Annotated in this window: 52 protein-coding genes, 1 tRNA gene and 2 rRNA genes (2 of these 55 running past the window's edge); 28 read left to right on the forward strand and 27 right to left on the reverse strand. The window is 64.9% G+C overall.

The window, feature by feature from the left end; genetic code table 11:
• The 10 genes from QAZ22_RS09785 to QAZ22_RS09830 all read left to right on the forward strand — a co-directional run.
• Positions 1 to 700: ribosomal RNA gene (locus QAZ22_RS09785) — 23S ribosomal RNA — on the forward strand; it begins 2126 nt to the left of the window's first position.
• Positions 701 to 770: 70 nt separating this feature from the next.
• Positions 771 to 885: ribosomal RNA gene (gene rrf, locus QAZ22_RS09790) — 5S ribosomal RNA — on the forward strand.
• Between the two features lie 159 nt (positions 886 to 1044).
• Positions 1045 to 1121: transfer RNA gene (locus QAZ22_RS09795), tRNA-Met, on the forward strand.
• A 337-nt stretch (positions 1122 to 1458) separates the two neighbouring features.
• Positions 1459 to 2100, forward strand: coding sequence for a ThuA domain-containing protein (locus QAZ22_RS09800; protein ID WP_278206533.1), 642 nt, complete (start codon positions 1459 to 1461; stop codon positions 2098 to 2100).
• Positions 2101 to 2190: 90 nt separating this feature from the next.
• Entirely contained in the window at positions 2191 to 2934 is a 744-nt protein-coding gene (locus QAZ22_RS09805) for a FadR/GntR family transcriptional regulator (RefSeq protein WP_278206535.1), read from the forward strand.
• A gap of 88 nt (positions 2935 to 3022) precedes the next feature.
• Positions 3023 to 4186 (forward strand): galactonate dehydratase, encoded by a 1164-nt coding sequence (dgoD, locus tag QAZ22_RS09810; protein ID WP_278207810.1) that lies wholly within the window; start codon positions 3023 to 3025, stop codon positions 4184 to 4186.
• Between the two features lie 2 nt (positions 4187 to 4188).
• Positions 4189 to 4965, forward strand: coding sequence for an SDR family oxidoreductase (locus tag QAZ22_RS09815; protein WP_278206536.1), 777 nt, complete (start codon positions 4189 to 4191; stop codon positions 4963 to 4965).
• 85 nt (positions 4966 to 5050) lie between these two features.
• Positions 5051 to 6043 (forward strand): substrate-binding domain-containing protein, encoded by a 993-nt coding sequence (locus tag QAZ22_RS09820; protein WP_278206538.1) that lies wholly within the window; start codon positions 5051 to 5053, stop codon positions 6041 to 6043.
• A gap of 64 nt (positions 6044 to 6107) precedes the next feature.
• Entirely contained in the window at positions 6108 to 7628 is a 1521-nt protein-coding gene (locus QAZ22_RS09825) for a sugar ABC transporter ATP-binding protein (RefSeq protein ID WP_278206539.1), read from the forward strand.
• Positions 7625 to 8614: an ABC transporter permease gene (locus QAZ22_RS09830; protein WP_278206540.1), complete on the forward strand. Its 990-nt coding sequence runs from the start codon at positions 7625 to 7627 to the stop codon at positions 8612 to 8614. Before QAZ22_RS09825 ends, QAZ22_RS09830 begins: the two co-directional genes overlap by 4 nt.
• A gap of 70 nt (positions 8615 to 8684) precedes the next feature.
• Here QAZ22_RS09830 and QAZ22_RS09835 read toward each other — a convergent pair whose 3' ends face one another.
• The 13 genes from QAZ22_RS09835 to QAZ22_RS09895 form a co-directional block, all read right to left on the reverse strand.
• On the reverse strand, positions 8685 to 9797 hold the full coding sequence (locus tag QAZ22_RS09835) for an ABC transporter permease (protein WP_278206541.1): 1113 nt from the start codon (positions 9795 to 9797) through the stop codon (positions 8685 to 8687).
• A complete protein-coding gene (gene rbbA / locus QAZ22_RS09840; RefSeq protein WP_278206542.1) occupies positions 9797 to 12589 on the reverse strand; it encodes a ribosome-associated ATPase/putative transporter RbbA in 2793 nt (930 codons plus the stop codon). The genes QAZ22_RS09835 and rbbA overlap by 1 nt, the downstream gene beginning before the upstream one ends.
• Positions 12586 to 13653 (reverse strand): HlyD family efflux transporter periplasmic adaptor subunit, encoded by a 1068-nt coding sequence (locus QAZ22_RS09845; protein ID WP_278206544.1) that lies wholly within the window; start codon positions 13651 to 13653, stop codon positions 12586 to 12588. The genes rbbA and QAZ22_RS09845 overlap by 4 nt, the downstream gene beginning before the upstream one ends.
• A 361-nt stretch (positions 13654 to 14014) precedes the next feature.
• Complete coding sequence (locus QAZ22_RS09850; RefSeq protein WP_347566951.1) at positions 14015 to 15370, reverse strand: glutamine synthetase family protein; 1356 nt, start codon at positions 15368 to 15370, stop codon at positions 14015 to 14017.
• 453 nt (positions 15371 to 15823) lie between these two features.
• Positions 15824 to 16522, reverse strand: coding sequence for a GntR family transcriptional regulator (locus QAZ22_RS09855; RefSeq protein WP_278206547.1), 699 nt, complete (start codon positions 16520 to 16522; stop codon positions 15824 to 15826).
• Between the two features lie 289 nt (positions 16523 to 16811).
• Complete coding sequence (gene atzF, locus QAZ22_RS09860) at positions 16812 to 18608, reverse strand: allophanate hydrolase (RefSeq protein ID WP_278206549.1); 1797 nt, start codon at positions 18606 to 18608, stop codon at positions 16812 to 16814.
• Positions 18605 to 18955, reverse strand: a complete 351-nt coding sequence (locus tag QAZ22_RS09865) for a cupin domain-containing protein (protein ID WP_278206551.1) — start codon at positions 18953 to 18955, stop codon at positions 18605 to 18607. The genes atzF and QAZ22_RS09865 overlap by 4 nt, the downstream gene beginning before the upstream one ends.
• Positions 18948 to 19616: an isochorismatase family cysteine hydrolase gene (locus tag QAZ22_RS09870; protein WP_278206553.1), complete on the reverse strand. Its 669-nt coding sequence runs from the start codon at positions 19614 to 19616 to the stop codon at positions 18948 to 18950. The genes QAZ22_RS09865 and QAZ22_RS09870 overlap by 8 nt, the downstream gene beginning before the upstream one ends.
• Positions 19616 to 21148 (reverse strand): ABC transporter ATP-binding protein, encoded by a 1533-nt coding sequence (locus tag QAZ22_RS09875; RefSeq protein WP_278206555.1) that lies wholly within the window; start codon positions 21146 to 21148, stop codon positions 19616 to 19618. Before QAZ22_RS09875 ends, QAZ22_RS09870 begins: the two co-directional genes overlap by 1 nt.
• A 10-nt stretch (positions 21149 to 21158) precedes the next feature.
• On the reverse strand, positions 21159 to 21860 hold the full coding sequence (locus QAZ22_RS09880; protein ID WP_278206557.1) for an isochorismatase family cysteine hydrolase: 702 nt from the start codon (positions 21858 to 21860) through the stop codon (positions 21159 to 21161).
• A gap of 40 nt (positions 21861 to 21900) precedes the next feature.
• A complete protein-coding gene (locus QAZ22_RS09885; RefSeq protein ID WP_278206558.1) occupies positions 21901 to 22827 on the reverse strand; it encodes an ABC transporter permease in 927 nt (308 codons plus the stop codon).
• Positions 22827 to 23969, reverse strand: coding sequence for an ABC transporter permease (locus QAZ22_RS09890; RefSeq protein ID WP_278206559.1), 1143 nt, complete (start codon positions 23967 to 23969; stop codon positions 22827 to 22829). The genes QAZ22_RS09885 and QAZ22_RS09890 overlap by 1 nt, the downstream gene beginning before the upstream one ends.
• A gap of 22 nt (positions 23970 to 23991) precedes the next feature.
• The gene (locus tag QAZ22_RS09895) at positions 23992 to 25119 is read right to left on the reverse strand and encodes a BMP family ABC transporter substrate-binding protein (protein WP_278206561.1); all 1128 of its coding nucleotides are present in this window, start codon (positions 25117 to 25119) and stop codon (positions 23992 to 23994) included.
• Positions 25120 to 25456: 337 nt separating this feature from the next.
• Between QAZ22_RS09895 and QAZ22_RS09900 the strand changes: the two genes are divergently transcribed.
• Positions 25457 to 26110 carry a GntR family transcriptional regulator gene (locus tag QAZ22_RS09900; protein ID WP_278207811.1) on the forward strand — a complete coding sequence of 218 codons (654 nt, stop codon included), beginning with the start codon at positions 25457 to 25459 and terminating at the stop codon, positions 26108 to 26110.
• Here the strand turns inward: QAZ22_RS09900 and QAZ22_RS09905 are convergent.
• Positions 26088 to 26900, reverse strand: coding sequence for a LuxR C-terminal-related transcriptional regulator (locus QAZ22_RS09905; RefSeq protein ID WP_278206562.1), 813 nt, complete (start codon positions 26898 to 26900; stop codon positions 26088 to 26090). The genes QAZ22_RS09900 and QAZ22_RS09905 overlap by 23 nt on opposite strands.
• 118 nt (positions 26901 to 27018) lie before the next feature.
• On the opposite strand from QAZ22_RS09905, the gene QAZ22_RS09910 reads away from it, so the two are divergent.
• The 5 genes from QAZ22_RS09910 (at position 27019) to QAZ22_RS09930 (ending at position 31819) form a co-directional block, all read left to right on the forward strand.
• A complete protein-coding gene (locus QAZ22_RS09910) occupies positions 27019 to 28152 on the forward strand; it encodes an ABC transporter ATP-binding protein (RefSeq protein WP_278206563.1) in 1134 nt (377 codons plus the stop codon).
• Positions 28133 to 29296, forward strand: coding sequence for a spermidine/putrescine ABC transporter substrate-binding protein (locus QAZ22_RS09915; RefSeq protein WP_278206564.1), 1164 nt, complete (start codon positions 28133 to 28135; stop codon positions 29294 to 29296). The genes QAZ22_RS09910 and QAZ22_RS09915 overlap by 20 nt, the downstream gene beginning before the upstream one ends.
• A 74-nt stretch (positions 29297 to 29370) precedes the next feature.
• Complete coding sequence (locus tag QAZ22_RS09920; RefSeq protein ID WP_278207812.1) at positions 29371 to 30234, forward strand: ABC transporter permease; 864 nt, start codon at positions 29371 to 29373, stop codon at positions 30232 to 30234.
• Positions 30234 to 31046, forward strand: coding sequence for an ABC transporter permease (locus QAZ22_RS09925; RefSeq protein WP_278206566.1), 813 nt, complete (start codon positions 30234 to 30236; stop codon positions 31044 to 31046). The genes QAZ22_RS09920 and QAZ22_RS09925 overlap by 1 nt, the downstream gene beginning before the upstream one ends.
• Before the next feature lie 11 nt (positions 31047 to 31057).
• Positions 31058 to 31819, forward strand: a complete 762-nt coding sequence (locus QAZ22_RS09930) for a glucose 1-dehydrogenase (RefSeq protein ID WP_278206567.1) — start codon at positions 31058 to 31060, stop codon at positions 31817 to 31819.
• Between the two features lie 18 nt (positions 31820 to 31837).
• Here QAZ22_RS09930 and QAZ22_RS09935 read toward each other — a convergent pair whose 3' ends face one another.
• Positions 31838 to 32323, reverse strand: coding sequence for a GFA family protein (locus QAZ22_RS09935; RefSeq protein ID WP_278206568.1), 486 nt, complete (start codon positions 32321 to 32323; stop codon positions 31838 to 31840).
• A gap of 436 nt (positions 32324 to 32759) precedes the next feature.
• Here QAZ22_RS09935 and QAZ22_RS09940 point away from each other — a divergent pair, with 436 nt between their 5' ends.
• The 3 genes from QAZ22_RS09940 to QAZ22_RS09950 all read left to right on the forward strand — a co-directional run bounded on the left by QAZ22_RS09940 (position 32760) and on the right by QAZ22_RS09950 (position 36441).
• Positions 32760 to 34130: a glutamine synthetase family protein gene (locus tag QAZ22_RS09940; RefSeq protein ID WP_278206569.1), complete on the forward strand. Its 1371-nt coding sequence runs from the start codon at positions 32760 to 32762 to the stop codon at positions 34128 to 34130.
• 2 nt (positions 34131 to 34132) lie between these two features.
• Positions 34133 to 35428, forward strand: a complete 1296-nt coding sequence (locus tag QAZ22_RS09945; protein WP_278206570.1) for an FAD-binding oxidoreductase — start codon at positions 34133 to 34135, stop codon at positions 35426 to 35428.
• A gap of 224 nt (positions 35429 to 35652) precedes the next feature.
• On the forward strand, positions 35653 to 36441 hold the full coding sequence (locus QAZ22_RS09950; protein WP_278206571.1) for a DeoR/GlpR family DNA-binding transcription regulator: 789 nt from the start codon (positions 35653 to 35655) through the stop codon (positions 36439 to 36441).
• A gap of 11 nt (positions 36442 to 36452) precedes the next feature.
• On the opposite strand, the gene QAZ22_RS09955 is transcribed toward QAZ22_RS09950, so the two are convergent.
• The 6 genes from QAZ22_RS09955 to QAZ22_RS09980 all read right to left on the reverse strand — a co-directional run bounded on the left by QAZ22_RS09955 (position 36453) and on the right by QAZ22_RS09980 (position 42427).
• Entirely contained in the window at positions 36453 to 36959 is a 507-nt protein-coding gene (locus tag QAZ22_RS09955; protein WP_278206572.1) for an L-2-amino-thiazoline-4-carboxylic acid hydrolase, read from the reverse strand.
• Positions 36956 to 37735 carry an ATP-binding cassette domain-containing protein gene (locus tag QAZ22_RS09960; protein ID WP_278206573.1) on the reverse strand — a complete coding sequence of 260 codons (780 nt, stop codon included), beginning with the start codon at positions 37733 to 37735 and terminating at the stop codon, positions 36956 to 36958. Before QAZ22_RS09960 ends, QAZ22_RS09955 begins: the two co-directional genes overlap by 4 nt.
• Positions 37732 to 38736, reverse strand: coding sequence for an ABC transporter ATP-binding protein (locus tag QAZ22_RS09965; protein ID WP_278206574.1), 1005 nt, complete (start codon positions 38734 to 38736; stop codon positions 37732 to 37734). Before QAZ22_RS09965 ends, QAZ22_RS09960 begins: the two co-directional genes overlap by 4 nt.
• Positions 38733 to 39563, reverse strand: a complete 831-nt coding sequence (locus QAZ22_RS09970; RefSeq protein WP_278206575.1) for an ABC transporter permease — start codon at positions 39561 to 39563, stop codon at positions 38733 to 38735. Before QAZ22_RS09970 ends, QAZ22_RS09965 begins: the two co-directional genes overlap by 4 nt.
• Positions 39560 to 40546 carry an ABC transporter permease gene (locus QAZ22_RS09975; RefSeq protein WP_278206577.1) on the reverse strand — a complete coding sequence of 329 codons (987 nt, stop codon included), beginning with the start codon at positions 40544 to 40546 and terminating at the stop codon, positions 39560 to 39562. Before QAZ22_RS09975 ends, QAZ22_RS09970 begins: the two co-directional genes overlap by 4 nt.
• Positions 40547 to 40816: 270 nt before the next feature.
• Positions 40817 to 42427, reverse strand: coding sequence for an ABC transporter substrate-binding protein (locus QAZ22_RS09980; protein ID WP_278206578.1), 1611 nt, complete (start codon positions 42425 to 42427; stop codon positions 40817 to 40819).
• A gap of 342 nt (positions 42428 to 42769) precedes the next feature.
• Between QAZ22_RS09980 and QAZ22_RS09985 the strand changes: the two genes are divergently transcribed.
• Positions 42770 to 43960, forward strand: coding sequence for a Xaa-Pro peptidase family protein (locus QAZ22_RS09985; protein ID WP_278206579.1), 1191 nt, complete (start codon positions 42770 to 42772; stop codon positions 43958 to 43960).
• A 216-nt stretch (positions 43961 to 44176) separates the two neighbouring features.
• Here the strand turns inward: QAZ22_RS09985 and QAZ22_RS09990 are convergent, their stop codons facing one another.
• The 3 genes from QAZ22_RS09990 to QAZ22_RS10000 are packed head-to-tail and all read right to left on the reverse strand — an operon-like array spanning position 44177 to position 46671.
• Positions 44177 to 44593, reverse strand: a complete 417-nt coding sequence (locus tag QAZ22_RS09990) for a cupin domain-containing protein (RefSeq protein WP_278206580.1) — start codon at positions 44591 to 44593, stop codon at positions 44177 to 44179.
• 14 nt (positions 44594 to 44607) lie between these two features.
• Entirely contained in the window at positions 44608 to 45462 is an 855-nt protein-coding gene (locus QAZ22_RS09995; RefSeq protein WP_278206581.1) for a phosphoenolpyruvate hydrolase family protein, read from the reverse strand.
• A gap of 12 nt (positions 45463 to 45474) precedes the next feature.
• Positions 45475 to 46671: a Tm-1-like ATP-binding domain-containing protein gene (locus QAZ22_RS10000; protein ID WP_278206582.1), complete on the reverse strand. Its 1197-nt coding sequence runs from the start codon at positions 46669 to 46671 to the stop codon at positions 45475 to 45477.
• Positions 46672 to 46804: 133 nt separating this feature from the next.
• On the opposite strand from QAZ22_RS10000, the gene QAZ22_RS10005 reads away from it, so the two are divergent.
• The 7 genes from QAZ22_RS10005 to QAZ22_RS10035 all read left to right on the forward strand — a co-directional run bounded on the left by QAZ22_RS10005 (position 46805) and on the right by QAZ22_RS10035 (position 53505).
• A complete protein-coding gene (locus QAZ22_RS10005; RefSeq protein ID WP_278206583.1) occupies positions 46805 to 47500 on the forward strand; it encodes a TetR/AcrR family transcriptional regulator in 696 nt (231 codons plus the stop codon).
• Positions 47501 to 47854: 354 nt separating this feature from the next.
• The gene (locus QAZ22_RS10010; RefSeq protein ID WP_278206584.1) at positions 47855 to 49171 is read left to right on the forward strand and encodes an extracellular solute-binding protein; all 1317 of its coding nucleotides are present in this window, start codon (positions 47855 to 47857) and stop codon (positions 49169 to 49171) included.
• Positions 49172 to 49238: 67 nt separating this feature from the next.
• Positions 49239 to 50144, forward strand: coding sequence for a sugar ABC transporter permease (locus QAZ22_RS10015; RefSeq protein ID WP_192253241.1), 906 nt, complete (start codon positions 49239 to 49241; stop codon positions 50142 to 50144).
• A gap of 1 nt (position 50145) precedes the next feature.
• Positions 50146 to 51102: a carbohydrate ABC transporter permease gene (locus QAZ22_RS10020; RefSeq protein WP_278206585.1), complete on the forward strand. Its 957-nt coding sequence runs from the start codon at positions 50146 to 50148 to the stop codon at positions 51100 to 51102.
• On the forward strand, positions 51099 to 51320 hold the full coding sequence (locus tag QAZ22_RS10025; protein ID WP_278073773.1) for a hypothetical protein: 222 nt from the start codon (positions 51099 to 51101) through the stop codon (positions 51318 to 51320). The genes QAZ22_RS10020 and QAZ22_RS10025 overlap by 4 nt, the downstream gene beginning before the upstream one ends.
• Entirely contained in the window at positions 51317 to 52420 is a 1104-nt protein-coding gene (locus QAZ22_RS10030; RefSeq protein ID WP_278206586.1) for an ABC transporter ATP-binding protein, read from the forward strand. The genes QAZ22_RS10025 and QAZ22_RS10030 overlap by 4 nt, the downstream gene beginning before the upstream one ends.
• The gene (locus QAZ22_RS10035) at positions 52420 to 53505 is read left to right on the forward strand and encodes an ABC transporter ATP-binding protein (RefSeq protein WP_278206588.1); all 1086 of its coding nucleotides are present in this window, start codon (positions 52420 to 52422) and stop codon (positions 53503 to 53505) included. The genes QAZ22_RS10030 and QAZ22_RS10035 overlap by 1 nt, the downstream gene beginning before the upstream one ends.
• A 34-nt stretch (positions 53506 to 53539) precedes the next feature.
• Here QAZ22_RS10035 and QAZ22_RS10040 read toward each other — a convergent pair whose 3' ends face one another.
• Both QAZ22_RS10040 and QAZ22_RS10045 read right to left on the reverse strand, forming a co-directional pair.
• Positions 53540 to 53971, reverse strand: a complete 432-nt coding sequence (locus QAZ22_RS10040) for a DUF4437 domain-containing protein (protein WP_278206589.1) — start codon at positions 53969 to 53971, stop codon at positions 53540 to 53542.
• Between the two features lie 107 nt (positions 53972 to 54078).
• A complete protein-coding gene (locus QAZ22_RS10045) occupies positions 54079 to 55044 on the reverse strand; it encodes an AraC family transcriptional regulator (RefSeq protein WP_278206591.1) in 966 nt (321 codons plus the stop codon).
• Positions 55045 to 55215: 171 nt separating this feature from the next.
• Here QAZ22_RS10045 and QAZ22_RS10050 point away from each other — a divergent pair, with 171 nt between their 5' ends.
• Positions 55216 to 56430, forward strand: a complete 1215-nt coding sequence (locus tag QAZ22_RS10050) for an MFS transporter (RefSeq protein WP_278206592.1) — start codon at positions 55216 to 55218, stop codon at positions 56428 to 56430.
• Between the two features lie 140 nt (positions 56431 to 56570).
• Here QAZ22_RS10050 and QAZ22_RS10055 read toward each other — a convergent pair whose 3' ends face one another.
• On the reverse strand, positions 56571 to 56686 hold the final stretch of the coding sequence (locus tag QAZ22_RS10055) for a nitroreductase family protein (protein WP_347566937.1). The gene runs 1054 nt beyond the window's last position; 116 of the gene's 1170 nt are visible here — the last part of the coding sequence; its start codon lies off the right edge, out of view; its stop codon occupies positions 56571 to 56573.

The following is a 56686-nucleotide window of genomic DNA, read 5'->3' on the forward strand; positions in this document are numbered from 1 at the left end:
TATGGATGTCTAACCGCGGCCCGTTATCCGGGTCCGGGACAATGTATGGTGGGTAGTTTGACTGGGGCGGTCGCCTCCTAAAGAGTAACGGAGGCGCGCGATGGTGGGCTCAGAACGGTCGGAAATCGTTCGCTGAGTGCAATGGCATAAGCCTGCCTGACTGCGAGACTGACAAGTCGAGCAGAGACGAAAGTCGGTCATAGTGATCCGGTGGTCCCGCGTGGAAGGGCCATCGCTCAACGGATAAAAGGTACGCCGGGGATAACAGGCTGATGACCCCCAAGAGTCCATATCGACGGGGTTGTTTGGCACCTCGATGTCGACTCATCGCATCCTGGGGCTGGAGCAGGTCCCAAGGGTATGGCTGTTCGCCATTTAAAGCGGTACGTGAGTTGGGTTCAGAACGTCGTGAGACAGTTCGGTCCCTATCTGCCGTGGGTGTAGGAATATTGAAAGGATCTGTCCCTAGTACGAGAGGACCGGGATGGACGGATCTCTGGTGGACCTGTTGTGGCGCCAGCCGCATTGCAGGGTAGCTATATCCGGACGGGATAACCGCTGAAGGCATCTAAGCGGGAAACCCACCTTGAAACGAGTATTCCCTGAGAACCGTGGAAGACGACCACGTTGATAGGCCGGGTGTGGAAGAGCGGCAACGCTTGAAGCTTACCGGTACTAATAGTTCGATCGGCTTGATCGTTCTCATTACTTGTGCCCATTGTAGGCGGCACGAATAGACAGCTTCTCGATTTGAACGTGCGTTTTGCCGACCTGGTGGTTATGGCGGAGCGGCTGCACCCGATCCCATTCCGAACTCGGCCGTGAAACGCTCCAGCGCTGATGGTACTTCGTCTCAAGACGCGGGAGAGTAGGTCGCTGCCAGGTCTGCCAAGCGCACGTTCGTCTCACATCCCACCATCCGGATGGAGACAAAGTCTTCTCCTTACGATAAGGCCCGCCTAACGGGATCCTGGGCCGCGCAAGCGGCCCTTTCATTTGGCGGCCACTTGAATTCGGTAAGCTCAAGCTTACCTCTATGGTTGGCGCGGGGTGGAGCAGCCCGGTAGCTCGTCAGGCTCATAACCTGAAGGTCACAGGTTCAAATCCTGTCCCCGCAACCAAGTTTAAAAACGGCCCGCCTCGCGCGGGCCGTTTTCGTTTTTGCGCCGAACTTTGTTTGCGTCGCCATGCGTTTTTCCAACTCGACTCCACACGACTTTGCGGCGATGGTCGCTCGGCGCCCGCTGCCAAACGTTTCGGCCGCGGACGCTAAAGCGCGTCGCGCTGAAACAGATACCGGCGAACCGCTTCAAGTCTTTGTTTGATGCATGTCGTTCTCCCAAAGCCGCTGCGCGCACTTTTGGGCGGCATGCATTAGGTTTTGATTTTACGCATGTCTTTGTCCCGAAACCGGTACCCACTTTTGGGAGACATGCTTTAACGCATGAGGAGCACAAGATGCGGCAGGCGCTGATCGTATGGGGCGGCTGGGAAGGCCACGAACCCGAAGCCGGGGCTAACGTCGTCAAGACGATGCTCGAGGAAGAAGGCTTTGCCGTGCGCGTGGAAAACACGACCGCGGTGTTCGCCGATCCGGCCATCGCGGAGCTCAGCCTGATCGTGCCGATCTACACCATGTCCAAGCTCGCCAAGGCCGAAGAGGCCAATCTGACCAAGGCGGTCGAGAGCGGCGTCGGTCTCGGAGGCTATCATGGCGGCATGGGCGATGCATTTCGCGAATCGACGGAATACCAGTTCATGTGCGGCGGCCAGTGGGTCGCGCATCCCGGCAATATCATCGATTACCGGGTGAACATCGTGCGGCGCGACGATCCGATCATGGCCGGCATCGAAGATTTCGCTTACCGCTCCGAGCAGTATTACATGCATGTCGATCCCTCGAACGAAGTGCTGGCGACCACCACCTTCTCGGGCGAACACGCGCCGTGGATCGACGGCGTGGTCATGCCGGTCGTGTGGAAGCGCCGGCATGGCAAGGGCCGGGTATTTTATTCGTCACTCGGCCATGTGGCCAAGGAGTTCGAGGTTCCGCAGATGCGAACGATCCTGCGCCGCGGCCTGATCTGGGCGGCACGCTGAGCTGGCACAGATCATATGAATTTTGATTTACATAAGATCTAGCCTTCCATACAACAGCTGGCGGCAGAGTGCTCTACGAGAGAGGATTGCGTGGAAACCATCGTTCCTTCGGATGCAATCGGCTGGATGCCTTCGGTTGACCAGGGCGGGGCGAGCGTGCACAACGCCGTCGTCAGCGTGCTGGGCAGCCGCATCCTGGGCGGGAACTATGCTCCCGGCGACGCCCTGCCGCGCGAGGACGAGCTCTGCGTCATGCTGGGCGTCAGCCGCACCTCGGTCAGGGAAGCGGTCAAGGTGCTGTCGGCGAAAGGCCTCGTCGAGGCCAGGCGGCGCGCCGGCGTGCGCGTGCTGCCGCGCGACAACTGGCGGCTGCTCGACCCGGTAGTCCTTGGCTGGCACCCGGCGATTCAGGACGACGAGGAACTGGTCTCCGGCCTTTTGGAGGCACGCAGGATCTTCGAGCCGGCGGCCGCGGAACTCGCCGCCAGGCGCGCCACCGCTGCCGATCTCGCCGATATCGAGCGCGCGGTGGTCGGCATGCGCGACAACATCCCGGGCGATCTCAACGCCGTCTGCCAGGCGGATCTTGCCTTCCACAAGGGCGTCATCGCCGCCAGCCACAATGTCGTGCTCAAGGGGTTGGTCGGCATGCTGGAGGCTGCGCTGCGCGCCACATTCCTCGTCACCAATCCGCTGATGGAAGCGCAGTCGCGCGCGCTCTCGGCGCATGTCGCGGTGCTGGAGGCGATCCGCATCCGCGATACCGCCGGCGCCCGCGCCGCCATGAACAGGCTGCTCGACATCGCCGCCGACGACCTCCACACAAAAGCCTGACACTCCTTCTTGACGCCATTTTAGATCGTATGATAGTCCTGTTTCATATGATCTAAGTGCCGTCTGGGAGGAGTTGCGCTTGAGAATCGTGGCGATCACCACGCGCGTCGTGAACGCGGATATGCGCAACTGGGTGTTCGTGCGTATCGAGACCGACCAGCCGGGTCTCTACGGCTGGGGCGAGGCGACGCTGGAATGGAAGACCCAGGCCGTCGTCGGCGCCGTCGCCGACCTGGCGCCGCTGCTGATCGGTCGCGATCCGCGCGACATCGAGCAGGCGGTGCGCATCCTCAAGAAGCATTCGTTCTGGCGGCTGGGCGTCATCGGCATGTCGGCCGTCTCGGGCATCGAGCTGGCGCTCTGGGACATTTTCGGCAAATGGCTCGATCAGCCGGTCTGGCGATTGCTCGGCGGCAAGGTGCGCGACCGGGTCAAGGTCTATACCCATCTCGGCCTCGGCGACATGCGCGCCGTTTATGAAACGTTGGACACCGAGCCGCTGGTGCAGCGGGCCTCCGAGGTGGTAGCCAGAGGCTATCGCGCGCTGAAGGCCGTCTTCATCCCTTATAGCCACTATCACGCTCCGCTCATCGAGGTCGACAAGGTCGGCCGGCTCATGGAGGCGCTGCGCAAGACGGTCGGGCCGGAAGTCGAGATCATGGTCGACTTCCACGGCCGTCCCGCCTCCGCTTCGACCGCGCTCGCCTATATAGACGCGCTCGCGCCGCACCGGCCGATGTTCGTCGAGGAGCCGCTGCCGCCTGGCGAGACCGGCGCGCTGGCGCAGCTCGCCGCCAAGTCGCGCGTGCCGATCGCCACCGGTGAGCGGTTGGTCGACCGTCCCGAATTCGACGATCTGTTCCGGGCAGGGGCGGTCGACATCGTGCAGCCGGACATCTGCCATTGCGGCGGCCTGCTCGAGGCCAAGAAGATCGCGGCGATGGCCGAGGCGGTGTCCGTGGGGGTGGCGCCGCACAATCCGCTCGGCCCGATCGCGGGCGCCGCGGCGCTGCATTTCGCCGTCTCCACCCCCAACCACCTGATCCAGGAGGAGATGGTCGGCGCCGTGCCCTGGTATTTCGAGGTGGTGAAGGGGCCGATCCGCATGGTCGACGGCTGCTGGCAGGTGCCGGACGCGCCGGGGCTCGGCGTCGAGGTCGACGAGGCGGTCGCCGAGCGGCATCCCTACAAGCCTGAAGTCATGCACACCACCAACGCCGTGCTTGCCGACGGCACCATCGTGGACTGGTGACGATGGCGGGGCGTCTCAAGGACAAGGTGGCGATTATCACCGGCGCCGGGCGCGGCATCGGCGAGGCGACGGCGCGCGCGATGGCGGCCGAAGGCGCCGTGATCGTGGTGGCGGAAAAGGACGCTTCGGCGGGGGCGAAGGTCGTCGCCTCGCTCGTCGAAAGTGGTGCGCGGGCACTGTTCGTGGAAACCGACGTCGCCGACAGCAGATCCTGCGAAGCGATGGCGGAACAAGCGCTCGCCGCCTTCGGCCGCATCGACGTGCTGGTTGCCAATGCCGGGATCAACGTTTTCCACGAGCCGCTGGAAACCACGGAGGAGGAATGGCGGCGCTGCTTTGCCGTCGATCTCGACGGCGTGTGGTATTCGGCGCGCGCGGTTCTGCCGGCGATGCGGGCTCAGAAGCAGGGGTCGGTCGTCGCCATCGCGTCCTGCCATTCCTTCGCGATCATCCCGTCCACCTTTCCCTACCCTGTCGCCAAGCACGGGCTGCTCGGCCTGGTGCGGTCGCTCGGCATCCAATACGCCGCCGAAGGCATCCGTGTGAACGCGATCGCGCCGGGCTACATCGAGACGCAGATCGCGGTCGACTACTGGAACACATTTGCGGACCCGCAGGCGGAGCGCCAGCGCACCTACGATCTGCACCCGCCGCGCCGTATCGGCCGACCGGAGGAGGTGGCGATGACCGCTGTCTTCCTCGGCTCAGACGAGGCGCCGTTCATCAACGCGGCCTGCATCGTCATCGATGGCGGGCGCTCGGTTCTCTACCACGAATGAGGTTTCGCACCGGCGGCCGGTTGCCGGAAACGTCTTCAAAGCAGATCACGTCCCGCCGGCCCGGGATCGATAGGGAGGAAAGCCAATGAAAAAGATGATCAAGGCATGCCTTGCGGTGGCGGCGACCGCCGCCGTCGCGTTGACGGTCCACGGCGCCGGCGCGCAGGACAAGATGAAGTTCGGCTACATCAACAAGATGGGCGACCATCCCTGGTTCGTGCGCGAGGTGAAAGGCGCCAAGGACAAGGCCGCCGAGCTCGGCGTCGACCTGCTTGTCCAGGACGTCCAGTTCGACGCCAACCTCGCCGTCACCACCTTCGACACCTATGTCGGCGACGGCGTCAAGGGCATCGCCGTGGTGGTGCCGGATCGTTCGCTCGGCCCGGTCGTCGCCGACAAGGCGAAGGCCGCCAAGATCGGCCTGATCGCGGTCGACGACGACATCGCCTTCGCCGACGGCACGCCGGTCGCCTATGTCGGCATGAACGCGCTCAACATCGGCAAGCAGGTCGGCACCGAGATCGCCCGCATCGCCAAGGCCGAAGGCTGGGACAAGGACCTCTCCAAGGTACGCGTCGGCTCGATCGAGGACCAGAAGGCCGACACTTGCATGCGCCGCAACAAGGGCGCGGAGGAAGCGCTGGTCGCGGCGATCCCGGAGATCAAGTCGCGCATCGTCTCGATCCCCTACGACAACACCATGGTCAACTCGATCGACGTCGTTTCGACCACGCTGACAGCCAATCCGGATGCCGAGAAGTGGATATTCTTCTCCTGCAACGACGACGGCGTGCTCGGCGGCGTGCGCGCCACCGAGAATGCCGGCATGAAGCCGGAGAACGTCATCGGCATCGGCATCGACGGGTCGCGTTCCTGCGAGGCCTTCGGCGCCGGCAAGCCTTCGGGCTTCCGCGGCACGATGTGGCTGGACAGCGCCAAGCATGGCGCGGCCGCGATCCAGGCGCTCTACGACCAGGCCACCGGCAAGGAGATGCAGAAGGACTATTTCCAGGACGCCACCCTGATCAGCGGCGAGAATTTCGCCAAGTTCAAGGATACGCTCGGTTGCAAGTCCTAGGCTTTCTTTCCGCCTCACGGCGGGTGGCCTTTGGGCGGGCGGCTTCCTGCGGAGCCGCCCGCCGATGACCGTGCCCGTCGTTTCCGTCGAGAGCGTCTGCAAGCGTTTCGGCGCCGTGCAGGCGCTGCGAGATGTGTCGGTCGCCTTCAATGCCGGCGAGATCACTGCCCTGATCGGCGAGAACGGCGCCGGCAAGTCCACGCTGATGCGCGTGCTGGAGGGCGAGCACAGGCCCGATGCCGGTCGGGTTCTGGTCGATGGGCACCCGGTCCAGCTCAGCTCGCCGCGCGTCGCACATGGCTCTGGCATCCGCGTCATCCATCAGGAGCCGGAGATCATTCCGGAGCTGACGGTGGCGGAAAACATCTTCATCGGCGACATCAAGGCGCGCGGCGGCCTGTTCCTCGACCGCGCGGATCTGGAGCGGCGCAGTCTCGATCTGCTCGGTACGTTCGGCGTGGTCGACGTGCTGTCGCCCGGGCAGCGCTGCCATGGGCTCAGCCCGGCGCTCAGGCAGCTCATCGAGATCATGCGGGCGCTGCGGCCAGGCGCGAGGCTCCTTGCCTTCGACGAGCCGACTTCGTCCCTGACGGAGGACGAGGCGCAGCGGCTGTTCCGTGTCATCCGGCGTCTGAAAGCCGACGGCGTCGCCGTGATCTACATTTCGCACCGCCTGCGCGAGATCATCGACCTTGCCGATCGCTGCGTGGTGATGCGCGACGGCAGCCGCGTCGCCGACGAGCCGATCGCGGCGCTCGACGAGCAGCGCATGGTGCGGCTGATGGTCGGCAGGCCGGTGAGCGACCTGTTCAACCGAAGAGAACGCACGCTGGGGCCGGTCCGGCTGGCGCTGGAAGCTGTCACCACGCGCCGTGTCGACGGGATCAGCTTCGAGGTGAGGGCCGGCGAGATCGTCGGGCTGGGCGGACTGGTCGGCGCCGGACGGACGGAAGTCGCGCGCGCCATCGTCGGCCTCGATCCGCTGCTGTCGGGACGGATGACGGTCGGCGGCCGGCCCTACAAGCCGCGCGAACCGGCCGATGCCGTCGCGGCCGGAATCGGGCTGGTGCCGGAGGACCGCAAGCAGGAAGCGCTGCTCTTGATGCAGGCTGTGCGCGACAATGTCAGCCTCGTGGTGCCTGACAAGGTGTCGCGCTTCGGCTTCTTCAGCCGCAGGCGCGAGCGCGCGCTGGTCGCCCGCCATGTCGCGGAGCTCAGGGTGAAGACGCCGTCGATCGAACAGGCCGTCGGAAAACTGTCCGGCGGCAATCAGCAGAAGGTCGTCTTCGCGCGCTGGCAGGCGCGGGGGCCGGCCGTGCTCATCCTCGACGAGCCGACGCGCGGCATCGATGTCGGCGCCAAGGCGGAAATCTATAGGCTCATCGAAAGCTTGGCCGACCAGGGCCTCGCCATCCTGCTCATCTCCTCCGAGATGCCGGAGCTGCTCGGCCTCGCCGACCGCGTTCTGGTCATGCAGAGCGGGCGCATCAGCGGCGAGCTTCCGTGGCAGGAAGCGAGCGAGGAAGCGGTGCTGGCCTTGGCCATGCGCTCGGGGAAAGAGACAATCGAGAGGAGAGTATCGTGACCGATACCGCGACCGCCGGCCGCGAACACGCGCCGGCAAGTCTGTTCGGCCGCATCGGCACGCAGAACATCAGTTTGCTGATCGCGCTGATCGTGCTGCTGGCGATCTTCGGCGCGCTCAGGCCCGACGTCTTCTTCACGCCGCGCAATCTGATCAATATCGGGCTCGCGGTCACCATCCTCGGCATCCTGGCGATGGCGCAGACCGTGGTCATCGTCTCCGGCGGGCTCGACATCTCGGTCGGATCGATCGTGGGCCTGAGCACCATGGTGCTTGCCGTCGCCGCACAGGAAACCGGCTCGATTTCGGCCGGTATCCTGGCCGGGCTGCTCGCCGGACTTGTAGCGGGCGCGGTCAACGGGCTGATCATCGTTTACGGCCCGGTCAACGCGGTGATCGCGACGCTTGGAACGATGTCGGCCTTCCGCGGCCTCGCCTATCTGATGAACAACGGCAACTCGATCCCGATCACCGGCGACAGCCTGCGCGCGCTCGGCATCGGCACCTTTCTTGGGCTGCCTTTTGCCATCTGGCTGCTGATCGCCGCTATGGCGGCGTTCATCGTCTTCACCCGCGAGACGGTGGTCGGCAGGAACATCTACGCGCTCGGCGGCAATCCGACGGTGGCGCGGCTCGCCGGCATCCCGATCCGCCGCTACCAGATCTCGATCTACGCCATGAGCGGCTTCGCGGCAGCGGTGGCCGGCCTGGTGCTCGCCAGCCGCACCATGTCCGGACAGCCGGCCTCCGGCAGCCAGGGGCTGGAGCTTGAGGCGATCACCGCAGCGATTCTCGGCGGCTGCGCGCTGCAGGGCGGCAAGGGCACGATCGTCGGCGCCATGTTGGGGGTGCTGATCATCGGCGTCCTCAACAACGGCATGATCCTGACCAGCGTGCCGACCTTCTACCAGCTGCTTGCCAAGGGCGCGCTGCTGATCCTTGCGGTCATCGTCCAGGAGCGCCAGCGGGCGCGGGCGGGAGAGTAGGCCGTGTGCGCAGATCGGCCGCTACACGCTTGCGATGCAGGTCTCAATTTCGAAGCATTGGATTGCGGTTCTATTTCAGGAATTGACGGAAGCGGCGGAGCGAGAACGCAAACAGCAGCATGCCGATGACCAGCAGCGCCGCAAGCTGCGGCCAGACGACATCGAAGCCCGCGCCGCGGAACAGGACGGCCTGGGCCAGCATGACGAAATGCGTGTTGGGCGCGACGAACATGACGGCCTGGATGGCGAGGGGCATGCTCTCGCGCGGCGTCACGCCGCCGGACAGCACCTGCAGGGGCAGGAGCACCATCATCAGCAGCAGGCCGAATTGCGGCATGGAGCCGGCGACGGTGGCAAGGAAGATTCCCAGACAGGTCATGGCGACGATGTCGAGGGCCGCGCCCACCATGAAAAGCGCAATCGATCCGTTTATCGGGACCGACAGCAGCCCCTGGATGACGAAGACGAGCGCAAGGCCCGACGCCACGAGGACGACGATGCCCATGGACCAGATCTTGCTCGTCATGATTTCGAACGGGGTGACCGGCATCACCAGCAGATGCTCGATCGTGCCGTGCTCGCGCTCGCGTATCAGCGCGGCACCGGTGAGCACGATCGAAAGCATGGTGATGGAGGAGATGACATTGGTGATGGCGCCGAACCAGCCCTTGTTGAGTTCGGGATTGAATCGCGCCCGCAGGTCGAGCTCGACAGGGAGCGAAGTCTGGGAGCGATAGTGGTTCAGGAATTCGTTCACTTCCCCCGAAACGATCGACTGGACATAGCCTCCGCCGGTAAAGGCCTGCGACATGCGGGTGGCGTCGATGTTGAGCTGAACCGTTGGAGAGCGACCGGCCAGGAGGTCGCGCTGGAAGCTCGGCGGAATGTCCAGCGCGAATGTGTCCATTCCTGAATCCATGCGGCTGTCCATCTCGGGCTGGGAGATCAGTCGCGGCGCGGTGAAGTAAGGCGGGTAAAATGCCGTGACGATACGCGATGAGACCGGCGACTGATCCTCGTCGACGATGGCGATCGGAGCATGATTGAGCGTCTCGGGCATCGCCTTGGATTCCGTGTAGATGGCGAGGGTGAAGGCGTAGACAATCAGCACAAGCATCATCGGGTCCCGTACAAGACCGCGCAGTTCCTTGATGCCGAGCTCGTGTATGTTGGCGATGTGCATCAGCGGGCCTGTTTTCTCAAGAAAGCCGCTCCAAGGCCGAGCAGCACCGGAATGGCGACGAGCAGCGGCACGAACGCGCCGGACAGGTCGGCAAAGCCGAGCGCTTTGGAAAAGACGCCGCGCGAGATCGTTACGAAATAGGTGGTCGGATAGATCCGGCCGATGAATGCACCCACGCCCTGCAGCGACGACACCGGGTCGATCATGCCCGAATATTGGGTGGCGGGGATCATGGTGAGCAGCGCGGTTCCGAAGATTGCCGCGATCTGGCTGCTCATGAAGGTCGACAGAAAGAGCCCCATTGCCGTCGTGGCCATGACGTAAAGAAGGGCGGCGGCTGCGAATGCCGGAAGGCTGCCGGTCAACGGCACGCCGAAAATGAAGACGGCAAAGGCAGTCAGCAGCACGAAGTTCAGCATCGCGAGGACCACATAGGGGATCTGCTTGCCGACCAGGAATTCGAGCCGGGTGACGGGCGTGACGTAGAAATTGATGATGGAGCCGAGTTCTTTCTCCCGCACCACGCTCAGCACGGCCAGCATTGCCGGGATCAGCAGGAGAAGCATCGGGAGGACAGCCGGAACGATGGCGTCGAGGCTGCGGACGTCGGGGTTGTAGCGGTAGCGGATATCGAGCTGGAAGGCGCTGGCGGTGGCGGTGTCGCCGTAGAGTTCGCGCGCCTTCCGCGCGAGCCAGCCGGCATGCATTCCCGAGACATAGCCCAGCACGGTTTCGGCGCGCGTCGGCATGGCGCCGTCGATCCACGCGCCGATCGTGACGTGGCGACCGCGCGCGAGGTCACGCCCGAACCCGGTCGGAATTTCGATGGCGAGATTGAGCTCCCCGTCCTCCATACGCCGATCGAGATCGGCATGGTCGGTAATCGGCGTCTTCTCGGTGAAATACCGCGAGCCGGCGATCTGCAGCACATAGTCCCGGCTGATCGTCGTGTCGTCGCGATCGAGGACGGCGAAGGAGAGATTCTCGACGTCCATGTTGATGCCGTAGCCCACGACGAACATCAGGATGAGGCTGCCGATGGTAGCCAGCGTGGCGCGGATCGGATCGCGTGCGAGCTCCATCGCCTCGCGGCGGGTGTAGGCGAACATGCGGCGCAGACCGAAGAAACGGCCGTCGCGGCTCTCTTGGGGTTGGCTGTGCGGCGCGCCGAGCGCTTCCGCGAGCGGCACTGTTTCAGCGGCCGAGCCCGGCGTGCCGCGCTGCTCCGGCCCTGTCGCCTCCTCCAGATATCCGACAAAGGCTTCTTCCAGCGTCGCCGCCGAGCGGCTCCCGACGATGCCGTCGGGCGTGTCGCTAATCAGGACCTTGCCGGCGTGCATGAGCGAGACGCGATCGCAGCGTTCCGCCTCATTCATGAAATGCGTGGAGACGAAGATCGTCACGTTCTCCTTACGGGAGAGGTCGCCGAGAATCCGCCAGAACCCGTCGCGGGCAACCGGGTCGACGCCGGAAGTGGGCTCGTCGAGGATCAGTATCTCGGGGGAATGGATCATCGCCACCGCCAGCGACAGCCGCTGGCGGATGCCGAGCGGCAGTGCTTCGGGCAGCGCGTCGACGTTGTCGGCCAGACCGAACTGCCGCGCGACCTCCTCGACCCGGGACGGGATCGCGGCGTCGGCCATGCCGAAGAGTCGGGCATGCAGCTCGAGGTTTTGCCGAACCGTCAGTTCCGAGTAGAGGGAGAATCCCTGTGACATGTAGCCGACGCGCCGCCGCACCTCGATGTCGCGCGAGTCGATCTCGCGTCCGAACAGCCGCGCCTTGCCCTCGCTCGGCTCGAGCAGCCCGGTCAGCATCTTCATGGTGGTCGTCTTGCCGCAGCCATTCGAGCCCAGGAAGCCGAAGATCTCACCGCGGCCGATGCGGAAGCTCACGTCGTCGACGGCGGTGAAATCGCCGAAGCGCATGGTGAGATGTTCAGCCTCGATGGCGGATACGCCGTCGGCATCGGCGGGTCGCGGAGGGATCTTCACCGTCTCGTGGCTGCCTCGCTTCTCCGGCGGGAGAAGAGCGATGAAAGCCGCGTCGAGGTCGGGCGCGCCGGTGCGTGCGAGCAGGTCGGCCGGGGCTCCGGACGCCAGCACCCGGCCTCCATCCATCGCCACCAGCCAGTCGAAGCGCGAGGCCTCCTCCATGTAGGCCGTCGCGATGATGACGCTCATGCCGTCGCGGCTCTTGCGAATCTCATCGATCAGTTCCCAGAACTGGCGGCGCGACAAAGGGTCGACGCCGGTGGTCGGCTCATCCAGGATCAAGAGGTCCGGATCGTGGATCAGGGCGCAGCAGAGGCCGAGTTTCTGTTTCATGCCGCCCGAAAGCTTGCCGGCCTGCCGATCGGCGAAAGGCGCAAGCCCGGTGCGCCTCAGGAGCTCGCCGATGCGGCGCTCCCGCTCCCGTCGGTCGTGCCCGAAAAGGCGGCCAAAGAAATCGATGTTGTCGAAGACGGACAGCGTCGGATAGAGGTTCTTGCCAAGGCCCTGCGGCATATAGGCGATCCTTGGGTAGACGCTCTGCCGGTGGCGGAGATCGGCCATGTCTCCGCTCAGCACCTCGATATGCCCTTCCTGTATCGTCCGCGCTCCGGCAACCAGGGAAAGCAGGCTGGATTTGCCGACGCCGTCCGGCCCGATCAGGCCGACCATGCAGCCGGCCGGGAAGTCCAGCGATATGTCATTGAGAGCCCGGACCTTCCCATAGACATGGCCGACGTTCTCCAGCCGCGCGACTCGCTTCGGCGAGAAGGCAGCGGCGCCGTCCGCCCGAGCGTTCATTGCACAAGCTTTCCTTGGACGCCGGCCGGCCATTCAGCCTGCGGGTCGAGCCGCACATAGGCCACACCGGGCAAACCCGTCTTGACCTGCTGGATGTATTTGCGGAGCAGCTCCGGCGAGATATGCGCCTTGATCCGGAACATGAGCTTCAGGCGCTCCTCCTCCGTCTCGACGGTCTTGGGCGTGAACTGCGCGACGTCCGCGACGAAGGTCACCTTGGCGGGGATGATGTATTGCGGCGCGGCATCGAGCACGAGGCGTACGTCGGAGCCGATGGCGACGCGCCCAGCCTGCGCGGTCGACAGGAAGAACGTCATGTAGACATCGCCGAGATCGACGAGGTTGAGCACGCGCCCGCCGCCCGCAAGCACCTCACCGGGTTCCGCCACCCGGAATTGGACGCGTCCATCGCGCGGCGATTTCAGCGTGGCGTCGTCGATATCGGCATCGACGCTTTCGATCGCCGCCTGCGCGGCATCGACCGCGGCCTTGGCATCGACCACCTGTGCCCTGGCAGCGTTGATGGCCGCCTCGCTGGCGGCGAGCTGGGCCTGCGCCGCGGCAACGGCGGCCTTCGCGCTCTGCTCGGCGGCGCGATCGTTGTCCAGAACCTGCTGGGAGACGGTGTTGTTGACCGCGAGCTGCTGGGAGCGCGCCAAGGTCCGCTCGGCGGCGTCGAGCTCGGCCCCGCGCTGCGCGACGACCGCGGCGGCTGCCGTCTTTTCGGCTTCGCGCTGCGTCACCAGGCTCCCGGCGGTCTCGACCCCGATGGTGGCGCGCTGAAGCTGCGCCTCGGCCTGGCGGCGCTGAGCCTCGATCTGCGTGGTGTCCATGCGGGCAAGCACTTCGCCGGCTTTGACGAAATCACCTTCGCCGACCAGGATTTCCTTGATCCGCCCCGACGCCTTCGTGGAGACGTCGATTTCGACCGCTTCGATGCGGCCGTTACCGCTGGCGATGCCTTGCGGCAACGCCCCGGCCTCGGATCGCTGCCATGCGTAATAGCCGGCTGCCGCGAGCGCGATCAGAATGACGGGAGACAGCCACCGTAACGAACCTTTCATTGGCGGCCTCCTGCGTTGCGCGACGCGCGGACGAGCGCGGGCGGCGCAAAATGGATCTGTTCAGGGCTCAACGAGATGCCGATCATGGCGGGGGACTCCGTTCAGGCTGAGAGCTGAACGGGACCAAAACAGAGGCCCGACATGGCGACCTTGATCCGCATCAATCGCGGGAGAAGCACACCGGCGGCGCAGAACGGCCTTCGAGGAAAGTTGCCCAGGCCACCAGAAGTCCGTGCCCTGTTTCATCGCATCGAGGCGTTCGCCGACCTTCGGACAGACCGAAGCGCCTCCTTGAAGCGCGTCGCGTCGAAACGGATTCGATCGACGCGCTTCAAGTCTTCGTTTCGATGCATGTCATGCACTAAACGCTTTCGAGATAGGTCTCGATCTCGAAGTCGCTGACGTTGAGCGCGAAGGTGTTGAGCTCCTGGCGCTTGCAAGCGATGAAGGCGTCGCGCAGCACAGCCGGGAAGATTTCCGCGACGCGCGGCCCGGTTTCGAACGCGGCGATGGCCGAAGCCCAATCCGGGGGCAGCTTGGCGAGCGTCAGTCCTTGCCCCTCGCCGCCGGTCGGCTCGCCGGGTGACAGTTGTTTTTCGATGCCCATCAGCGCGGCGCCCAGGATCGCCGCCAGCACCAGATAGGGGTTGGCGTCGGCGCCGGAGACGCGATGCTCGATGCGACGCGCGGCAGATGGGCCACCCGGAATGCGTATCGCCACCATGCGGTTTTCGTAACCCCAGGCGACGGCCGTCGGCGCATAGGATCTTGGCCGAAGCCGGCGGTAGGAATTGAAATGCGGCGCGAACACCAGCGTGCTCTCGGCCATGGCGGCAAGCAGGCCGCCGACCGCGTGGCGCATGGTCTCGGAGCCCTGGTCGCTGCCGTCGTCGAAGATGTTGCGGCCTTGCTTGTCGACGACGCTGAAATGGACGTGGAAACCGTTGCCGGCACGCTCGCCATAGGGCTTGGCCATGAAGCAGGCGGCAAAGCCATGCTTGCGCGCAATGCCCTTGACAGTGCGCTTGAAGAGCACGGCGTCGTCCGCGGCGCGCAAGGCGTCGGGAACGTGGTTGAGGTTGATCTCGAACTGGCCGACGCCGTTCTCGGCGATCGCGGTGTCGACAGGGATGCCCTGCATGCGGCAGGCCTCGTAGACATCGTGAATGAAGGCCTCGAAATCGTCGATCTCGTCGATCGAAAGCGCCGCATCGGAATCGAGCCGCCGCCCGGTGACCGGCGAGACAGGACCGACAGGCCGCTGCGATGTCGGGTCGACGAGGTAGAATTCGAGCTCGGTTGCAGCAACCGGCGTCAGGCCAAGCGCGGCATAGCGGTCGAGGATGCGGGCCAGCGCGCGGCGCGGGTCGCCGAGATAGGGCGCGCCGGCCTCATTCGCCAGCCACAGCGGCAACAACGCCGTCGGATGCGCCGTCCAGTTGACAGGCAGGATGCCGCGTCCCGTCCAGTGGCAAAGGCCGTCGGCATCGCCGGTGGAGAAGACCTGCGCGTTGCCTTCGATGTCCTCTCCCCAGATGTCGAGCCCGATCAGCGAAAAGGGCATGCGCAGCTTGCCTTCGAGCGCCTTGCGCGCCTGCTCGACCGGGATGCGCTTGCCGCGCATGATGCCGTTGAGGTCGCACACCGCGGCCCTCAGGCTCTGGATGTCGCTCCTGCTGTCAAGCCAGTTCAAAACGTCCGCAATTGCATCGCCCAATTTCCAGCCCCTGGTTCTTTCGGTAGCCATTTAGGCTACGATATCCATTCTACAGCTTGTGAGTTCGTGAAGGCCGCCCTGGATGTCTCCGGGCTGATTTCCTTCATTTTTTCAACTCATTAGCCGGGATATCGGGCGGCATTTCAAGTCCTATTTCTGCGATCTGCGATCGCAACATAGCGGCAAGCAAAGAGAAAGCCAAGCGGGAGTTGGGATTGGCCGCAACGCCTATCCCGTCGTCATCCTATGGCGGAGCAAGGAGCGAAGCGACGCGGTGCAGACCACAGGATCCATTCCGTGAAGTTGAGGCGTTGCCACGATGCAAAATTCTGCTTCTCAGCACCCTACGATCAAAGTCACGGAATGGATCCTCGGGTCTGCGCTCCGCTTCGCGTCGCTCCGCCCGTGGATGACGACGTCACGGAGGCTTCGGCCAATCTCGAAGGCTTTTTTCTACTGCCGCAGTTCCGGGAACCTGACCTGCTTGAGAATGTGCGTCGCACCTTCGCCGATGTCGCGCACGATGGCCGCGCGTGCCCGTTTGCCATCGCCGGCCTCGATCGCCGCCACGACCTCCTCATGATAGTCGATGCCGAGAATGCCGGCGAGGTCGTCCTCGAAGCCGATGCGCAGGTTGCGCAGGAAAGGCCCGACCTGCATCCACACCGTCTCGATCAGGAAGATCATCTGCTCGTTGCCGCAGTGGCGGTAGATCGAGAACTTGAAGTCGTGATTTGTGCGCAGATAGTCGTCGATGTCGCCGCTGCGGGCTGCCTGGGTGAGCTCGGCGCAGTGACGGCGGATGGCGCGCAGGTTGTTGCCGTTGATGCGTTTGGTGGCGAGCTCGGTGGCCGTGCCTTCCAGGATCGTGCGCACGTCGGTCAATTGCTGGAAGCGATCGGCCGAGATCACCGGCACCTCGACGCTGCCGTTCGGCATCGGGCTCAGCGCCCTCAGCGCCTGCAGCCGCATGAAGGCGCTGCGCACCGGCATGTCGCTGGTGCCGAGCTCCTTGGCGAGCTTGCGCGAGGTCAGCTTCTGGCCGGGCTGGAGCTGACCCGACATCAGCGCCCGCACCAGTTCCAGATAGACCTTCTCATGCAGGGGTACCGTGTCGAGGGCAGTCAGTCCGAATTGTGTTTTGTCGGCCATTGGCTATGCGCTGCTTCGTCCGCCCTGAAATCCGTTTCGTCAAGCAATCCGCCGCCGGGATACTTGGCTGGCGGTTTCGAGCCGCACGATAGGCGGTTAACGCGCGCCGCCGCAAGAGCGGCCAGGGTTGCACCCCGGCTGACCCAACGGAGCGGCATCATGCGTGCGGTGGAGCGATTCCCGTTGGCCTGACGCGGACCGCGGAACGCCTGCCGGCAGACGGGGCCTCGACTTCCCAACAAGATTGCTGTCGTTCAGCTGGAAGGAAGGCTCCCGGCTGTCGTTGCGCTTACTGGGTCCTGGCGAGGAAACTGCGCCAGCCTCCATAGGCGGAGATATCCGTCGCCGCCGACAGACCGGCGGTCTCGGCCAGAAAACCCTTCGCCGATGTTCCATCGTCGAGCTCGATGGTGCCGATGCCGAGCGGTGGCGGGATGGCGGCGACGAAGCGGCCGAATGCCTCGGCAGAAAGCCGCCAGACCTCGACCTCGATCGCGGTGCCGCCGCCTGCGACGCGGATCAGTCCCGGTTTTGGCGTGGTCTGGCCGGCAAGCTCATAGAGCTTGTAGGAAGGCGTCGTCGTCGTCGCCCGGCAGAAACGCGCGCCAGCTTCCTTGAGCTGGCAATTGAGCGGCATCCCCGAAAGATGCGCGCCGACGACAACCATTTCGATCATGCCATCCTCGGCCGATGCGCTGGCTGGGCGCGCGCTCGACTGCCGCCACCCGGTCGCGCCGAGGGCGAGGCCGCTCGCCGAATGCAGGTCGCGCGCGACCGCCGCGACGAGGCCGTCCCGGCCGGCGGCGGCCAGAAGCGTAACGCTCATCGGCAGGCCGTCGTCGCGCGTGCCGGCCGGCACGGCGATGCCGCACATGTCGAGGAGATTGACGAAATTGGTGTAGGTGCCGAGCCGGCTGTTGGTGGCGATCGGATCGCCAAGCACGGCATCGACCGTGTAGTGGGTCGGCGCGGTCGGCACGCAGAAAAGATCGACGGAGGCGATGACCGGGGCAAGCCGCGCCTTGGAGGCCTGCAGGGCATAGAGTCCGCGGAAGGCGTCGGCGGCCGACAGGTTTCTGGCGCCACCGATGATCTTGCGCGTCACCGGATGGAGCGCTGTTTCATTCGCCTCGAAGAAATCACGGATCGCCGCATAGCGCTCCGCGACCCAGGCGCCTTCGTAGAGCAGGTCGGCCGTCGCATAGAAGTCGCCGAACGGGATCTCGACGAGCCTGGCGCCGTGCGTCTCCAGGGCAGCGAGAGCGGCCTCGAAGCCGGCCTGCATCGATGCGTCGCCGAAGAATTTCAAGTCGGCCTTGGCCGGGATGCCGACATTCAGCACCGGCGGGCGAGGGGCGAGTGGCTGGACGGCGATGTCGCGCGAATAAGGATCGGCGGCATCGTGCGCCGCAGCGGCCGAGAACACCGCATAGGCGTCGTCGACCGTCAGCGCGAAAACCGAGACGCAATCGAGCGTCCGGCAGGCCGGCACCACGCCCGCCGTCGACAGCGCGCCAACGGTTGGCTTCAACCCGACGATGTTGTTGAGGCCGGCCGGAATGCGGCCCGAGCCGGCGGTGTCGGTGCCGAGCGCGAAGGAGACGATGCCGCGCGCCGTCGCCACCGCGGAGCCGGAGGAGGAGCCGCCGGGCACGAGCTTAGGATCGATCGCATTCCTCGGGATCGGCCAGGGCGTGCGCACGCCGACGAGGCCAGTGGCGAACTGGTCGAGATTGGTCTTGCCGACGACCAGGGCGCCCGCCGCCTTGAGCTTCGCCACGGCCGTCGCATCCTTGTCCGGCGTATAAGCATATTCAGCGCAGGCGGCCGTGCTAGGCATGCCGGCGACATCGATGTTGTCCTTGACGGCGAAGGGGATGCCCCAGAGCGGCTTGGTCACTGGGTCGAACGAGCCGAGCGCTTCGGCTTCGGCCAGCATCACGGCTTTCGTCGCACGGTGGATGAAGATGCCGGGATCGCCCGCCGCCTCGACGCGGGCCAGCACCGTATCGATCACCTCGGCTATGCCGGTGCCAGCCAGGTAGGCCGCATGCAGGCTGCCGATGTCGAAGCGGATGTCGCTCATTTCGTCTCCCCCAGAATGATCACCGGCAGGTCCCATTGGATCAGCACGACGCAGCCGGCTTTCGTCCACACCGAATGCTCGGTGCCGACCGGATTGAGGATCACGCTGCCTGCCGGATAGTCGCCGTTCTCGTCGCTTTGGGTGCCTTCCAGCACGACGATGGTTTCCAGCCCGGCATGGCGGTGGCGCGGCACACCGGCGCCAGGCTGATATTTAAGGACCGCCACGGACGGTTCGACCGGCCCGCCCTTGAGAAGCCAGTGCACCGTCACGCCGTCGCGGAAAGGCTCGAACGCCAGATCGCGCCAGCCACCGTCCACAAGGCCGGCAAAGGCAAGATTAGGCATTCGCAATTCCCTCGAGCACCTGGTCGGTAGTCGCCGTCCAGCCGACGATCGCGCCCTGCGCCTTGATCATGGCGAGCGCGGCGGTCTTGAATTCGGGAAAGTAGCTCTCCGTCGCGTCCTCGGCGACCAGACACTCATAGCCGCGGTCGTTGGCCTCGCGCATCGTCGTCTGCACACAGACTTCTGTCGTCACGCCGGCGAAGATCAGCTGCCGGGCGCCGATCCGCTTCAGGTCATCGCCGAGGCCGGTCGCGTAGAAGGCGCCCTTGCCAGGCTTCTCGATGACGATCTCGCCGGGTAGAGGCGCAAGCTCATCGAGGATCGCCGTGCCTGGCTCGCCGGCGATCAGGACGCGGCCCATCGGGCCGACATCGCCGATGCGGATCGACGGGTTGCCGCGGTTGCGCTTGGCTGGCGGCAGGTCCGAAAGGTCGGGCCTGTGGCACTCCATGGTGTGGATCACCGGCAGGCCGGCGGCGCGAAAACCTTCGATCAGTCTCTTCACCGTCGGCACGATCGCGGTCACCCGGCTGACGTCGTTGCCGAGGCTGGCGCCGAAACCGCCGGGCTCGGCGAAGTCGCGCTGCATGTCGATGACAATAAGCGCCGTCGACTGCGGCTCGAAGGCAAAGGCGAAAGGCAGCGCTTCGATTTTTGCCATCAGTGGTGCCCCGCCATGTGCTCGCCGATCGTCTGCACGCTCGCCTCCGCGATCGGCGTCTCGTAGACGAGCGCGCCGTCGGACATGACGAGGATGCGGTCCGAGAGCTCCAGGAGCTCATCCAGATCTTCCGACATCAGGAGCACCGCGGCCCCCGCGTTGCGCGCCTTCATGATGCGGGCGCGGATTTCGGCGACGGCGGAGAAGTCGAGGCCGAAGCAGGGGTTGGAGACGATCAAAAGGTCGACCTCGCCGGTGAGCTCGCGGGCGAGCACGGCGCGCTGCACATTGCCGCCCGACAGCGAGGCGATCGGCGAGGAGAGCGATGCGGTCTTGACCTTGAACTGCTCGACCAGCCGGGCGCTGAAGGATTTGATGGCGCCGGCGCTGATCCAGCTCACCGGCCTGCCGTTGCCATCGACGTCGAAGGTGCGGAAGGCGATGTTCTCGGCGACCGTCATCCTCGGCGCGCAGGCATTCTTCAGCGGCTCCTCCGGGATGAGGCGGACGTTGAGCGCACGCGCCTCCGCGCGTGTCGCAGCATAGGTCGTGCCGCGAACCATGACTTCGCCCGCCTCGCTAGCGCGCTGTCCGGCCAGCACTTCCAGAAACTCCTTCTGGCCGTTGCCCGAGATGCCGGCAATGCCGACGATCTCGCCGGAGCGCACGCCGAGCTCGGCGATGTTGATCGATTTGAGGCCGGTTCGGTCCGGCGCCTTCAGCGCCTTGACCTCGAGCACGATCTCGGCATCCGGCTTCGGCTCGGCGCGCCTGTCGAGCGCGGCGATCGGCTGGTCGCCGATCATCATCGCCGCCATTTCGCTGCGCGAGAGATCCGAGACTTTCCCGGTTCCGGTGAGCCTGCCCTTGCGCAGCACCGTGATGTCGTCGGCGAATGCCGTGACCTCGTGGAACTTGTGCGAGATCATCAGCACGGTGAGGTCGCCCGCCTTCGTCATGCCGCGCACCAGGCCAAGCACTTCCTGCGCCTCGCCCGGGGTGAGGACTGATGTCGGCTCGTCCAGCACCAGGAAATTGCGGCCGAGATAAAGCTGCTTGATGATCTCCAGCTTCTGCTTCTCGCCGGCGGCGAGCTCGGCCACCTTGACGTCGAGCGGCAGCTTGAAGGGCATGCGCTCCATGAAGGCTGCTAGTGCTGTGCGCTCCTTGCGCCAGTCGATGACGCCCGGCACCTTCTCGCGCGAGATGACCAGGTTCTCGGCGCCGGTCAGCGAAGGCACGAGCGTGAAATGCTGGTAGACCATGCCGAGACCGAGCGCCGAGGCATCCCTGGGGCTGGCGATCGTCACCTCGCGTCCGTCGACCATCATGTCGCCCGACGTCGGGTGGTAGAAACCCATCATGCATTTGACCAACGTCGACTTGCCGGCGCCGTTCTCGCCGAGAAGGGCGTGGAAGGAGCCTGCAGGCACTTTGATTGAGACGTCGTCGAGCGCGGTGAAGCCGCCGAAGCGCATGGTCATGCCGATGGTCTCGACGCCGATCGCCTCGCGGTGGAGAGTTCCGCTCATCGCCGGCTCCTCACGGCAGTTGGGCGACGAGGGCGGCCGAATTCGAGACGGCGCCGAAGACGCCGCCCTGCATCTTGATCATCTTGATCGCCGCTAGATGGTTGCCGTAGTCGGTGGCCCCGCAGCAATCCTCCAGCATCACACATTCGAAGCCGCGATCGTTGGCCTCGCGCATGGTGGTGTGCACGCAGACATCGGTGGTGATGCCGGTGAGCACGATGTTCTCGATGCCGCGCTGGCTGAGGATCAATTCGAGGTCGGTGGCGCAGAACGAGCCCTTGCCCGGTTTGTCGATGATCGGCTCGCCCTCGGCCGGGTAGAGGTCGGGGATGATGTCCCAGCCCGGTTCACCTCGCACCAGGATCCGTCCGCATGGCCCCGGATCGCCGATGCCGGCATTGATGCGGCGCGAGCGCCAGCGCTTGTTGGCCGGCAGGTCGGCGAGGTCGGGGCGATGGCCCTCGCGCGTGTGGATGATGGTGTAGCCCTTCGCCCGCATGGCGGCGAGCACAGATTTGATCGGCTCGATCGGCGCCCTGACCAGCGACAGGTCATAGCCCATATGATCGACATAGCCGCCAGGCCCGCAGAAATCGGTCTGCATGTCGATGATGATCAGCGCCGTGTTGTCCGGCCGCAGATCGCCATTGTAGGGCCAGGGATAGGGATCGGCGTCGATGTAGCGCTGGGTGATCTCGGCTCTGGCGTTCATGGCAAAAACTCCGGTCTCGCGAGCGGCACGTGGTGCGCGGTCATTTGGTGATCGACAGTTCGCCTGGAGCGCCGGCGAGCGTGCGGCTCGGCGACGAGGTGGCGATCATGATGACGAGGGTGAGGATGTAGGGCGCGGCGTAGAAGAGGTAGTAGCCCTGGGTGACGCCCACCGACTGCAGCGCCGGGCCGAGCGCGCCGGCGCCGCCGAACAGCAGCGCGGCGGCAAAGCAGCCGAGCGGGTTCCAGCGGGCGAAGATGACCAACGCCACCGCCATCAGCCCCTGGCCCGACGAGATGCGCTCGGTCCAGCTGCCGGGATAATAGAGCGACAGATAGGCGCCGCCGATACCGGCCAGCGCACCGCCGACGCCGGTGGCCAGCAGGCGCACCGTGTTGGGGTCGAGGCCCATGGCGCGCGCGGCATCGGCGCTGTCGCCGACCACGCGCACGATCAGGCCGATGCGCGTGTTGCGGAACGCCCACCAGAGGAAAGCCGCGAGCGCGGCACCAATAAGGAACAGCACGTTGACGTTGAGCGCCGCCTGCACCTGAGGGATGTCGGACCAAGCGCCAAAGGGGATCGCCGGCAGGTCCGGCGCCGAAGGCTGGATGAAGGGCTTGCCGAAGAAGAAGGCGAGACCGGTGCCGAACAGCATCAGGGCGATGCCGATGGCGATATCGTTGACCTTCGGGAATTTGCAGATCCAGCCGTGGAAGAGGCCGAAGCAGAGGCCGGCGACCGCCGCCGCCAAAAGGCCGAGCCATGGCGAGCCGGTCATCACCGCCACCGCATAGGCGCTCATGGCGCCGAACACCAGCGTGCCCTCGAGGCCGAGATTGATGCGGCCCGAGCTTTCGGTGATGGCTTCGCCGAGCGAGACGAAGATGAAGGGGGTGGACACGCGGATAGCGCCGCCCAGCATGGCGAGCGGCACGCCCCAGAGGCCGATGTCGATGGCTTCCATCAGACAGTCCCCTTCAAGGAATCGGGCCTCTGCCAGAGGTCGGGATTGAAGAGCTTGAAGCGGCCGTAGAAGGTCTCGCTGAACAGGATGACGATGAACAGCATGCCCTGCAGCACCAGAACGGTCGCGTCGGGCAGGTCCATGCGGCGCTGGATGAGCCCGCCGGACGCGTCGATGCCGCCAAGCAGGAAGGCGACGGGGATGATGGCAAGCGGATTGTGGCGGGCAAGGAAAGCGACGAGGATGCCGGTATAGCCGTAGCCGGCAGCCAGCGAGCCGTTGGCGCTGCCCTGCACGGCCGCTACCTCGAGCATGCCGGCAAGGCCGGCGAAGCCGCCCGCCAGCGCGGTGAAGCCGACGATCAGCGGACCGACGGCAAGCCCCTGCACCTGCGCCGCTCTGACATTGCCGCCGGCGATGCGGGCGGCGAAGCCCCAGCGGGTCTTCTCGATCAGCAGCCAGGAGAGCACGCAGGCGAGGATGCCGACGACGAGGCCCCAGTGCACTTCCATGCCCGGGATGTTGCCGACGCGGTAGATATCGGCCAGCGGCTGGGTCGAGGGTTTGTTGAGCGAGGCGGGGTCGCGCAGCGGCCCTTCCACCAGATGGTTCATCAGTGCGATGGCGATATAGGCCATCAGCAGGCTGGAGATGGTCTCGTTGACGGCGCGGTAGTGACGCAACGCGCCGACGGCACCTATCCAGATGCCGCCGGCGGCCACGCCCCCCACGCCCATGAGGAGGATGACGAGAAAAGACGGCGCGCCGTTCAGCGCCACGCCGATGGCGGCCGCGGCGACGCCGCCGAGCACGATCGCGCCCTCGCCGCCGATGACGACCAGGCCAAGGCGCGCCGGCAGCGCCACGCAGAGTGCCGCAAGCAAGAGTGGCGCGCCGCGCGACAGCGAATTCTGGATCGAGAACCAGGAGCCGAAGCCGCCCCGCCACATCGTCTCGTAGAGCTGGACAGGCGATTTGCCGACCATCGCGATGAACAGGCTGAACAGCAGCATGCCGGCGACCAGCGCGGCGAGCGGAATGACGAAGGCCTCTGCCCGCCTGGCGATCCATTCGAGCGCCGTTCGGTATCCCCTCGCATCGAGGATGGCCCGCACGTCCGTACCGCTCACCGCTTCCGTCATCGCCTCGTCTCCCTTGGCCCGCTCAGGCGGTCGAGCCGACGACGCCCTCGACGAGATAGTCCATGCTTTCGAGCTCGATGGCTGTCTCGACGAAGGCCTGGCCTTCGGTGGCGACGACGGCGCCTTTGTTGCTCTTCAGCGGTCCCTTGATGACGGAGAAGCCGCCCTTCATCATTTCGGCCAGCGTGGCGTCGAACTGCTTGCGCGCGGCTTCGCCGACGGCGGGCCCGAGCGGACTCATCTTGACGAAGCCGTCGGCCAGGCCGCCGCGCGTGAAATTGGGCAGCGGCTTGCCGGCGACGAGATCGTCGACGAACATCTTGTAGACCTTGGCCCAGTTCCACTCCGCGCCGGTCAGATATTTTTCCGGCGCCAGCGGACTTTGGTTGGCGTGGTAGCCGCAGACGAAGGCGCCGCGCCCGGCGGCCGTCTCGACCACCACCTTGGGACTGTCGACATGGCAGGTGATGACGTCGGCGCCCTGGTCGACCAGCGCGTTGGTGGCCTCGGCCTCCTTGACCGCCAGCGACCATTCTCCGGTGAAGATCACCTGGCAGGTGATCGCCGGATCGACCGAGCGCGCGCCGAGCAGGAAGGAGTTGATGTTGAGCAGCACCTGCGGGATCGGCTTGGCGGCGACGAAGCCGAGTTTCTTCGATTTGGTGGTGTGTCCGGCGACGACGCCGTTCAGGTACTGACCCATGCCGATATAGCCGAAATAGGAGCCGGCGTTGATCGGATGCTTGTCCTTGTTCCACATGCCGCCGCAATGGCGGAACTGCACGTCGGGGAACTTGGCGCACATGGCCAGCATATGCGGATCGAAATAGCCGAATGAAGTCGGGAAGATCAGCGAGGCGCCGTCGAGATTGATCATCGATTCCATCGTCTTCTGGACGTCGACCGTCTCGGGAACGTTCTCTTCCTCGACGATGGAAATGCCTTCGATGCCCTTCAGCGTCGCAGCCCCTTCGGCATGCGCCTGGTTGTAGCCATAGTCGTCCTTCGGGCCGACATAGATGAAGCCGACGGTCGCGGAGGCGGCGCGCGCGGCGCGGATCGGAAAGGCTGCCGAGGCCAGACCGAGAGCCGCTCCGACGGCGGAGGTCTTGAGCAGGTCGCGGCGGCTAAGCATGAATCTCTCGGTCATTTTCGAATGCTCCCCTTTCTTGGACCCGGCGCGGGTCGGTTAACGTCTCGTCAAGAAAGTGCATGCAATCGCTATGCCAGTTTCATGGCGATATTTTATGTAATAAAATCAATGGATGACTTTAGCGGGTCTGCATAAATGCGAGGCAAGTGCATGCACTTTTTGCCTGAGAAATGGCCAATTTGACATGTTGGCCAAAATCTAGGCATACAGAGATGCGACTTGAGTCGAAATCAGCCCGCAGGCCCCCAAGGCCGCGGGTCCGGGTATGAGAAGCCGGACGGGAGGAGGCGTGTCGGGAAAGCGCTTGGTCAGGTCGGGCACGACCGTGGATCAGATGGTGAGGGCGATCGCGGACCGCATCGTCACCGGCTATCTGCGCCCCGGCGAAAGGCTCGACGAGATCTCGCTCGCCGCCCGTTTCGACGTCTCGCGCACGCCCGTCCGAGAGGCGCTCGGCCACTTGAGCGCGATGGGGCTGGTCGAAAGACGGCCCAACCGGGGCGCCATCGTCGCGGTGATCACGCAGGAACATCTGGCCTCGATGTTCGAGAGCATGGCCGAGCTGGAAGCGATCTGCGCGCGCTTCTCGGCCGAGCGCATGACCGCTGCCGAGCGTCGATCGCTTGAGATGGAGCATCAGGCATCGGCGCGGCTCGTGCAGCTCCGCGCCGAGGAGGACTACGAGTATTTCAACACCGAGTTCCACAGCAGGCTCTATCGCGGCGCCCACAACACGCATATCCACGATTTGACCGTGGCGACACGCAGCCGGCTGGCGCCGTTCCGGCGCGCGCAGTTCATGCTGCCGGGCCGGCTGGCCAAGTCCTGGCAGGAGCATGATGTGATCGTTACCGCGATCATGCGCGGCGATGCGGCGGCTGCCGGCAAGGCCGCCCGCGATCATGTATCGATCGTCAGCGAGGCGAGCGCGGTGTTCGCGGCCGTCGACCCGATGGAACCGAAGGTCAGCCGATCCGCGCGTCGATGATTTCGACGAAACGCGCGAAGAGGCCTGCCTGCGACTTTATCTTGAGCTTGCGGTAGATGTTGCGGCGGTGGACCTTGACCGTCCCGGGCACGATCCTGAGCGCCCTGGCGATCGATTCCGTCGAATGGCCCTGGAGCACAAGGTCGACGACCTGCTTTTCGCGCGAGGTCAGCGACAGGCTCTTCCAGATATGGGCGCGATCCAATTCATTGGCCGTCGCGACGGTCTCGCCCGGCGGCGGAACCGCGACTTCGTCGGCGGGCAAAGCCGGCCAGCGCAGTCTGCAGAAGCCGACCACCGCCGGCGCCATGTCGCGCAGCAGCCTGGCGTCGGCGGTTCCGAACGGCCCCGATGCGCGCAGTCGCATCAGCGACAGCACCAGCGCATCCTTGCCGGCCAGCGGCACGAAGAAGCCGACCTCCTCGGCGAGCCGGGTCTGGCTGTAATAGGAGCGGTAGTATTCGCTGGCATAGAAGCGGTCTGGTGCCAGCTCGCGCATGCGCCAGAACCCCTCCTTGCGCTCGACCGCGGCGTGGTGGAAGGGGTCGAGCAGATAAGGCCCTTCCTGATAGAGCGCGACGAAGATGTGGCTTTCGGCCGGCGAGAAGGTCTCGAACAAGAGCGGCGGCCGCGCCGAACCCCGATAGCCGAAGATCACGCAATGGTCGAAGCGGACATGTCCGCGCAGCCAGCCGACGATCGCCTCGCCGAAATGGTCGCCGCCCGTCTCGCGCGTCGTGGCGATGACGGCAGCTAAAGCGTTGTAGTCGTCGCTGCGGGAGGTGGCCAATTCGTACCCCTCTGAACGATAAAATCGGCTAAATATACCACCTGCGAGGTATATACTAGCTGCCATTGGCTCTGCTAGCGTCACGACATTGCCTCACGCTGTCGCTGGAGCCCGTGGCTTGACTGCAGTGCCCGATATCGAGTTTCGCGCGGTCACCAAGCGCTACGGCGCCGTCACGGCGGTCAGCGGCATAGACCTTACCATCCCGCCTTCCGCTTTCGTCGCGCTGCTCGGTCCGTCCGGCTGCGGCAAGACGACGTGCCTGCGCATGATCGGCGGCTTCGAGCAGCCGAGCGAGGGCCAGGTGCTGATCCGCGGCCGCGACATGGCCGGAACGCCGCCCTACCGGCGCCCGGTCAACATGGTGTTCCAGCAATATGCGCTGTTTCCGCATCTCGATGTCGAGGACAACATCTCCTACGGCCTGCGCCAGGCGAGGCCGCGCTTGTCGTCGCGCGAGATATCCTCAAAGGCAGGCGAGGCGCTGGCGATGGTGCAACTCGCCGGTTACGGACGCCGCAAGATCCACGAGCTTTCCGGCGGCCAGCAGCAGCGTGTCGCGCTCGCCCGCGCGCTGGTCAACAAGCCGGCGGTGCTTCTTCTCGACGAGCCGCTGGCGGCGCTCGACAAGAAATTGCGCACCGACATGCAGATCGAGCTGCAGAACCTGCAGCGCGAGATAGGCATCACCTTTGTGCTGGTCACCCACGACCAGGAGGAAGCGCTGTCGATGAGCGACTTCGTCTGTGTCATGAATGGCGGGCGCGTCGTCCAGATCGGCCAGCCAAGCGAGATCTATGACGAGCCGGCCGATCTCTTCGTCGCCGACTTCGTTGGCAAGACCAATCTCTTGAGCGGCAAGGTGGCCGGGCTCTCCGGCGGCCTCGTCGACGTCGCGCTTGCCGACGGCACGGTGATTTCCGCTCGCAAGCGGGCGCCGCTTAGCCGGGGCGAGGCGGTGTCCGTCAGTTTGCGGCCGGAATCGCTCAGCCTCTCGGCACTGGGAGGCGGCAGCCTGAAGGGCGTCGTCCGCAACCGGATTTTTCTGGGCTCGACAGCCGAATACGCGATCGAGGTCCAGGGCATCGGATCACTGCTCGCCAAGGCCGATCACGCGATCGGCCAGGGCAATCTTTTCAAGCCGGGCGAACCCGTCGCCATCGGCTTTGCCGTCGGAGCGCCGCTGGCGTTTCCGCAGCCTGAGAACAACGGGACCAACCAGAGGGAAGACCATGTCGAAATCCTATCGTGACGGACTGCCGATAAGCCCCGAAAAATTCGTCGATCAATTGATGCGCCTGAAGCGCGGCTCGATCAGCCGTCGCGACTTCCTCGGCCTTACCGGCCTTGGCGTCGCGACCGCGGTGATGGCGCGCGAGCTCGGCATCATGCCGACGCCGGCCTTCGCCACTGAAAGCCTCGGCGACCGCATGTCGATCGCCACCTGGCCGAACTACCACGACCCGGCGACGTTCGAGAATTTCAAGGCCGAGACGGGTGTGGCCGTCGAGGTCAACGTCTTCGGCTCGAACGAGGAGATGCTGGCCAAGCTGCAGGCCGGCGGCTCGGGCTGGAGCCTGTTCGTGCCGACCAACTATACGATCTCGACCTACAAGAAGCTCGGCATCATCGAGCCGCTGGACATGGCCAAGCTCGGCAATTTCGACGGCACCAAGGAAGATGCGCGCTTCACCGCAGAAGGCACGATCGACGGCACGATCTACGCCGTGCCGAAGAACTGGGGCACGACCGGCTTCGCCGTCAACACTAAGAAGCTCACGAAGCCGATGTCGAGCTGGAAGGAGTTCTGGGATACGGCGATGACCGAGGCCGACGGCCGCACCATGGTGCACGACTACCAGCTCACCACGATCGGCAACGCGCTGAAATATTACGGCTATTCCTTCAACTCGCTGAAGCAGGACGAGCTCGCCAAGGCCGAGGAATTGCTGCTCAAGGTCAAGCCGCATCTGTTCGCGGTGTCGAGCGACTACCAGCCGGGAATGCGCGCGGGCGATGCCTGGATGACGATGTGCTGGACCAATGACGGCGCGCAGCTTCATCGCGACATCCCTGAGATCGCCTATGTGCTCGGCAAGGAGGGCGGCGAGATCTGGACCGACTTCTACGCCATCCCGAAGGATGCGCCGAACAAGCCGGCCGGTTATGCGCTGCTCAACTATCTCATGAACCCGAAGGTCGCGGTGAAGGAGCATCTGGCCAACGGCGCGCCCTCGACCGACGCGCGGGTCAACGCGCTGCTGCCGAAAGAGGTGCTCGACAATCCGATCCTCTATCCGGCCGCCGATCTTTTGAAGCCGCTCGAGTTCGGCGCCGCCGCGACGCTGACCGATCCGGGTCGCGCCGAGCTGATGGCGCGCTTCAAGGCCGCGTGAGGCAAGGGACCAATTCCGGTCAAGTTCTTACCACCGGCGGGCAAATGTCCGCCGGTCCCGAAGCGGCTTTCTCGATGCGCGGCAGTCTCTTTCGCAAGAATTTCCTGACGGCGCTGCTGCTCGCTCCGGCGACGCTGTGGCTTGTCGTGTTCCTGTTCCTGCCCTTCGTCGCCATCGCCATCTTCAGCGTCGGCGAGCGGGCGCCCGAGGGCGGCTACCAGGCCGCGCTGACCTTCGCGCAATACGCCAACCTGCCGGCGCGGGCTACCGCGTTCTGGAACACCATGGTGCTGGCCCCGGTCGGCGCGCTCGCCTGCCTCATCGTCGCTTACCCGGTCGCCTATTATCTGGCGCTGCAGGCGCCGCAGCGCTGGCGGCTGATCCTGCTCGCGCTGATCGTCATCCCGTTCTGGACAAGCCTGCTGATGCGCACCTATGCCTGGATGTACATCCTCGGTGGGCGCGGCATTCCGGCCCTGCTCGCCTATGTCGGCATCGAGGATCTGAGACTCATCAACACGCCCGGCGCCGTGCTGCTCGGCATCGTCTATGGCTATCTGCCGCTGATGATCCTGCCGATCTATGTCAGCCTCGAGCGGCTCGACCGCCGGCTGCTGGAAGCCTCCGCCGATCTCGGCGCGACGCCCTTGTCGACGTTCCTCGGCGTGACGCTCAGGCTGTCGTTGCCCGGCGTGATGACCGGCTTCTCGCTGGTGATGATCCTATTGCTCGGCGAATACCTGATCCCGACGCTGCTCGGCGGCGGCAAGGTGTTCTTCATCGGCAACGCGCTGGTCGACCTCTTCCTGCAGTCGCGCAACTGGCCGTTCGGATCGGCGATCGCGATCACGCTGGTTGCGGTCTCCGTGGCGGTGCTGATCGTCGCCAACCGCATTTCGACCCGGCTTTCGGGCGCCCGCCGGGTGGACCTGATCTGATGCGCGCCTTCGTCGTTGCCGTCTTTGCCTTCCTCTATCTGCCGATCGCGCTGGTCGTGCTGTTCTCCTTCAATGCCGGCCAGCACGCCAGCGAGTTCACCGGCTTCTCGGCGCAATGGTACGGCAAGGCGCTGTCCAATCCGTTCCTGGTCGAGGCGCTGAAGAACAGCCTGTTCATCGCCATCACGAGCGCGCTGCTGGCGGCCGTCTGCGGCACGGCCGCGGCGCTCGGGCTGCAGCGCGTCGGCGCGCGGACGCGAGCGCTCTTCGATGCGCTGCTGGGCGCCGCCATCGTCGTTCCGGGCGTGGTCATCGGCATCTCGACGCTGGTGGCGCTGGTGCAGCTCTTCGCCGTCGTCAATCCGTTCCTTGCTTCGCTGTGGCCGACCGACCAGCCGCCGCGCCTCGCGCTCGGCTACGGCTCGATCATCGCCGCGCACGGCCTGTTCTCGATGGCGCTGGTGACGATGATCGTCGGCACCCGGCTCGGCAGCCTCGACCGCAACCTGGTCGAGGCATCGAGCGATCTCTATGCCACGCCGCTGACGACGTTCCGCTCGATCGTGCTGCCGCAGATCATGCCGGCGGTGATCGCCGGCTTCCTGCTCGCCTTCACCTTCTCCTTCGACGATTTCATCATCGCCTTCTTCGTCGCCGGCGCTCAGACGACGCTTCCGATCTACGTCTTTGCCTCGATCCGGCGCGGCGTGACACCGGAGATCAACGCCATCGCCACGATCGTGCTCGCCGCCTCGGTCCTGCTCGTCCTGCTCGCGCAATCGCAACTCGGCCGACGAAAACCATCGCCTTGAAAGACAAGCCCATGATTTTGAAAGATCGCATTGCCGTGGTGACGGGCGCCGGGTCGGGCATCGGACGCGCCGGCGCCATGATCATGGCGAGGGAAGGGGCGGTCGTGGTGATCGCCGACCGCGACCCGGCGGCCGGCGAAGCCACGGCGTCGGATATCCGCGAAACCGGCGGCCGCGCCGAAGCGGTCGCCACCGATGTCGGCGACGACACGGCGGTCGAGGACCTCATCGCCGGAACGCTCGGCAAGCACGGACGGATCGACATCCTGCACAGCCATGCCGGTATCCAGGTCGGCGGCACGCTGACCGAAGTGAGCACCGGCGGCATGGACGCCTCATGGCGGATCAATGTGCGGGCGCAGTTTCTGGCGGCGAAAGCCGTCATGCCTTCGATGATCGCGCAGGGCGGCGGGGTGATCCTCAACACGGCCTCGAATTCCGGCGTCTTCTACGACCGCGAGATGATTGCCTATGCCACGTCCAAGCATGCCGTGGTGGCGATGACCAGGCAGATGTCGCTCGACTATGCAAGGCACAATGTGCGCGTCAACGCGCTTTGCCCAGGCTGGGTCGACACGCCGTTCAACGAGCCGTTCATCGCCCAGATGGGCGGGCGCGATGCGATCGAAAACTATGTCCGCACCAAAATCCCCATGGGGCGCTGGGCGAGCGCGGAGGAGATAGCCGAAGCCATCCTGTTCCTGGTCTCCGACCGCTCGTCATTCATGACCGGCCAGGCGCTGGTCGTCGACGGCGGCGAGAGCATTGGCTGAGGTTCTTTGGCGAAGCTCCTACCGGTCGGCGGGATTGCCGAACGCCGGATCGCGGCGTCGCGAATAGGTGTCGATGCGCGGCAGACGGTCGGGGAATTCCAGCCAAGGCAGCCGCAGGCGCCAATAGGCATGCGCCTGTGGCCGGAACCGCTCCGGATGATCGAGGAATCCGATGGTGACATAGAGCTCGTCGCTCAGCCCTTCGTCGCGATAGGTGATCGAGGTGCCGCATTTTTCGCAGAAGCCGCGAACGATGCCTCGGGTCTTCGAGAATTCCCGGGGCTGGCCGCGGGTCAGCCGGAACTGGCGCGGGCGGTAACCGACCCAGATGGTCATGGGACTTCCGATCGCCCGGCGGCAATCGTCATCATGGTCGAAGCAGATCCAGAAAGGATCGCCTTGCATCTCGGCGGCGACCGCGCCGCAAAAACATGCCCCCGTTTCGATCCTGCTTTCCATCCTGTCGCTCCCGGTCATGTTGAAGATCGTTCTGTTCGGGAACATCAAAGGCAGCATCCAGTTCCTTACGGCCATTCGACGCTAATGCAGGGCCTTGTTCCGAGGGCCGGGCTTGCGCTGGGAGCGACGATCGGTCAAACCATAGGCCAGGTTCCTTGACGAGGCTTGCCGTGCAAGTGGCAAAAAGACTTTCCCGCTCTCGGCCGCTTTCAGTTTCGGCCGCAAGAAACCGCGCTTCGGCGGGGTGTCACTGATCATGCGCTGCTGCCGGCACGAGAACCTGCAACGCGCTGAAGAGACCAAGGTCGGCTCGCATGTCGTTCGCGACGGCTGGACCGAAGGAGTAGCAGCGACGCTCATTCCGGCCTCTCGGCCGGCCATCAGGCGGGCGTCCGTCATTCAGATAACGCAGCTTATTTAACGCTCAAACCGAAACGGATGTGCCCGCCGAAGCGATTTCTCCTTCGTACGGACATGACCGATGCCTGACAAACAAGACTTTTCCAGCAGCGCCGATCCGCAAAGCTGGCTGACTACGCATGGAATAAACGAGGTCGAGTGCCTCGTTCCCGACGTCAACGGCGTGCTGCGCGGCAAGGCCTTGCCGGCGGCGAAGTTCCTCAAGTCGCTCGAGGACCGGGCGCTCTATTTGCCGAGCAGCGCCTTCCTGGTCGCCATCGACGGCCGCTATTCCGGTTCCATCGATGAAGGGTTCGCCTATCAAGACCCCGACATGCGCATGGTGCCCGACCTTTCGACGCTCAGCCTTGCGCCCGGCGGCGGCGGCGGCAAGGCCTATGTCTTTGCCGATACGTTCCACATGGACGACCGGCCCTGGATGGCTTCGCCGCGTCATGTGCTGCGGGCCGTGCTCGATCTCTACCGCCGGCGCGGCTGGCGTGCGGTGATGGCGCCGGAGCTCGAATTCTACCTCACGGCGCCAAATCCCGATCCGGACCGGCCGCTGACCGCGCCGGTCGGACGCAACGGTCGGCCGGAAAGCGTGCAGCATCCCTACGACATGCAGGCGCTGGAGGAATTCGAAACGGTGACGCGGCGCCTCTACGACCACGCCGCCATCGCCGGCCTGCCGCTCGATACGCTGATCCACGAATCCGGCACCGCGCAGCTCGAGATCAACTTCCTGCACGGCGATCCGCTGGCGCTGGCCGACAAGGTGCTGTTGTTCAAGCGCATGGCGCGGCAGGCGGCGCAGGCGAGCGGCATGCACGCCACGTTCATGGCGAAGCCGATCGCGGCGCAGGCCGGCAGCTCGATGCATCTCCACATGTCGATCGTCGACGAAAGCGGCGAGCCATTGTTCGCCGGCAAAGACGGCGAGGATAGCGCGATGTTCGCGCAGTTCATCGGCGGCCTGCAGAAATACATCCCTGAAATCATGCCGCTGTTTGCACCCAACGTGAACTCGTATCGCCGAATCCGGCCTGGGCACAGCGCGCCGGCCAACATCGAATGGTCGCATGACAACCGCTCCTGCGGCCTGCGCGTGCCGATAGGCGGGCGGGCGGCTCGGCGGGTCGAGAACCGGCTTCCCGGCGCCGACGCCAATCCATATCTCGCCATGGCCGGCTCGCTGATCGCCGGCTATCTCGGCATTGAGGAGAAGCTCGACCGCTCGGCGGAAGCTTTCGGCAATGCCTATCGAAGCCAGAGCACGCTGCCGAAAACCATGGAGGAAGCGCTTGACCGTTTCGCCGCTTGCGAGCCGGTGCGGGCGCTGCTCGGCGACGATTTCTTCCAGACCTATCTGCGCGTGAAGAGCGTCGAGCTCGATCTGTTCCAGACTGTCGTGACGTCGTGGGAACGCGACCATCTGCTGCTCAAGGTGTGACCATGGCTCGTTCGACAGGTTTCAATTCCGGTCTCGATATCGGCAAATCCTACTATGTCGCTACAGCCAATCCGGCGCCGGATCATCCGACCCTTGTTGGCGACGTCGAGGCCGACCTAGTGGTCGTCGGCGGCGGCTGCACGGGGCTGTCGGCGGCGCTCCATGCCGCCGAACGCGGCCTGAAGGTGGTGCTGCTCGAGGGCGGCAAGATCGGCTGGGGCGCCTCCGGCCGCAATGGCGGCCAGATGATCCCCGGCTTGCGCAAGGGCGCCAAGGGGCTGGTCAAGGCGTTCGGGCCGGAACGGGCGAAGGCGCTGTTCGACCTCGCCTTCGAGGCACGCGGGCTGGTGCTCGACATCATCGAGCGCCACGGCATCGAGTGCGACCTGCGCCTGACCGGTCATCTGGTCGGCGCGGTCAACGGCTCCGACATGCGCGACTTCGAGGAAGAGGCAGAGTGCCTCGCCAAGGTGATGGACTTTACCGACGTCGAGATCCTGTCGGCAGCGCAGGCGCGGCAGATGGTGGACACGCCCTATCAGGGCGCGGTCTTCGAGAGGCTCGGCGGCCACATGCATCCGCTGAACTATACGCTGGGGCTGGCGCGCGCCGCAGTCGGCGCCGGCGTTATGATCCACGAGAACTCGGTCGCCGTCCGGCTGGAGCGCGAGCCGTGCATCCGCGTCTTCACCGACAAAGGCTCGGTTCGCGCGCGTCATGTCGTGCTGGCCGGCGATGCGCTGCTGGAAGGGCTCGAGCCGCGCGTCAACAGCCGCATCATGCCGATCGGCAACTACATCGTTGCCACCGAGCCTTTGGGCGGGCGCAATGTCATACCGTCCAATGTCGCGGTTTCGGACACGCTCTTCGTCGTCAACTATTACCGCATGTCGGCGGACGGCCGGCTGCTGTTCGGCGGCGGCGAGCGCTATACGCCTTCGCCGCCGGCCGACATTGCCGGTTTCGTGCGGCCGCATATGGAAAAGACCTTCCCGCAGCTCGGAGGCTGCCGGATCGATCACGCCTGGGGCGGGCTGGTGTCGGTGACGACGTCACGCCTGCCGCATGTCGGGCACTACGGCGAGGTCTATTTCGCGCACGGCTATTCCGGCAAGGGCGCCATCCTGTCGACGCTGTCGGGCAAGCTGCTCGCGGAAGCGATCACGGGGGACGCCTCGCGGCTCGACCTGTTCTCGACGCTGACGCCGCTGCCGTTCCCCGGCGGCACTGCGCTGCGCGGCCCGCTCTATGTGCTCGGCATGCTGTGGTATGCAATGCGCGATCGGCTGAGACATTAGGGTCTGTTGATATTCAGGTGAGGCCGGCCTGCAAATGGTGGCTTCCTGCGCTTCCGGTGCTCACGTACTTTGAGTACGCTCCGAGTACGCTCCGCTCCGGTTCTCGGAAGCCATCATTTTCGGCTCGGCCTGACCTCAATCTCAACAGACCCTGGGCTGGCTTTCCCTTTCCCGGCGTGGCTAATGTCCTGAGGCCGGGAACGAAATCCCGGGAAGGAAGAGCGATGAATATCGAGCCCGGACGGCTGACGAAGAAGGAGCGACATGAGCTGATCCTGTCGGAAGTCCGGCGCTCGGCGTCGATCCGCATCTCGAAGCTCGCCCGGCGCATCGGCGTCGCCGGCGAGACCATCCGACGCGATCTCATCGAGCTCGGCGAGGCGGGGCTCATCAACCGCACCTATGGCGGTGCGACGATCTCGCTGATGACGTCGGAGCCGGTGATCGCCGAACGCGGCCTCACCCTGGTCGAGGAGCGCGCCCGCATCGGGCGCGGTGCCGCGGGCCTGGTCGAGAACGGCCGCATCGTGATGATCGATGGCGGATCGACGACCTACGAGGTCGCGCGCAGCCTTTCCCAATTGCGGCGAGATATCACCCTCATCACCAACTCGGTCGGCATCGCATCGGTCGCCGGCGCCAACCAGAGCTTCCGTGTCATCCTCTGCCCGGGCACCTATGACGGGCGCGAGGCTGCCGTGCTTGGCGAGGACACGGTCGAGTTCGTGCGCCGCTACAATGCCGATGTGGCGATCATCGGCGCCTCGGCCGTCAATGCCGAGGGGCCGAGCGACATGGTTTCGGGCGCGGCCGCCGTGAAGCGCGCGATGATGGCCCGATCCTTGTCGACGATGCTGGTCGTCACCAACGACAAATTCGGCCGCAGCAGCCTGGAACGCGTCTGTGCGCTGAGCGACATTTCCGACTTCGTCACCGACAGCGAGCCAGCGGCCGAGCTGCGCACCGCTATCGAGGAGGCAGGCGGCGAACTGCACGTCTTTGCCGGAGACTGAATTGATATCGGCTAAGCGTCCCTGTTGGTCAGCGCGATATGGCAGCAGCCCGAGCCATGGCCGGGTGTCCAGGTGACGTTGGCGAAGCGCACGCCGGTCGCCTCGAACAGGCCGCGGTCGAAGGCGCCGGCAATGCGGCAGAGCGTGGCCAGCTTTTCCTCGCTGACGCCGGCCTCGACCCAAGCGTCCTTCAGCGGGCAACGCTTGACCTTGAAGGCGATGTGGTCCGGCCCGCGATCGACATGGGTCGGATACATTCGGCCATCATCAGGGCTGACGGCCAGGAACGCTTCGCCGATCGCTGGTGCGTCGTTGGGGCCGAAATCGGCGAAAGCCGCCGCCGCGACCTCCCGGCCGCGCTTTTCGATGGTGCGGATCATCACCGCTTCGGCCTTCTCGGCACCGAGCTCGGCGGTCAGTTCGTCGAGGAAGAGGCGATAGAGATCGGCCCGGTTGCGGAAAGCGGAGTCGAGCTCGCGCGACAGTTTTTCGGCTCTGGCTGCCTCGGGATCGGTCATGGCGTTGTGGTCCTATTCAGTCTCGGCGTTGCCGCCACCAGCGCCTTGCCGATCGCCGATTGCGGGTCGGCGATGACGGCGCGGGCGTCGCCGCTCTCGGCGATCCGGCCGGCGTCGAGGATGGCGACGCGATGGGCGACGGCGCGGATGACGCCGAGATCATGCGAAATGAAGAGATAGGCGATCCGTTCCTGCCTTTGCAGGTCGAGCAGCAGTTCCAGGATCTGTCCCCGCACCGACACATCGAGCGCCGAGACGGCCTCGTCGAGCACGATCAGGGACGGCCGCGTGGCGATGGCGCGGGCGATGGCCACGCGCTGGCGTTGGCCGCCGGAAATCTCGTGGATGGCGCGCGCTGCAAGGCCGGCATCGAGGCCGACGCGCTCCAGCAGCGCCGCAATATGACGCGGGCGCTCTGCGCGGGAGGCGATGCCATGAATGCGCAAGGGATCGTCTAGCACGCGTGCCACGGTGGCGCGCGGATTAAAGGCGGCGAGCGGGTCCTGGAACACCATCTGGAGGCGGGCGCGTCGGGCGCGCAACGCAGCACCCGACAGCGCAAGGAAGTTCGCGCCTTCGAATTCGACGCGCCCGGCGTCCGGCTCGATCAGGCGCAGCACCAGCCGCGCGATCGTCGACTTGCCGCTGCCCGACGGGCCGGCGAGCGCCAGCGTCTCGGCCGGGCCGATCTCGAATGAGACATCGTCAACCGCGGGAAAAGGCTTGCCGCCGCGGTAATAGCGCTTGGCAAGGTTGGAGACGGCGAGCAGGCTCATGCCGAAGCGCCCTGCCGGCCAAGCAGCGGCTCGGCGTCGAGGCCGAGATGGGCATCGAGCAGCGTGCGCGTATAGGCATGGCGCGGCGCTTCGACGATCTGGCGGGTCCCGCCGATCTCGACCAATTCGCCATGGCGCAGCACCGCGATGCGCTCGGCAAGCGTGGCGGCGAGCGCGATGTCGTGGCTGATGAAAAGCAACGTCATGCCATCCTCGACCACCAGCCTGCGGATCAGGGTGACGATCTCGGCCTGGACGATGGTGTCGAGCGCGCTGGTCGCCTCGTCTGCGATCAGCAGTTTCGGTCCGGCCGCGATTGCCGCGGCGATCGCCACGCGCTGCCTCTGGCCGCCGGAAAGCTGGTGCGGATAGGCGCGCAAGGCGGATTCAGGGCCGGGCAGGCGGACGCGTTCGAGGAGGGTTTTGGCTTTGGCGAAGGCGTCAGGCCAGGTCAGGTTTAGATGCGTGCGAGCGACCTCGGCGATCTGTTTGCCGATTGGCATCACGGGGTCGAGGCTGGAGGAGGGATCCTGGAAGACGAAGCCGATGTCGTGGCCGAGGCGGGGGATGGTATCGCGAGGACGAAAAGGCTGGCGCTCTACGGCGCCCCCCTCTGTCCTGCCGGACATCTCCCCCACTTGGGGGGAGATTGAGCTGTCGCTGCCGCTTTCGCCAATCGCCGGCGCTGCAGGAGGAGAGCCGGCAGCGGAACTGCTGATCTCCCCCCTTGTGGGGGAGATGTCCGGCAGGACAGAGGGGGGCGCGAAGGAGTGAGACGATCGAGGTTTCTGCCACTCAATCGTCCCGCCAACCTTGGCGCCCCTAGCCAACAACCCCGCAATCGCCAGCGCCAGCGTGCTTTTGCCCGAGCCGCTTTCACCGATGATCGTCAGGCGCTCGCCGGCCTCGACATTCAGGCACACACCCTTCAGTGCCGCCACCTCGACCCCGTCGCGGCTGTAGCGGACAGAGAGATCACGGATCGAGAGCAGCGCCGTCACGACAGGCTCCTGCGCACCGCGCTGCTTTCGACCACGCCCTCGCCGGCGAGGTAGACGCCGAGCACGGTCAGCACCAGCGCGATGCCGGGAAAGATCGACAGATACGGCGCGGTGCGCAACACGGCCCGGCCCTCGGCAATCATGCCGCCCCAAGTGACGCGGTTGGGATCGCCGAGACCGAGGAAGGAAAGCGCCGCCTCGGTGAGAATGGCCGCCGCCACGATCACCGAGGACAGCGCCAGCACCGGCGGCAAGGCGTTGGGTAGCACCTCGCGAAAGGCGATTTCGAGCGGATGCATGCCGATGACGCGGGCGCCGGCGACATAGTCGCGCTCGCGGATCGATAGCACTTCCGCGCGCGCGACACGCGCGGGTCCGGTCCAGGCGCCGAGTGCGATTGCCGCGACGACGACGCCAAGCGAGGGGCCGATGATGCTGACGAAGGCCAGCGCGAGAAGAAAGCTCGGCACGGTCTGGAACGCGTCGGTGATGCGCATCAGCACCTCGTCGATCAGGCCTCCGGAAAAGCCGGCCAGCGTGCCGACCACCGCGCCGATGAGGAGCGACGCGGCGGCCGCGGCCAGACCGACGGCCAGCGAGGAGCGGGCGCCGTGGAAGAGCTCGGCCAGTACGTCACGGCCGAGCCGGTCGGTGCCGAGCGGCAGCGACCAGTCCTGGAACGGCGGCAGCAAAGCCGGCCCGGCGATCGCCTGCGGGTCGCCCGGAAACAGCAGTGGCGCCGCCAGCGCCATCGCGATGAGCAAAGCGAGGATGAGCGCGCCTGCGATCGCTTCCGGCGCGCGGAAGAAACGAAGCAACCGGCTCATGCGCCTGCCTCGCCGGCGCCGACGCGCGGATCGAGGAAGGCATAGGCGAGGTCGACCAGGAGGTTGATGGCGACGACGAGAACGGCGCTCACCAGGATGATGCCGAGCAGCAGCGGCGTGTCCCGCCCGGCGACGGCTTCCTGTGCCAGCCGGCCGAGGCCTGGCACGGCAAAGACGCTTTCGATGACGACGCTGCCGCCCAGCATCTGCGCCGATTGCAGGCCGAGCATGGTGACCAGCGGCAGGAGCGCGTTGCGGGCGACATGCGCAAGCACGATGCGGCGGCGCGGCAGACCCCGGGCGCGGGCGGCGAGGATAAAATCCTGGCGCCATGCCTCGGCCATGCCGGCGCGCATCATGCGCAGGTAGAGCGCAAGATAGATGAAACCGAGCGCCGAGACCGGCAGCACGAGATGGGTGACGATGTCGGTGGCCCGCGCCAGCCCGGCCTTGCCGGAGGCGATGGTCTCGATGCCGCCGATCGGCAGCCAGCGCAGGTCGACGGCGAAAATCACGATCAAGACCAGGCCGAGCCAGAAACCGGGCACGGCATAAAGCGCCAGCGAGCCGATCGAAAGCAAACGGTCGCGAAAGCTGCCCGGCCGCGCGCCGGCGTAGATGCCGAGCGCCGAGCCGAGGCCGAAGGAGAGCGCGGTGGCGCTGCCCATCAGGATGAGCGTGGTCGGCAGGCGTTCGAGGATGATGTCGCGGATCGGCCGCGAGAAGGTGACGGACTGGCCGAGATCGAGATGCAGCAGCGCCCAGAGGTAGTTGGCGAGCCGGGTCAGTTCCGACTGGTCGAGGCCCCAGCGGTGGCGCAGCAATTCGATCATGCCAGCATCGCCGCCGGTCGAGACGATATAGGCGTCGACCGCATCGCCGGGTGCGGCTTCGAGCAAGAGGAAGCTGCCGATGACGACGATCAGGAGAACGAAGATGCTGCCGACGAGACGGCGGCGAAGGAGGATGAGGGCGCGGGTCATGGCGCCCTCGAAGGCATGGCGACATGCTGGTTAGGGCTGCGCCCAGGCACCCCCCTCTGTCCTGCCGGACATCTCCCCCTCAAGGGGGGAGATTGGCTGTTATCTCTGGCTTCGCCAATCTTCGACGTTGCAGAACTGGCGAGACAGACAAGCTGCTGATCTCCCCCCTTGAGGGGGAGATGTCCGGCAGGACAGAGGGGGGTATCGTAGAGCTCGACGTTTGCTCGTGCGTCTACGACGATTTGGCGAATTCTCATCCGCGCGACTGTGTCACGATTCCAAATAGGTGTCCGCCCAGTTCGACACCGCCCAGCGCGGGTTGTTGGCGATGTTGCCGACGGTGTCGCGGGCGACGGAAATGAAGCTCCATTCGGCGACGTTGATCAACGGCAGGTCGGCCGCGACCTTTTTCTGGAATTCCTTGTAGAGTTCGGTGCGAGCCGACGTGTCGAGCGTCTCCGAGGCCTTGGCGATCAGCGCGTCGAGCTCAGCGTTCTTGTAGCCGCCCTGGTTGGAGAAGGGCACGCCGTCCGGAATGCCGCTCTGCACCAAGATGGTGGTCGAGATCGCCGGGTCGCCGCGGAACACCGGCGGGCCGACGGCGAGGTCGAAGGCATGGTCGGTGTAGACCGCCTTGATATGCGCGGCCGAGTCGTTGTTGACGATCTCGGCGTCGATGCCGATTGCTGCGAGCGCCTGGCGCAGATAATCGCCGAACTGTTTCGTCTCGTTGAAATAGGGCGCCGGCAAGAGTTTCAGCGTGAAGCGCTTGCCGTCGTCGGCGCGCTTATAGCCGGCTTCATCGAGCAAGTCGTTGGCCTTGCCGACGTCGAACGGATAGGTCGGAACGTCGGCGGTATAGAATTGCGGATCGTTCTTCGGCACCGGGCCGGTGGCGGTCGCGGCGTAGCCGAGGAAGATCGTCTTGACGACGAAATCCTTGTCGATGGCATGCGCGATCGCCTGCCGCACCTTCAGGTCGGCCAGTTCCTTGCGGCGGTGGTTGATCTCGACGACGAGCTGGTAGGTCAGCCCCTCATAGCCCTTGGTGATCACCTTCAGGCCCGGCACCTTGGAGATGCGGTCGAGATCGGCGAGCGGCACGGCGGAAAAGGCAGCGAGCTGGATCTCTTCCGCCTCGAGCGCCGCGGCGGCCGAAGTGCGGTCGGGCAGCACCTGGTAGACGATCTCGTCGAGATAGGGCTCGTCCTTGCCCCAATAGTCGTCGTTGCGCGCCAGCCGGTAATATTGGCCGGCCTTGTATTCGGCGAATTTGAACGGACCGGTGCCGACCGGGGCGTTGTTGGCCGGATTGTCCTCGATCTTGCCATTCTCATAGACATGCTTCGGCACGACGCTCGTCAGCGCCGGCAGCGCGTTACGGATCAGCTGGAACGGGGTCGGCTTGGCGAATTTGAACACCGCGGTCAGCTCGTCGGGCGTGTCGACGGCGACGAGATCCTTGAACACGGTGCGGCCGAGATTCTGCAGCGGCTTCCAGATCTGCAGCGCCGAGAAGGCGACATCGGCCGAGCTGAAGGGCTTGCCGTCATGCCATTTGACGCCGTCGCGCAGCTTGAAGGTTACCGACAGGCCGTCGGCCGCACCTTCCCAGGAGAGCGCAAGGCGCGGCTGAAGTCCGTCCTTGCCGTCGAAGGAGGCTTCGGCCAGCGTCTCGACGATCTTGCTGGAAATGAAGAAGACGCCATTGGAGGCGACGATCGCCGGGTTGAGGTTGCGCGGCTCGGAATCGGCGGCGACGATCAGCCTGCCACCCTTCTTCGGCGTCTGCGCCTGGACGATCGCCGGCAGCGCGGTCGACGCCAAGAGCAGCGCCGAACCGGCAAGCAGGCCGCGGCGTGAAATCGTCAATTCGGACATCGCTCAAACTCCCCTCTTCACCCGCGACAGGCGCGGGCAACCTCGAAACGAGCGGGATTATGGCCCTTGGCGAAGGTTTCGCCAGAGACGGTTTTGGCGCAGTATGGCTTGGCTTTGAAATTTTCGTCCGCTGGACCAGTTAAATTCGGGCTGCGGGTGCGGCTATCTGGTAGGACCAGATATTAAGCAATGCCGTAAATGAACCAACCCGCTGGAGGGGTATTGATCGAATTATATCGATTCTGGCTGGACCAGGCCGGCCACGATGGTGCAGATTTGGCCTACACCAAGACTTGCAGAAGATCGGCCGCTTGAGCGGTCGAGAAAATCAGGGAGAGGCAGATGAACATCGCTCCGGGCAAGACCGACGTCAGCAGCATCCCGTTCGACCAGGCGCGGGTGGACAGGCTGATGGAGGAGGCCGGCATCGACGTGCTCTGCGCCACCTCCAAGCACAACACGCAATATCTGCTCGGCGGCTACAAGTTCATCTTCTTTGCCGCGATGGATGCCATAGGCCACAGCCGCTATCTGCCGATCGTCCTATACGAGAAGGGCGGGCCGGAGAACGCGGCCTATATCGGCAACAAGATGGAGGGCGGCGAGCACCAGAACCATCCGTTCTGGACGCCGACATTGCATGCCGCCTGCTGGGGAACGCTCGACGCCGCCAATCTTGCCGTCGAGCATCTGCAGAAGATCGGCAAGGCGGCGGCGCGCATCGGTATCGAGCCGGGCTTCCTGCCGGCGGATGCCTACACGCTGATCCGCAAGGCGCTGCCGGATGCGAAGCTGGTCGACGCGACCGGCATGCTGGAAAACATGCGCGCCATCAAGACCGAAGCTGAACTGGAACAGCTGCGCACCGCCTCCGAGCTGATCACCGATTCCATGCTGGCGACCATTCGCTGGGCGCGCGAGGGCACGACCAAGACCGACATCATCGAGCGGCTCAGGCGCGAGGAGACCAATCGCGGCGCGCATTTCGAATATTGCCTGCTGACGCTGGGCTCCAGCCACAACCGCGCCGCCTCAGACCAGGCGTGGAAGAAGGGCGAGGTGCTGTCGATCGATTCCGGCGGCAATTATCGCGGCTATATCGGCGACCTCTGCCGCATGGGCGTACTTGGCGAGCCGGATGCCGAGCTGGAGGATCTTTTGGCCGAAGTGGAGGCGGTGCAGCAGGCGGCCTTCTCGAAGGTCAAGCCGGGCACGCTCGGTGGCGACATGATCGCGCATGCCGAAAGCGTGCTGAAGGCTTCCAAGGTTGCGGCCTACACGGATTTCTTCGCCCACGGCATGGGTCTGATCACCCATGAGGCGCCGTTCCTGATGACCAACCATCCGGTCACCTATGAAGGCACCTATGCCGCCAAGCCGCTGGAAAAAAACATGGTGCTCTCGGTCGAGACCACCATGCTTCATCCGACGCGCGGCTTCATCAAGCTGGAGGATACGGTGGCGGTGACCGATGCCGGCTATGTGATGTTCGGCGATCGCGGGCGGGGGTGGAACAGGGGCGGGGCTTCATAGAGCCGAAGGCCGGCGCTGCCCCTCATCCGCCTGCCGGCACCTTCTCCCCGTATAGTGATGGGGAGAAGGGAGCTGCTGCTATCTTGGTGCTCGTCTTGCAACTTCGAAAATTGGCGAAAGCGCAGATGAAAGCGTCTTTCTCCCCGTCACTATACGGGGAGAAATGTCCGGCAGGACAATGAGGGGCAGCGCTGCCCTGGACAGGAATTAAATCTACTATTGCCCAGCCGGCAGCAGCCTGAAATCCGGCAGGTCGCGCAACGCCAGCTCCGGTCCGGCGGGTGAATAGACGACGAAAAGCTGCATCGGCTGATCGCCGGTGTTGAGCGTCGAATGGAAGCGGCTTTCCGGCACGTAGACGGTGCAGCCGGGACCGACTTTGGCGACCACTGGATTGCCCTTTTCGTCCTCGACCATCTGCTCGCCATGGCCCGAGATGACGAAGATGATCTCCTCCGCGCCCGGATGGTTGTGGCGAGTATGCCCCTGGCCGGGCGGCAGGTCGACGACGCCGCCGGAAAAGCGTTCCGCGCCGTTCACTTCCGGCGCAACGGTGAGTGCCAGCCTGCCCCAGTCGAAGCCGAAGGCGCTGACATCCTTCGGGTAGAGGAACACCTTGCTCTTGTCGGCCATTGCCTCATCCCTCCCTAGTTGCTGGTAGTATTCGCTTTGCCGACTGCCGCGGCCTTGAAATCCGCCGTCTGCCTGGCGATCGCCGCTTCGGCCGGCAATCGCTCCATCGAGCTCGCTCCGTAGAAGCCGTGCAGCCCCTCGCAGCGCTCCAGGATGTAGCGCGCATCGTCGGGCATCGAGATCGGCCCGCCATGGCAAAGCAGGATGACATCCTTGCGCAGCGAGCGCGCGGCCTCGGCAATGGCGTCGATCTCCTTCACGCAGGCGTCGAGCGACTTCGCAGAGGTGGCGCCGATCGAGCCGCCCGTCGTCACGCCCATGTGGGCGACGACGATGTCGGCGCCGGCCCGCGTCATGGCGCGCGCTTCGTCCGGATTGAAGACGTAAGGGGTGGTCAAGAGGTCGAGCTTGCGCGCCTCGGCGATCATGTCGACCTCGAGACCAAAACCCATGCCGGTCTCCTCGAAACTCCGGCGCATGGTGCCGTCGAACAGGCCGACGGTCGGAAAATTCTGCACGCCGGAGAAACCCATCGTTTTCAGCTCGGCAAGGAACAGCGGCATGATGACGAAAGGGTCGGTTCCATTGACGCCGGCCAGCACCGGCGTCCTCTTCACCACCGGCAGCACCTCATAGGCCATTTCCTTGACGATCTCGTTGGCGTTGCCGTAGGCGAGCAGCCCGGCGGCCGAGCCGCGCCCGGCCATGCGGTAGCGGCCGGAATTGTAGATGATGATCAAGTCGATGCCGCCGGCCTCCTCGGCCTTGGCCGACAGGCCGGTGCCGGCGCCGCCGCCGACGATCGGCACGCCCTCGGCGATCATCTTGCGGAATTTTTCCAGGATTTCTCTGCGCGGAATGGCGGCCATGCTTGTCCGGTCTCACTTCTTGGCGATGTCGAGGAAGGCCTCGGCGGCGGCTCTGGCGAATGCGGGATCGTTGATGTGCAGCGGCAGGCGCGTCACGGTGCGGTTCCTGGTCGGCTTGACGGTGCGCTCGATCGCCTCGAACAGCGCCGCATCGACTTCCGGATCGAAGAAGGCGCCGCCTTCGATATCGAGTGCCGAAACCCCCTTTTCCGGGATCAGGAAGCGCACCGGGCCGTCGCAGCGGGCGAGGCGGCCGCCGATCCATTCGCCGATCCTGCGGCATTCGTCAGCGGTGGTGCGCATCAGCGTGACGTTCGGATTGTGCTCGTAGAACAGCCTCCCGCGATAGCGCTCGGGGATCGTCGGCGGCGCCCAGAAGTTCACCATATCGAGCGCGCCGACCGAGCCGACATAGGGCAGTTTCGTGCGGGCAATGGCGCCGAAGCGATCCTCGGTTGCCGGCAGCACGCCGCCGAACAGGAGATCGCAGACTTCGGTGGTGGTCATGTCGATAACGCCGGCGAGCAGGCCGCTGTCGGCGAGCTTCTCCATCGACCGGCCGCCGGTGCCGGTGGCGTGGAAGACCATGCAGTCATAGTCGGCACGCAATTGCTCGACGATGGTTGTGACGCATGGCGTGGTGACGCCGAACATGGTGAGGCCAAGTGCCGGCTTGCCGGCGGCGACCGGTGCCGATTTTGCCGCCATGCCGGCGATGGCCTGGGCGGCGTTGTGGAGCACGACGCGCGACAGCCGGTTGAGGCCGGCCATGTCGGTGACCGACGGCATCATGACGATGTCGGAGACATCGACATATGGCGCGGTGTCGCCGGAGGCCAGCGTCGAGACCATGATCTTGGGCAGGCCGAGCGGCAGCGCGCGCATGCCGGCGGTGACGATCGAGGTGCCGCCGCCGCCGCCGATGCCGATCACACCGGCCACATCGTCACGCGATTGGATGAAGCGGATAAAGGCGACGCCCATGCCGGCAACTGCTGTGCCGCGATCGTCGATGCCGAGCACCGCGCCGGCTCCATCCGGATGATGCGCCGCGACCTCGCCTGCCGCGACATCGACGGGGACGGTGCCGCCGCGCGTGCCGATGTCGACGCGGAGGACCGTGCCGCCGGCCGCAGTTACGGCATCTGCCAGGAAGGCGAGCTCCTCACCCTTGGTGTCAGCGGTGCCGACCACATAGATGCGCTTCATTGACGCCTCTCTATGTTGGCTGGCCCAGAGGCGGCGATGCTCAATTCCTGAAGGCTTAGTGCTTTACGTGTCAACGCAACCAGTCCAAAAAGGGAGCCATTGCAATTTTTTGAGACGCGCGTATCGTATTGACATGGATGTCTCACGTCAACAAGCCGCTTCCAACGACGATGCCGAGCAGGCGCCGGCAGCCGAAAAGGGGCCACGCGCGCGCACCAGGCGGCTGATGCTGGAGACGGCGACCAGGCTGATGCAGTCCGGCGTGACACCGTCGGTGAGCGAGGTGGCCGAGGCGGCGGAAGTTTCCCGCGCGACCGCATATCGCTACTTCCCAAGCCAGGCGGCACTGGTGCAGGCGGTGGTCGACGAGGGGCTCGGTCCGATCCTGACCTGGAAGTCGAATTCGAAAGACCCGGAGCGGCGCGTCGCCGAACTATTCGCCTCAGCCATGCCGCGCATCGAGGCCTTCGAGGCGACGTTCAAGGCGGCGCTCAAGCTGTCGCTCGATCAATGGGCGAGGCGGCAGGCAGGCACGCTGGGCGCCGAGCCGGCCTTCAAGCGCGGCCATCGCGTCGATCTCCTGAAGGACGCGATCGCGCCGCTCAAAGGCCAACTGAAGCCGCGCCAGTTCAAGCGTCTGGCGCAGGCCCTGTCGCTGATGTTCGGCGTCGAGGTGCTGATCGTGCTGAAGGACATATGGGGGTTGGACAGCCGCGACACGATGTCGGTCGCCGGGTGGGCGGCGGGCGTGCTGGTGCGCGCGGCGATGGCGGAATCGGAAGCGAAAGCGAGCAGAGCTTCCGCGGCAGCTGGAGCGGGAATGTCTTAAATCTGGTTCGACCAGATTGGGGACCCAGTTGCGCATCATAATTGTGGTGTATCGCCAGAAACAAGGCCTTAACGTATCAAGGAGTAGGAAAAACAAGATAAAACAGACAGATACCACTTCGATTGGCTTGCCGAACCGCTTTTCTACGTCCAAGAAAGAGCTTGACGGCCCGCTTGAATTGGTAATACCAGATCAGTACGCATAAAGCGGATCGAAAGTGCGGATTGCGATCCGTTTTTTCCGGCAGGGCGAGGAGGCTCAAAGCCGGAAAAGTGCCATCACGGGAGGAACTACCAGGGCCGACCACGCTGCCGGCCGCATGACACGGTAGAATGCGCACAAGGGAGGAAAACTATGCGCAAGATAGTGACCAGCGTGATCGCTGGTATCGGGCTGGCGCTTGCCTGCGGGACATCCGTCCGCGCGCAGGACAAGGAACTCACCATCTTCTGGGCGGAATGGGATCCGGCGAACTATCTGCAGGAACTCGTCAACGACTACACGGCCGAGACCGGCGTGAAGGTCACGGTGCAGACCACGCCGTGGCCGGACTTCCAGACCAAGGCCTTCACCGAATTCAACGCGCATGGCGACGCCTACGACATGGTGGTGGGCGACTCGCAATGGCTGGGCGCCGGTTCGACGCAGGGCCACTATGTCGACCTCACCGACTTCTTCAACCAGCACAAGCTTGGCGATGTGATGGCGCCCGCGACCATCAAATATTATGCCGAATATCCCGGCGGGTCCGGCAAATATTGGGCGATCCCGCTGGAAGGCGACGCGATCGGCTGGTCCTACCGCAAGGACTGGTTCGAGGACCCGAAGGAGAAGGAAGCCTTCAAGGCCAAATACGGCTACGACCTCGATATCCCGAAGACGTACGCGCAGCTGCGCGACATCGCCGAGTTCTTCCACCGTCCGGACCAGAAGCGCTACGGCATCGCCATCTACACCGACAATTCCTATGACGCGATGGCGATGGGCGTGGAAAGCGCCATCTTCAGCTATGGCGGCGATCTCGGCGACTACGCAACCTACAAGGTCGACGGCGTCACCAATTCCAAGGAGGCCGCCGCCGGCCTCGACATGTACAAGGAGCTCTACAAGTTCACGCCTCCGGGCTGGGGCAAGACCTTCTTCGTGGAAGACAACCAGGCGATCACCGGCGGCCTCGCCGCGATGAGCATGAACTTCTTCGCCTTCTTCCCGCCGCTGGTGAACAAGGCCACCAACCCCTATGCCGACGCCACCGGCTTCTTCGCCAATCCGGCCGGTCCGGACGGCAAGCGCTTCGCCGCTCTCGGCGGTCAGGGCATCTCCGTCGTCTCGTACTCGAAGAACAAGGACGAGGCGATGAAGTTCCTCGAGTGGTTCATCAAGGACGAGACCCAGAAGAAGTGGGCCGAGCTCGGCGGCTATACCTGCAGCCAGGCCGTGCTGAAGTCGGAAGCCTTCCAGAACGCCACGCCCTACAACAAGGCGTTCTACGACACGATGTTCATGGTCAAGGACTTCTGGGCAACGCCTGAATACGCCGAGGTGCTCGATCAGCTGAACCAGAACATCTATCCGTTCGTGGTCGGCGGCAAGGGCACCGCCCAGGAAGCGCTCGACAAGACCGCCGCCGACTGGAAGGCGACGTTCACCAAATACAACCGCTACAAGTAAGCATCGCAGTCAGAATGCCGGAGGAGGGCTTCCCCTCCGGCATTCCTGTTTTCAGGGAGAACGACCGTTGGCTTCGGTAGCCCTCACCAATCTTGATCCCGCATCCAGGGCCGCCGCGCGCGGCTGGTCGGATCTGACCATCCGCAACATGTTCATCATCCCGACGCTGGTTTTCCTGATCGTCTTCAACATTTTTCCGCTGATCTATTCGCTCGGCTATTCCTTCACCAACTTCGCCGCGAACCGCAGCGAGCCCTGGCAGTTCGTCGGCCTGCAGAATTATCGCGAGCTGCTGACCGACGATCACATCTGGTCGAACTTCGTCATCACCGCGAAATACGTGATCGTGTCGGTGGCCGGCCAGATGATCGTGGGCTTCGGCCTTGCGCTCCTGCTCAACCGCAGCTTTCCGATGAAGGGCCTGATCACCACGCTCCTGCTGTTGCCGATGATGATGTCGGCGGCGGTCGTCGGCCTGTTCTGGCAGCTGCTCTACAGTCCGTCCTGGGGGCCGATCAACTATGTCTTCGGCCTTGGCGACTTCGCGTGGCTTTCCAATCCCGACAGCGCGCTTTACGCCGTCGCGATCACCGACATCTGGATGTGGTCGCCCTTCGTCATGCTGCTTTCGCTCGCCGGCCTGTCGGCCGTGCCGCAGCACCTCTACGAGGCCGCCGCGATCGACCGCGCCAGCTGGTGGTACACCTTCACCCGCATCACCTTGCCGCTGGTCTCGCCGATCCTGCTGATCGCACTGATCTTCCGCACCATGGAAGCCTTCAAGACCTTCGACATCGCCTACACGATGACGACCCAGCCGACCGCCGAGCTGATCGCGATCCGGCTCTACAAGCAGGCATTCCAGCAGTGGGATACCGGCAAGTCCTGCGCGCTCGCCTACATCGTGCTGATCATGGTGCTGGCGATCACCAACCTCTACGTGAAGTATCTCAACAAGGTGAAGGAGCGCTGAGATGGCCGCCGTCCGCACTTCTTCCGAGGTCGCGCTCAACCGCGCGGCAATCGCCGCGGTGCTGATCGCCACGCTGATCTTCCTGGCGCCGATCTACTGGATCGCCTCGACGGCGTTCAAGCCGAAGGAGCTCGCCGTCAGCGTGCCGCCCACCGTCCTCTTCGAACCCGAAGTGACGCCGTTCGTGCGGCTCTTCACGAAGCGCGTGCAGATGCAGAAGACGGTCGACCCGCAAGCCTACGAGGCCGCGCCCTGGTGGGAAAAAAAGATCTATGACGGCGGCGAGCGGGTGCTGAAAGTCGGCAAGGACGTGCAGCTTTCGCAATATCCCGACCGGTTCATGAACAGCCTGATCGTGGCGGTGATCAGCACCGTGCTCGCGGTGGGCATGGGAACCTTCACCGCCTACGGCTTCTCGCGCTTCAAGATCGCCGGCGAGGCGGACCTTCTCTTCTTCATCCTGTCGACACGCATGCTGCCGCCGGTGGTGGTCGCCATCCCGATGTTCCTGATGTACCGGGCGGTCGGCCTCAACGACTCGCATATCGGACTCATCATCCTCTACGTCGCCTTCAACCTGTCCTTCTCGGTCTGGCTGATGAAGGGCTTCATGGACGAGATCCCGAAGGAGTATGAGGAGGCTGCGCTCGTCGACGGCTACACGCGCATGCAAGCCTTCTTCAAGATCGTGCTGCCGGAAGCGGCGACCGGCATCGCCGCCACCGCCGTGTTCTGCTTCATCACCGCCTGGAACGAGTACGCCTTCGCGCTGATCATGACCAACCGGCGCGCACAGACGGCGCCGCCCTTCATCCCAAGCCAGATCGGTTCCGGCCTGCCGGACTGGACCACGATCGCGGCGGGCACGTTCCTGTTCCTGCTGCCGGTCGCGATCTTCACCTTCCTGCTGCGCAACCACCTGCTTCGCGGCGTGACTTTCGGAGCGATCCGCAAATGAGCTTTCGCGCGATCAACGAGAAGTATCTTTTGCCGGCGTCGCAGATCCTCATGGTGCTCGGCATCATCGCGCTCTGTCAGCCATGGAGCCTTGGCCTGCATTCCTACGGCGTGACGATCATCCTGATCGGGCTGATCGGCTTCAACATCACGTCCAAGATTGCGCCGGAGCAGAGTGAGGAAACCGGCGCCGCGACGCATGAGGGGGCTCGGCAGTGACGCAGATCGAACTTCGCGGCATCGAGAAATTCTTCGGCGCCGTCCAGGTCATCCACAATCTGAACCTCGCCATCGCCGACAACGAGTTCATCGTGCTGCTTGGCCAGTCGGGCTGCGGCAAGACCACGACGCTGCGCGCGATAGCGGGGCTGGAGACGATCGATCAGGGCGACATCCTGATCGACGGCAAGGCCGTGCAGCACCTCAAGGCGGCCGACCGCGACATCGCCATGGTGTTCCAGTCCTTCTCGCTCTATCCGCATATGACGGTGTTCGAGAACATTGCCTTTCCGCTGCGCGCAACGCGACTGAGCAGCGGCGAAGTCGACAAATCGGTGCGCGAGATCGCCAGGGTCCTGCGCATCACGGACTTGCTCGACAAGAAGCCGTCGGCGCTCTCGGGCGGCGACATGCAGCGCGTGGCGATCGGCCGGGCGCTGGTGCGGCGCCCGAAGGCGATGCTGATGGACGAGCCGATCGGCGCGCTCGACGCCAAGCTGCGCGAGGAGATGCGGGCCGAGATCAAGCGGCTGCACATCAAGCAGGGTTCGACCACGATCTACGTCACGCACGACCAGATCGAGGCGATGAGCCTGGCCGACCGCATCGTCATCATGCATGAAGGCTTCATCCAACAGGTCGGCACGCCGGACGAGGTCTATTCGCACCCGGCCAACCTGTTCGTGGCGCAATTCGTCGGCAGTCCGGTGATGAACGTTGCCGAGGCCACCGTCGCGGATCAGGCCGGCATCGCCTCCGTTGCCGTCGGCGGCACGCCCAAGGGTTTCGAATTCCCGCGCGAGCTGCTGTCCAAGCTCAACGGGCATTCCAACGGCGGCTTGACGCTCGGCATCCGTCCGGAAGGCGTGCTCGTTCGGCACGATGCCGCGCCCGGCTACATGCCGGTCGAGGCGCAGATCATAGAGCCGCTCGGCTCCTTCGACATTGTCGACCTCAAGGTCGGCTCCAAGATGCTGCGCGCCCGCACCAAGGCCGGCTACGTCTCGGGTCCCGGCGAAAAGGTCCATGCCCGCATCGATCCGGAGCAGGCGCATTTCTTCGACACGGCAAGCGGCAAGTCACTCGGAGTAAGGCTGTAATGGCCCATATCGAACTGAAGAACATCACCAAGAAGTTCGGCGGCCATACCGCGCTGACCGGCCTCAATCTCGAGATCGCCGACGGCGAGTTCTTCGTGCTTCTCGGCGAGACCGGCGCCGGCAAGACCACGACGCTGCGCCTGATCGCCGGGCTCGACAAGCCGACCGAGGGACAGGTCTTCATCGACGGCGTCGATGTTGCTAGCTGGGGCGCGGCCGAGCGCGACGTCGCGCTGGTGCTGCAGCAATATTCGCTCTATCCGCGCTATACGGTGCGCGAGAACCTCGAATTCCCGCTGAAGCCGAAGATACGCCGCCTGCCGGACGACGAGATCAAGGATCGCGTCGCGCGCGCGGCCCGCACGCTCAGGATCGAGCACCTGCTCGACCGCAAGACCGACAGGCTCTCCGGCGGCGAGATGCAGCGCGTCTCGATCGGCCGGGCGATCGTGCGCAAGCCGCGCGTGTTCCTGATGGACGAGCCGCTGTCGGCGCTCGACGCGAAGCTGCGCGAGGCGCTGCGCACGGAACTGAAAAACCTGCAGATGCAGCTCGGCGCCACCTTCCTGTTCGTCACCCACGACCAGATCGAGGCGATGTCGATGGGCGACAAAGTGGGCGTGCTCAACCATGGCCGCATCGTCCAGACCGGCACGCCGCAGGAGATCTACAACAATCCGCGCGACACCTATGTCGCGAGCTTCGTCGGCTCGCCGCCGATGAACCTCATCGACGGCAGGATGGTCGAAAACCGCGCGGTGATGGCGCCGATGAATTTCGAATTGCCGCTTTCTGGGGGAGCCAGGACGGGCGGTGCGACCGACGGTCGCCCGCTCGTCTTCGGCATCCGTCCGGAGGACGTCTATCTGGAGAGCGGTGCGCCGGTCGAGGCGCAGGTCCACGACGTCGAAAACCACGGCGTCGAGAAGATCGTGACGCTGAGGGTCGGCGACACGATGCTGAGAGCCACGGTGCCGGCGAGGACCGCCGTCGAGATCGAGCAGCCGGTCCGCTTCGCCTGGAATCCGGACAAGGTGGTGATGTTCGACAAGGGCAGCGGGGTTAGCCTGCGCCACGCCGGATAGCGGCCAGCCGTTCGTCCAACCGCTACCGCTTGGGCTATTTCGGCAGGTACGTCTCGTAAGGCGTGTCGTTGATCAAAAGGATCACGCATTCGGTGTCCGACAGACAGGCGTCGTCATGCATCTCGTCGGCTTTCTGGGTCCAATAGGAGCCCGGCGGCAGCTCGACCTTGGTCGCTTCGCCGCCCTGCATCTGCCAATGCGCCCAGAGCCCCTTGATGACGACGGCGCGATAGTCGGCGGTGTGGGCGTGGACCGGCGCGCGCCAGTTGCCGGGGACCTTGAGCAGCGTGCCGGCCGGGCCTTTGGCGCGCTCGCCCCACAGCGGACCAAGGCGCTGGGGCTGGTCCGGCGCTTCGACGAGGTAAGGGATCTTGTCGGCGGGCAGGTAGCTGTCCTCGAGCGCGAACGCCCGTCCCGGAAGGACGGCCAGCGCGGCCAGCGCGAGCGGTGCAAAGTAATTGGCCATGGCGGTTTCCTCCACCAAAAGCTTATGCCGTCTCAGCGGGCGAGGAATGGCCCTTCGTCCAAAAGATTTGGCAATTCCTCCAGCCAGGTGGCGGCGTGGCCGCGATGTCAGGGATGGTCGTCGCCGTTGTTGCGCAGATGGCTCGGCGCGACGCCCACCACCCGCTTGAAGGCGCGACTGAAGGAAGCTTCGGAATCGTAGCCCAGTTTCGCAGCCGCCACCGACACCCTCATGCCGTCGCGGGCGAGCCACTGCCGCGCCTGGTGCATGCGCACGCGCAGCACATACTTAGCCGGCGTGTCGCCGACCACCGTGGCGAAGCGCTGCGCGAAGGCCGAACGCGACGCCCCCATCATCTTCGCGAGCGCCTCGACCGTCCAGTCGCGATCGGGCTGCAGGTGAATTGCGGCGAGCACCTTGCCGACGTCCGGGTTGCGGACGGCGGCGATCCAACCGGTGGCGTCGCCGCAGCCATTCTCAACCCAGGAGCGGATGATCGTGGCGGCGAGCACGTCGGCGAGCCGAGCCAGAATCCCGCCGGAGCCGACGCGGTCCATCGTCACCTCGCCGGCCATCGCGTCGAGCAGATGCTGGATGCCCGGCGCGTTCGCCATCAGCTCATGCGCGCGCATCAGGTCGGGCATCATGTCGAGCAGCGGATGCGAGCCGTCGAGATTGAAGTGCATGCTGCCGCAAAACAGCAAGGTCTTGCAGCCGTCGCAGCCGTTGGAGACATCGTAGATGTTCTCGCAGACCGGCTCGATGGTGTAGCGGCCGATCGGCACGGGCGGAACGCCGGGCGCGCTCGCCAGCACGTGCTCGTCGCCGCGCGGGATCAGCAGCGCGTCGCCCACCGATAGCTCGATCCATTCCTTGGCCGGCGAGAACAGCCAGCAGCCCTGCTGGCCGATGAAATGGAAGCGCGCCGCCTTCTGCGCAGGGAAGGAAACAGCCCAGGGCTCGCCCAGCACGCAGCGGCCATATTCGACACCATCGAGCCGCAAGCCGCGCAACATGTCGGTCAGCGGGTCGCCGGATGCCGGCAATGTGGTTTTGGACGAATTGTAATTCATTTCGGCGTTTCTAGCATGGAAACTCCAGGCAGTCACTCCCTATGTTGCACCGCAGCCAAATGTTGCGCCGCAACCAATCGGACCGACGGAGCCGCCCGCCAAGCATGTAACGGGTTGGTCTACAGTTGGTCATCCCCCGCGTGGCGCCGCAGACAGATCGGAGAGTTTGCCATGACCGAACCCGCCACAGGCGTCATCGACGACGCTGTTCTCGACAGAACCGAACCGGAGGAGCGAACCGAGCCTGTGTGGGGCGCGGTGGTCTCGCTGGCGCTCGGCGTGTTCGGCCTGGTGACGGCCGAATTCCTGCCCGCCAGCCTGCTGACGCGGCTGGCGCAGGATCTTGGCGTCAGTGAAGGTGCCGCCGGCCAGGCCGTGACGGCGACGGCCGTCGTCGGCGCGATCGCCGCGCCCACTATGGCCATCGTCACCAAGCGGCTCGACCGCCGACTGGTCATGTGGATGCTCACCATCCTCCTGATCGTTTCCAACCTCGTTGCCGCCTTCGCTTCCTCGCTCGCGATGTTGCTTCTGGCCCGTGTGGTTCTGGGTATCGCGCTCGGCGGCTTCTGGTCGATGTCGGCCGCCATGGCGATGCGGCTGGTGCCGATGCGGCTGATGCCGCGCGCCATGTCGATCATCCTGACCGGCGTTTCGGTGGCCACCGTGACGGCGGCTCCCGTCGGCGCCTATGTCGGCGATATCTGGGGCTGGCGCACGGCCTTCATGATCGCGGCGGTCGTCGGCGCGCTGACCTTGCTGGTTCAGCTTGCCACCATTCCCAGCCTGCCGCCGACGGCGGTGGCGAGCTTCCGGACGCTGATCGAGGTGCTGAAGCGGCCGACGATCCGCGTCGCTCTCCTGGTCGTGCTGCTCGTCGCCTCCGGACAGTTTGCCGGCTTCACCTATGTGCGGCCGTTCCTGGAGACGGTTCCCGTCATGCCGATCGAGACCATTTCGCTGGTGCTGCTCGCCTATGGCATCGGCGGCTTCTTCGGCAATTTCGCCGGCGCCTTCCTGGCCGAGCGCAACCTGAAGCTTGCGGTCGCGCTGGCGCCGTTGTTGATCGCGCTGTCGGCGCTTGCCATGCTGATCCTCGGCGCCTCGCCGGTGATCGCGGCCATCGCGGTTGCCGCCTGGGGCTTTGCCTTCGGCGCGGTGCCGGTCGGGCTGCAGACCTGGCTGGTGCGCGCCGCGCCCGACCAGGCCGAGAGCGCCGGCGGCCTGATGGTCGCGACGTTCCAGGTGGCGATCGCGCTGGGCGCGGTCTTCGGCGGCCTGCTGGTCGACCATGCCGGTGTCGCCAGCGCCTTCGCCTATGGCGCCGCGGCGACGTTGCTCGCGGCCCTGGTGACTTTCGCGATCGGGCCAAAACAGGCTGAATAGTTTAACTCGGTATGAGCTTTTCGCTTCGACCCGGGGACCTTCAGCGGCTCCGGGTCGAAGCTGTCATTGTGGCTGCCGGAAAGTCGGTGATTTGGCAAACGGAACAAGCCAGCAATCCTGGCCGCTGTTATCCGAGGCGATCAACCGATAACCGAAGCCACCGGCCTTCTTGGCGAAAAAGGCAAGGTGGGTCCGTACCCGAACCGCATCACAAGATCAGGTCTGCGGGTCTCGCCGACGATCGCCGCCAGGTCGG

Source organism: Mesorhizobium sp. WSM4906 (assembly GCF_029674625.1).
Taxonomy (GTDB): domain Bacteria; phylum Pseudomonadota; class Alphaproteobacteria; order Rhizobiales; family Rhizobiaceae; genus Mesorhizobium.

Coding starts and splice junctions, on each gene's coding strand:
- QAZ22_RS09800 (WP_278206533.1), top strand. CDS start 1,459: ATGCGGCAGGCGCTGATCGTATGGGGCGGCTGGGAAGGCCACGAACCC.
- QAZ22_RS09815 (WP_278206536.1), top strand. CDS start 4,189: ATGGCGGGGCGTCTCAAGGACAAGGTGGCGATTATCACCGGCGCCGGG.
- QAZ22_RS09820 (WP_278206538.1), top strand. CDS start 5,051: ATGAAAAAGATGATCAAGGCATGCCTTGCGGTGGCGGCGACCGCCGCC.
- QAZ22_RS09825 (WP_278206539.1), top strand. CDS start 6,108: ATGACCGTGCCCGTCGTTTCCGTCGAGAGCGTCTGCAAGCGTTTCGGC.
- QAZ22_RS09835 (WP_278206541.1), bottom strand. CDS start 9,797: ATGCACATCGCCAACATACACGAGCTCGGCATCAAGGAACTGCGCGGT.
- rbbA (WP_278206542.1), bottom strand. CDS start 12,589: ATGAACGCTCGGGCGGACGGCGCCGCTGCCTTCTCGCCGAAGCGAGTC.
- QAZ22_RS09845 (WP_278206544.1), bottom strand. CDS start 13,653: ATGAAAGGTTCGTTACGGTGGCTGTCTCCCGTCATTCTGATCGCGCTC.
- QAZ22_RS09855 (WP_278206547.1), bottom strand. CDS start 16,522: ATGGCCGACAAAACACAATTCGGACTGACTGCCCTCGACACGGTACCC.
- atzF (WP_278206549.1), bottom strand. CDS start 18,608: ATGAGCGACATCCGCTTCGACATCGGCAGCCTGCATGCGGCCTACCTG.
- QAZ22_RS09865 (WP_278206551.1), bottom strand. CDS start 18,955: ATGCCTAATCTTGCCTTTGCCGGCCTTGTGGACGGTGGCTGGCGCGAT.
- QAZ22_RS09870 (WP_278206553.1), bottom strand. CDS start 19,616: ATGGCAAAAATCGAAGCGCTGCCTTTCGCCTTTGCCTTCGAGCCGCAG.
- QAZ22_RS09875 (WP_278206555.1), bottom strand. CDS start 21,148: ATGAGCGGAACTCTCCACCGCGAGGCGATCGGCGTCGAGACCATCGGC.
- QAZ22_RS09880 (WP_278206557.1), bottom strand. CDS start 21,860: ATGAACGCCAGAGCCGAGATCACCCAGCGCTACATCGACGCCGATCCC.
- QAZ22_RS09885 (WP_278206558.1), bottom strand. CDS start 22,827: ATGGAAGCCATCGACATCGGCCTCTGGGGCGTGCCGCTCGCCATGCTG.
- QAZ22_RS09890 (WP_278206559.1), bottom strand. CDS start 23,969: ATGACGGAAGCGGTGAGCGGTACGGACGTGCGGGCCATCCTCGATGCG.
- QAZ22_RS09895 (WP_278206561.1), bottom strand. CDS start 25,119: ATGACCGAGAGATTCATGCTTAGCCGCCGCGACCTGCTCAAGACCTCC.
- QAZ22_RS09900 (WP_278207811.1), top strand. CDS start 25,457: ATGGTGAGGGCGATCGCGGACCGCATCGTCACCGGCTATCTGCGCCCC.
- QAZ22_RS09915 (WP_278206564.1), top strand. CDS start 28,133: ATGTCGAAATCCTATCGTGACGGACTGCCGATAAGCCCCGAAAAATTC.
- QAZ22_RS09920 (WP_278207812.1), top strand. CDS start 29,371: ATGCGCGGCAGTCTCTTTCGCAAGAATTTCCTGACGGCGCTGCTGCTC.
- QAZ22_RS09925 (WP_278206566.1), top strand. CDS start 30,234: ATGCGCGCCTTCGTCGTTGCCGTCTTTGCCTTCCTCTATCTGCCGATC.
- QAZ22_RS09930 (WP_278206567.1), top strand. CDS start 31,058: ATGATTTTGAAAGATCGCATTGCCGTGGTGACGGGCGCCGGGTCGGGC.
- QAZ22_RS09935 (WP_278206568.1), bottom strand. CDS start 32,323: ATGTTCCCGAACAGAACGATCTTCAACATGACCGGGAGCGACAGGATG.
- QAZ22_RS09940 (WP_278206569.1), top strand. CDS start 32,760: ATGCCTGACAAACAAGACTTTTCCAGCAGCGCCGATCCGCAAAGCTGG.
- QAZ22_RS09945 (WP_278206570.1), top strand. CDS start 34,133: ATGGCTCGTTCGACAGGTTTCAATTCCGGTCTCGATATCGGCAAATCC.
- QAZ22_RS09950 (WP_278206571.1), top strand. CDS start 35,653: ATGAATATCGAGCCCGGACGGCTGACGAAGAAGGAGCGACATGAGCTG.
- QAZ22_RS09955 (WP_278206572.1), bottom strand. CDS start 36,959: ATGACCGATCCCGAGGCAGCCAGAGCCGAAAAACTGTCGCGCGAGCTC.
- QAZ22_RS09960 (WP_278206573.1), bottom strand. CDS start 37,735: ATGAGCCTGCTCGCCGTCTCCAACCTTGCCAAGCGCTATTACCGCGGC.
- QAZ22_RS09970 (WP_278206575.1), bottom strand. CDS start 39,563: ATGAGCCGGTTGCTTCGTTTCTTCCGCGCGCCGGAAGCGATCGCAGGC.
- QAZ22_RS09975 (WP_278206577.1), bottom strand. CDS start 40,546: ATGACCCGCGCCCTCATCCTCCTTCGCCGCCGTCTCGTCGGCAGCATC.
- QAZ22_RS09980 (WP_278206578.1), bottom strand. CDS start 42,427: ATGTCCGAATTGACGATTTCACGCCGCGGCCTGCTTGCCGGTTCGGCG.
- QAZ22_RS09985 (WP_278206579.1), top strand. CDS start 42,770: ATGAACATCGCTCCGGGCAAGACCGACGTCAGCAGCATCCCGTTCGAC.
- QAZ22_RS09990 (WP_278206580.1), bottom strand. CDS start 44,593: ATGGCCGACAAGAGCAAGGTGTTCCTCTACCCGAAGGATGTCAGCGCC.
- QAZ22_RS09995 (WP_278206581.1), bottom strand. CDS start 45,462: ATGGCCGCCATTCCGCGCAGAGAAATCCTGGAAAAATTCCGCAAGATG.
- QAZ22_RS10000 (WP_278206582.1), bottom strand. CDS start 46,671: ATGAAGCGCATCTATGTGGTCGGCACCGCTGACACCAAGGGTGAGGAG.
- QAZ22_RS10005 (WP_278206583.1), top strand. CDS start 46,805: ATGGATGTCTCACGTCAACAAGCCGCTTCCAACGACGATGCCGAGCAG.
- QAZ22_RS10010 (WP_278206584.1), top strand. CDS start 47,855: ATGCGCAAGATAGTGACCAGCGTGATCGCTGGTATCGGGCTGGCGCTT.
- QAZ22_RS10020 (WP_278206585.1), top strand. CDS start 50,146: ATGGCCGCCGTCCGCACTTCTTCCGAGGTCGCGCTCAACCGCGCGGCA.
- QAZ22_RS10025 (WP_278073773.1), top strand. CDS start 51,099: ATGAGCTTTCGCGCGATCAACGAGAAGTATCTTTTGCCGGCGTCGCAG.
- QAZ22_RS10035 (WP_278206588.1), top strand. CDS start 52,420: ATGGCCCATATCGAACTGAAGAACATCACCAAGAAGTTCGGCGGCCAT.
- QAZ22_RS10040 (WP_278206589.1), bottom strand. CDS start 53,971: ATGGCCAATTACTTTGCACCGCTCGCGCTGGCCGCGCTGGCCGTCCTT.
- QAZ22_RS10045 (WP_278206591.1), bottom strand. CDS start 55,044: ATGAATTACAATTCGTCCAAAACCACATTGCCGGCATCCGGCGACCCG.
- QAZ22_RS10050 (WP_278206592.1), top strand. CDS start 55,216: ATGACCGAACCCGCCACAGGCGTCATCGACGACGCTGTTCTCGACAGA.